Origin of the sequence: Janthinobacterium glycogeni (assembly GCF_051380725.1) — a bacterium.
In the GTDB taxonomy this organism is placed as follows: Bacteria; Pseudomonadota; Gammaproteobacteria; order Burkholderiales; family Burkholderiaceae_D; genus Janthinobacterium.
Window position 1 is genome coordinate 396,257 of sequence record NZ_JBNYXP010000005.1, and the last position, 55,026, is coordinate 451,282.

At 63.6% G+C, this 55,026-nt stretch carries 53 protein-coding genes and 1 other RNA gene (2 of these 54 only partly in view); 32 read left to right on the forward strand and 22 right to left on the reverse strand.

Features of this window, described 5'->3' with window-relative positions:
- The 3 genes from ACQ4W4_RS14760 to ACQ4W4_RS14770 all read left to right on the forward strand — a co-directional run.
- Positions 1-180, forward strand: the 3' portion of a protein-coding gene (locus ACQ4W4_RS14760) for a hypothetical protein (protein ID WP_436542634.1). It extends 237 nt beyond the left edge of the window; the window shows 180 of its 417 coding nt (coding positions 238-417); its start codon lies beyond the left edge, outside the window; the stop codon is at positions 178-180.
- Positions 177-1,622, forward strand: a complete 1,446-nt coding sequence (locus ACQ4W4_RS14765) for an ATPase domain-containing protein (RefSeq protein WP_436542635.1) — start codon at positions 177-179, stop codon at positions 1,620-1,622. The genes ACQ4W4_RS14760 and ACQ4W4_RS14765 overlap by 4 nt, the downstream gene beginning before the upstream one ends.
- 105 nt (positions 1,623-1,727) lie before the next feature.
- The gene (locus ACQ4W4_RS14770) at positions 1,728-1,970 is read left to right on the forward strand and encodes a hypothetical protein (RefSeq protein ID WP_141172071.1); all 243 of its coding nucleotides are present in this window, start codon (positions 1,728-1,730) and stop codon (positions 1,968-1,970) included.
- A gap of 62 nt (positions 1,971-2,032) precedes the next feature.
- Here ACQ4W4_RS14770 and ACQ4W4_RS14775 read toward each other — a convergent pair whose 3' ends face one another.
- On the reverse strand, positions 2,033-3,187 hold the full coding sequence (locus ACQ4W4_RS14775) for an ATP-binding protein (RefSeq protein ID WP_436542636.1): 1,155 nt from the start codon (positions 3,185-3,187) through the stop codon (positions 2,033-2,035).
- A gap of 213 nt (positions 3,188-3,400) precedes the next feature.
- Between ACQ4W4_RS14775 and ACQ4W4_RS14780 the strand changes: the two genes are divergently transcribed.
- Together ACQ4W4_RS14780 and ACQ4W4_RS14785 are read left to right on the forward strand one after the other, a co-directional pair.
- Positions 3,401-3,730, forward strand: a complete 330-nt coding sequence (locus tag ACQ4W4_RS14780) for a type II toxin-antitoxin system PrlF family antitoxin (protein WP_436542637.1) — start codon at positions 3,401-3,403, stop codon at positions 3,728-3,730.
- On the forward strand, positions 3,727-4,233 hold the full coding sequence (locus ACQ4W4_RS14785; RefSeq protein ID WP_436542638.1) for a type II toxin-antitoxin system YhaV family toxin: 507 nt from the start codon (positions 3,727-3,729) through the stop codon (positions 4,231-4,233). The genes ACQ4W4_RS14780 and ACQ4W4_RS14785 overlap by 4 nt, the downstream gene beginning before the upstream one ends.
- Before the next feature lie 153 nt (positions 4,234-4,386).
- On the opposite strand, the gene ACQ4W4_RS14790 is transcribed toward ACQ4W4_RS14785, so the two are convergent.
- Complete coding sequence (locus ACQ4W4_RS14790) at positions 4,387-4,755, reverse strand: hypothetical protein (protein WP_436542639.1); 369 nt, start codon at positions 4,753-4,755, stop codon at positions 4,387-4,389.
- Position 4,756: 1 nt separating this feature from the next.
- Entirely contained in the window at positions 4,757-5,221 is a 465-nt protein-coding gene (locus ACQ4W4_RS14795) for a hypothetical protein (RefSeq protein WP_436542640.1), read from the reverse strand.
- Positions 5,222-5,497: 276 nt separating this feature from the next.
- Between ACQ4W4_RS14795 and ACQ4W4_RS14800 the strand changes: the two genes are divergently transcribed.
- Complete coding sequence (locus ACQ4W4_RS14800; RefSeq protein ID WP_436542641.1) at positions 5,498-5,803, forward strand: hypothetical protein; 306 nt, start codon at positions 5,498-5,500, stop codon at positions 5,801-5,803.
- A gap of 265 nt (positions 5,804-6,068) precedes the next feature.
- Here ACQ4W4_RS14800 and ssrA read toward each other — a convergent pair.
- The 4 genes from ssrA to ompA form a co-directional block, all read right to left on the reverse strand.
- Positions 6,069-6,429: a transfer-messenger RNA gene (gene ssrA / locus ACQ4W4_RS14805) on the reverse strand.
- Positions 6,430-6,723: 294 nt separating this feature from the next.
- The gene (locus tag ACQ4W4_RS14810; protein ID WP_436542642.1) at positions 6,724-7,428 is read right to left on the reverse strand and encodes an HAD family hydrolase; all 705 of its coding nucleotides are present in this window, start codon (positions 7,426-7,428) and stop codon (positions 6,724-6,726) included.
- 68 nt (positions 7,429-7,496) lie between these two features.
- Entirely contained in the window at positions 7,497-8,192 is a 696-nt protein-coding gene (ubiG, locus tag ACQ4W4_RS14815) for a bifunctional 2-polyprenyl-6-hydroxyphenol methylase/3-demethylubiquinol 3-O-methyltransferase UbiG (RefSeq protein WP_436542643.1), read from the reverse strand.
- A 127-nt stretch (positions 8,193-8,319) separates the two neighbouring features.
- On the reverse strand, positions 8,320-9,030 hold the full coding sequence (ompA, locus tag ACQ4W4_RS14820) for an outer membrane protein OmpA (protein ID WP_436542644.1): 711 nt from the start codon (positions 9,028-9,030) through the stop codon (positions 8,320-8,322).
- Positions 9,031-9,686: 656 nt separating this feature from the next.
- On the opposite strand from ompA, the gene gyrA reads away from it, so the two are divergent.
- The 16 genes from gyrA (at position 9,687) to ACQ4W4_RS14900 (ending at position 27,961) form a co-directional block, all read left to right on the forward strand.
- Positions 9,687-12,365 (forward strand): DNA gyrase subunit A, encoded by a 2,679-nt coding sequence (gyrA, locus tag ACQ4W4_RS14825; RefSeq protein WP_436542645.1) that lies wholly within the window; start codon positions 9,687-9,689, stop codon positions 12,363-12,365.
- A gap of 154 nt (positions 12,366-12,519) precedes the next feature.
- A complete protein-coding gene (locus ACQ4W4_RS14830; RefSeq protein ID WP_436542646.1) occupies positions 12,520-13,104 on the forward strand; it encodes a DUF2059 domain-containing protein in 585 nt (194 codons plus the stop codon).
- A gap of 24 nt (positions 13,105-13,128) precedes the next feature.
- Positions 13,129-14,220 carry a 3-phosphoserine/phosphohydroxythreonine transaminase gene (gene serC, locus ACQ4W4_RS14835; RefSeq protein WP_436542647.1) on the forward strand — a complete coding sequence of 364 codons (1,092 nt, stop codon included), beginning with the start codon at positions 13,129-13,131 and terminating at the stop codon, positions 14,218-14,220.
- Between the two features lie 83 nt (positions 14,221-14,303).
- Positions 14,304-15,374, forward strand: coding sequence for a prephenate dehydratase (pheA, locus tag ACQ4W4_RS14840; RefSeq protein WP_436542648.1), 1,071 nt, complete (start codon positions 14,304-14,306; stop codon positions 15,372-15,374).
- Between the two features lie 173 nt (positions 15,375-15,547).
- Positions 15,548-16,654 (forward strand): histidinol-phosphate transaminase, encoded by a 1,107-nt coding sequence (gene hisC, locus ACQ4W4_RS14845; RefSeq protein ID WP_436542649.1) that lies wholly within the window; start codon positions 15,548-15,550, stop codon positions 16,652-16,654.
- Positions 16,655-16,658: 4 nt separating this feature from the next.
- Entirely contained in the window at positions 16,659-17,567 is a 909-nt protein-coding gene (locus ACQ4W4_RS14850; RefSeq protein ID WP_436542650.1) for a prephenate dehydrogenase, read from the forward strand.
- Positions 17,568-17,585: 18 nt separating this feature from the next.
- Positions 17,586-18,941 (forward strand): 3-phosphoshikimate 1-carboxyvinyltransferase, encoded by a 1,356-nt coding sequence (gene aroA, locus ACQ4W4_RS14855; RefSeq protein ID WP_436542651.1) that lies wholly within the window; start codon positions 17,586-17,588, stop codon positions 18,939-18,941.
- A gap of 16 nt (positions 18,942-18,957) precedes the next feature.
- A complete protein-coding gene (gene cmk, locus ACQ4W4_RS14860; protein WP_436542652.1) occupies positions 18,958-19,626 on the forward strand; it encodes a (d)CMP kinase in 669 nt (222 codons plus the stop codon).
- A gap of 141 nt (positions 19,627-19,767) precedes the next feature.
- Complete coding sequence (gene rpsA, locus ACQ4W4_RS14865) at positions 19,768-21,480, forward strand: 30S ribosomal protein S1 (protein WP_071650172.1); 1,713 nt, start codon at positions 19,768-19,770, stop codon at positions 21,478-21,480.
- A gap of 17 nt (positions 21,481-21,497) precedes the next feature.
- Complete coding sequence (locus ACQ4W4_RS14870) at positions 21,498-21,803, forward strand: integration host factor subunit beta (protein ID WP_008446215.1); 306 nt, start codon at positions 21,498-21,500, stop codon at positions 21,801-21,803.
- A 247-nt stretch (positions 21,804-22,050) separates the two neighbouring features.
- Positions 22,051-22,353: a LapA family protein gene (locus ACQ4W4_RS14875; protein WP_029496228.1), complete on the forward strand. Its 303-nt coding sequence runs from the start codon at positions 22,051-22,053 to the stop codon at positions 22,351-22,353.
- 46 nt (positions 22,354-22,399) lie between these two features.
- Positions 22,400-23,575 carry a lipopolysaccharide assembly protein LapB gene (lapB, locus tag ACQ4W4_RS14880; RefSeq protein WP_070219401.1) on the forward strand — a complete coding sequence of 392 codons (1,176 nt, stop codon included), beginning with the start codon at positions 22,400-22,402 and terminating at the stop codon, positions 23,573-23,575.
- Between the two features lie 79 nt (positions 23,576-23,654).
- Positions 23,655-25,022: a UDP-glucose dehydrogenase family protein gene (locus ACQ4W4_RS14885; protein WP_436542653.1), complete on the forward strand. Its 1,368-nt coding sequence runs from the start codon at positions 23,655-23,657 to the stop codon at positions 25,020-25,022.
- Positions 25,019-25,972 carry a D-glycero-beta-D-manno-heptose-7-phosphate kinase gene (gene rfaE1, locus ACQ4W4_RS14890; RefSeq protein WP_436542654.1) on the forward strand — a complete coding sequence of 318 codons (954 nt, stop codon included), beginning with the start codon at positions 25,019-25,021 and terminating at the stop codon, positions 25,970-25,972. The genes ACQ4W4_RS14885 and rfaE1 overlap by 4 nt, the downstream gene beginning before the upstream one ends.
- A gap of 166 nt (positions 25,973-26,138) precedes the next feature.
- A complete protein-coding gene (locus tag ACQ4W4_RS14895) occupies positions 26,139-26,813 on the forward strand; it encodes a ComEA family DNA-binding protein (RefSeq protein ID WP_436542655.1) in 675 nt (224 codons plus the stop codon).
- Positions 26,814-26,992: 179 nt separating this feature from the next.
- Complete coding sequence (locus tag ACQ4W4_RS14900) at positions 26,993-27,961, forward strand: IS1595 family transposase (protein WP_436542656.1); 969 nt, start codon at positions 26,993-26,995, stop codon at positions 27,959-27,961.
- 15 nt (positions 27,962-27,976) lie between these two features.
- Here ACQ4W4_RS14900 and ACQ4W4_RS14905 read toward each other — a convergent pair whose 3' ends face one another.
- Complete coding sequence (locus ACQ4W4_RS14905) at positions 27,977-29,542, reverse strand: phospholipase D family protein (protein ID WP_436542657.1); 1,566 nt, start codon at positions 29,540-29,542, stop codon at positions 27,977-27,979.
- Positions 29,543-29,741: 199 nt separating this feature from the next.
- Here ACQ4W4_RS14905 and ACQ4W4_RS14910 point away from each other — a divergent pair, with 199 nt between their 5' ends.
- Complete coding sequence (locus ACQ4W4_RS14910) at positions 29,742-31,097, forward strand: M20/M25/M40 family metallo-hydrolase (RefSeq protein WP_436542658.1); 1,356 nt, start codon at positions 29,742-29,744, stop codon at positions 31,095-31,097.
- Here the strand turns inward: ACQ4W4_RS14910 and ACQ4W4_RS14915 are convergent.
- Positions 31,094-32,863, reverse strand: a complete 1,770-nt coding sequence (locus ACQ4W4_RS14915; RefSeq protein WP_436542659.1) for an FAD-dependent oxidoreductase — start codon at positions 32,861-32,863, stop codon at positions 31,094-31,096. The two genes, ACQ4W4_RS14910 and ACQ4W4_RS14915, sit on opposite strands and share 4 nt — an antisense overlap.
- Before the next feature lie 252 nt (positions 32,864-33,115).
- On the opposite strand from ACQ4W4_RS14915, the gene cysM reads away from it, so the two are divergent.
- Positions 33,116-34,018, forward strand: coding sequence for a cysteine synthase CysM (gene cysM / locus ACQ4W4_RS14920; protein WP_035825682.1), 903 nt, complete (start codon positions 33,116-33,118; stop codon positions 34,016-34,018).
- A gap of 237 nt (positions 34,019-34,255) precedes the next feature.
- Here cysM and ACQ4W4_RS14925 read toward each other — a convergent pair whose 3' ends face one another.
- The 5 genes from ACQ4W4_RS14925 to ACQ4W4_RS14945 all read right to left on the reverse strand — a co-directional run bounded on the left by ACQ4W4_RS14925 (position 34,256) and on the right by ACQ4W4_RS14945 (position 40,108).
- The gene (locus ACQ4W4_RS14925) at positions 34,256-34,588 is read right to left on the reverse strand and encodes a hypothetical protein (protein WP_034751784.1); all 333 of its coding nucleotides are present in this window, start codon (positions 34,586-34,588) and stop codon (positions 34,256-34,258) included.
- A gap of 438 nt (positions 34,589-35,026) precedes the next feature.
- Entirely contained in the window at positions 35,027-36,190 is a 1,164-nt protein-coding gene (gene mltB / locus ACQ4W4_RS14930) for a lytic murein transglycosylase B (RefSeq protein ID WP_436542660.1), read from the reverse strand.
- Entirely contained in the window at positions 36,181-38,202 is a 2,022-nt protein-coding gene (locus ACQ4W4_RS14935; protein WP_436542661.1) for a transglutaminase TgpA family protein, read from the reverse strand. Before ACQ4W4_RS14935 ends, mltB begins: the two co-directional genes overlap by 10 nt.
- Positions 38,199-39,194 carry a DUF58 domain-containing protein gene (locus ACQ4W4_RS14940; protein ID WP_436542662.1) on the reverse strand — a complete coding sequence of 332 codons (996 nt, stop codon included), beginning with the start codon at positions 39,192-39,194 and terminating at the stop codon, positions 38,199-38,201. The genes ACQ4W4_RS14935 and ACQ4W4_RS14940 overlap by 4 nt, the downstream gene beginning before the upstream one ends.
- Before the next feature lie 5 nt (positions 39,195-39,199).
- A complete protein-coding gene (locus ACQ4W4_RS14945) occupies positions 39,200-40,108 on the reverse strand; it encodes an AAA family ATPase (RefSeq protein ID WP_436542663.1) in 909 nt (302 codons plus the stop codon).
- 217 nt (positions 40,109-40,325) lie between these two features.
- Between ACQ4W4_RS14945 and ACQ4W4_RS14950 the strand changes: the two genes are divergently transcribed.
- Positions 40,326-41,252, forward strand: coding sequence for a histone deacetylase family protein (locus tag ACQ4W4_RS14950; RefSeq protein WP_436542664.1), 927 nt, complete (start codon positions 40,326-40,328; stop codon positions 41,250-41,252).
- A gap of 12 nt (positions 41,253-41,264) precedes the next feature.
- Here the strand turns inward: ACQ4W4_RS14950 and ACQ4W4_RS14955 are convergent, their stop codons facing one another.
- Together ACQ4W4_RS14955 and ACQ4W4_RS14960 are read right to left on the reverse strand one after the other, a co-directional pair.
- Entirely contained in the window at positions 41,265-41,588 is a 324-nt protein-coding gene (locus tag ACQ4W4_RS14955) for a hypothetical protein (RefSeq protein WP_436542665.1), read from the reverse strand.
- Between the two features lie 157 nt (positions 41,589-41,745).
- Positions 41,746-42,543 (reverse strand): hypothetical protein, encoded by a 798-nt coding sequence (locus ACQ4W4_RS14960; RefSeq protein WP_436542666.1) that lies wholly within the window; start codon positions 42,541-42,543, stop codon positions 41,746-41,748.
- 201 nt (positions 42,544-42,744) lie between these two features.
- Here ACQ4W4_RS14960 and ylqF point away from each other — a divergent pair, with 201 nt between their 5' ends.
- Positions 42,745-43,692: a ribosome biogenesis GTPase YlqF gene (ylqF, locus tag ACQ4W4_RS14965; protein ID WP_436542667.1), complete on the forward strand. Its 948-nt coding sequence runs from the start codon at positions 42,745-42,747 to the stop codon at positions 43,690-43,692.
- A 72-nt stretch (positions 43,693-43,764) separates the two neighbouring features.
- On the opposite strand, the gene ACQ4W4_RS14970 is transcribed toward ylqF, so the two are convergent.
- Positions 43,765-44,568: a DODA-type extradiol aromatic ring-opening family dioxygenase gene (locus tag ACQ4W4_RS14970; protein WP_436542668.1), complete on the reverse strand. Its 804-nt coding sequence runs from the start codon at positions 44,566-44,568 to the stop codon at positions 43,765-43,767.
- Positions 44,569-44,682: 114 nt separating this feature from the next.
- Between ACQ4W4_RS14970 and ACQ4W4_RS14975 the strand changes: the two genes are divergently transcribed.
- Positions 44,683-45,573 (forward strand): LysR family transcriptional regulator, encoded by an 891-nt coding sequence (locus ACQ4W4_RS14975; RefSeq protein WP_436542669.1) that lies wholly within the window; start codon positions 44,683-44,685, stop codon positions 45,571-45,573.
- Here the strand turns inward: ACQ4W4_RS14975 and ACQ4W4_RS14980 are convergent, their stop codons facing one another.
- Complete coding sequence (locus ACQ4W4_RS14980) at positions 45,574-46,458, reverse strand: hypothetical protein (RefSeq protein WP_436542670.1); 885 nt, start codon at positions 46,456-46,458, stop codon at positions 45,574-45,576.
- On the reverse strand, positions 46,455-48,707 hold the full coding sequence (locus tag ACQ4W4_RS14985) for a M1 family metallopeptidase (RefSeq protein ID WP_436542671.1): 2,253 nt from the start codon (positions 48,705-48,707) through the stop codon (positions 46,455-46,457). The genes ACQ4W4_RS14980 and ACQ4W4_RS14985 overlap by 4 nt, the downstream gene beginning before the upstream one ends.
- 222 nt (positions 48,708-48,929) lie before the next feature.
- On the opposite strand from ACQ4W4_RS14985, the gene ACQ4W4_RS14990 reads away from it, so the two are divergent.
- The 5 genes from ACQ4W4_RS14990 to ACQ4W4_RS15010 all read left to right on the forward strand — a co-directional run bounded on the left by ACQ4W4_RS14990 (position 48,930) and on the right by ACQ4W4_RS15010 (position 53,005).
- Complete coding sequence (locus ACQ4W4_RS14990; protein WP_436542672.1) at positions 48,930-50,453, forward strand: TonB-dependent receptor domain-containing protein; 1,524 nt, start codon at positions 48,930-48,932, stop codon at positions 50,451-50,453.
- 146 nt (positions 50,454-50,599) lie between these two features.
- On the forward strand, positions 50,600-51,271 hold the full coding sequence (locus ACQ4W4_RS14995) for a thiol:disulfide interchange protein DsbA/DsbL (RefSeq protein ID WP_070219418.1): 672 nt from the start codon (positions 50,600-50,602) through the stop codon (positions 51,269-51,271).
- Between the two features lie 14 nt (positions 51,272-51,285).
- Positions 51,286-51,510 (forward strand): hypothetical protein, encoded by a 225-nt coding sequence (locus ACQ4W4_RS15000; protein ID WP_436542673.1) that lies wholly within the window; start codon positions 51,286-51,288, stop codon positions 51,508-51,510.
- 81 nt (positions 51,511-51,591) lie between these two features.
- Complete coding sequence (locus tag ACQ4W4_RS15005) at positions 51,592-52,338, forward strand: SDR family oxidoreductase (protein ID WP_436542674.1); 747 nt, start codon at positions 51,592-51,594, stop codon at positions 52,336-52,338.
- 121 nt (positions 52,339-52,459) lie between these two features.
- The gene (locus ACQ4W4_RS15010; RefSeq protein WP_436542675.1) at positions 52,460-53,005 is read left to right on the forward strand and encodes an ester cyclase; all 546 of its coding nucleotides are present in this window, start codon (positions 52,460-52,462) and stop codon (positions 53,003-53,005) included.
- A gap of 9 nt (positions 53,006-53,014) precedes the next feature.
- Here ACQ4W4_RS15010 and ACQ4W4_RS15015 read toward each other — a convergent pair whose 3' ends face one another.
- The 3 genes in view from ACQ4W4_RS15015 to ACQ4W4_RS15025 are tightly spaced (at most 50 nt apart) and all read right to left on the reverse strand, a layout consistent with a single transcriptional unit that may run on beyond the window.
- On the reverse strand, positions 53,015-53,926 hold the full coding sequence (locus ACQ4W4_RS15015) for a LysR family transcriptional regulator (protein ID WP_436542676.1): 912 nt from the start codon (positions 53,924-53,926) through the stop codon (positions 53,015-53,017).
- On the reverse strand, positions 53,923-54,831 hold the full coding sequence (locus tag ACQ4W4_RS15020; RefSeq protein ID WP_436542677.1) for an HlyD family secretion protein: 909 nt from the start codon (positions 54,829-54,831) through the stop codon (positions 53,923-53,925). Before ACQ4W4_RS15020 ends, ACQ4W4_RS15015 begins: the two co-directional genes overlap by 4 nt.
- Positions 54,832-54,881: 50 nt before the next feature.
- A protein-coding gene (locus tag ACQ4W4_RS15025) for a DUF1656 domain-containing protein (protein WP_070224633.1) crosses the window boundary here: on the reverse strand, positions 54,882-55,026 show its 3' portion. It continues 56 nt past the right edge of the window; the window shows 145 of its 201 coding nt (coding positions 57-201); its start codon lies beyond the right edge, outside the window; the stop codon is at positions 54,882-54,884.

Here is a 55,026-nt window from a genome sequence, read left to right on the forward strand (position 1 = left end):
TTGCGCGCCAGCTTGCAGGGACAGGCGGACACCGTCGCCTGCGCGGCAAGCACGGCGATGTTGATGCATTTCATCAATACCCTTAATTTACTAATTGGCGAACTCTTAACGAATAGCATCCTCCTCAAAGCCTGGGGTGATGACGTTGTGAATAATGCTGGAACGGAGCCGAACGAATGAACAAAGTCACCATCCACCGCCTGGCCACTGGCGTGCCAGGGCTGGACGAACTGCTGGGCGGCGGAATACCGGAATTTTCCTTCAACCTGGTGGCGGGCACGCCCGGCAGCGGCAAGACGACGCTGGCGCACCAGATCATGTTTTCTCTGGCCACACCGGAGCGCAAGGCGCTGTTTTTCACGGTCCTGGGCGAGCCACCGCTGAAGATGCTGCGCTATCAGCAGCAGTTCCCCTTCTTCGATGTGGAAAAGATCAACCAGTCGATCAAGTTCGTCAATCTGTCGGCTGACTTGCTGGAAGGCGATTTCGACCGCGTGCTGGCACGCATCGCCGAAGAAGTGGCAGCGTTCTCGCCCAGCCTCGTCTTCGTCGACTCCTTCCGCTCCGTGGTGCAGTCGGCCAAGGCCATGGATACGGGTGCCGCCGGCCTGCAGAATTTCGTGCAGCAGCTGGGCGCGCAAATGACCAGCTGGCTGGCGACGACCTTCCTGATCGGCGAATACCTGACGCCCGAGGCCGAATCGAGCGCCGTGTTCACGGTTGCCGACGGCATCCTGTGGCTGTCGCAGCTCGTGCACCGCGACGCCATGGTGCGCAAGATCCAGGTGGTCAAGATGCGCGGCCAGTCGCAAAGCCTGGGCGCGCATACCTTCCGCATCAATGACGATGGCGTGGAAATCTTTTCCCGCGCCGTGCTGAAGGCCAGCGGCATGGGCAAGGTCAGTATTTCCGGTAATGAGCGCCTGTCGCTGGGCGTGCCGGAACTCGACGCCATGATGGGGGGCGGCTTGCCGGCCGGCTATTCGCTGCTGCTGGTGGGGCCGTCCGGTTCCGGCAAGACCGTGCTGGCCACGCAATTTCTCGCCGAAGGCGTGCGCTGCGGCGAGCCCGGCGTGATCGCCGCCTTTGAGAAAAGTCCGAACCAGCTGCTCAGCCATCAGCTGAATGCCCTCGTCAGTTCCGGCCAGATCGGCGTGATCAACACGCGCACGCTCGACCTGTCGCTGGATGAAATCCTGCACGACCTGGTGAGCATGATCACGCGCATGAAGGCCAAGCGCGTGGTGATCGACTCGCTGTCCGGCTTTGAAATGGCGCTGGCCTCCATGTTCCGCGAGGATTTCCGCGAATCGCTGTATCGCCTGGTGGCGGCCTTGACGGACATGGGCGTGTCCGTGCTGATGACGGCCGAGCTGGAAGACCAGTACACGGTGCTGCGCTTCAGTTCGTATGGCAACGCCTTCCTGGCCGACGCCATCGTCATGCAGCGCTACATCGAGCTCGAAGGCCAGTTCAAGCGCGTCATATCGGTGGTGAAGGTGCGCGGTAGCGGCCACAGCAAGGATATCCGCTTCTACGATATCGATGCCGAGGGCTTGAAGATTGGCACCACCCTCAGCCAGTACCAGGGCATCCTGTCAGGCGAGCCTTACCGTGCTTAGGCATTGAGGCGTATGATGGAAGTGCGGCCATGCGGGAGGTGATGGCCGTGCGCACAGGGGGCCGATGCGTCTTCTGTGCTTCCGAGCCGATCAAGAGGAGATATGATGGACAAACCCGAATTCATCCTGGCCGCCAAGGCCATGGAAACCCTTGAGATGTATCAAACGTTTTACGGCCACTCCAGCGAATACCAGGCGCACCAGCAGGAAGTGCTGAAACTGCTGCGCCACAAGGGCGCCTCCCTGCTGGTGTCGGACCATGGCCCGGCGAAGTTCCTGCTGGCCTTTGCCGATGCGCTGGAAGCGGCCAGCTTGCCGGGCGAGTATGTGCCGCTCAGCCGCAGGTAGGGCGGGCCTGTCCCGGCAGGGGCGCCGGCAGAAGACGTCGTCTTCTGCCGGGATACCCGTCCCTAGACGCTGTTTGCACCTTCGTTCAGCGATACCCTGGGCAGGCGCACGGTAAACACCGTGCCGGATTCCAGGCTCGATTCGGCGCCGATGGTGCCGCCGTGCGCGCTGGCGATTTCACGCGCGATAAACAGGCCCAGGCCGATACTGGTGGCATTGGGCGCTTTGTGCTCGTCGGAAATGGCCAGCTGCACCAGCGGGTCGAAAATGCTCTTCAGCGAGGCTTCCGGGATCTGGCGGCCGAAATTCTTCACCTGCACCACGGCCGTATCGGCATCGCCGCGCGCCGTGATGGTCACGGGCTGGTCGTCGGTGCGGTATTGTGCAGCATTGTTGAGCAAATTCGAAAACAGCTGGGCCAGGCGGGCCGCATCGAAGTCGCCGATCATCTCACCCGTGGTACTCAGTTCAAACTTGCATTGCGGGTGAGCGGCCGAGGCATCCTCGACGGCCGTCTTGCAGATTTCCCCCAGGTCGCCCAAGGTAGGCGACATGGGCATGCGCCCCCCCAGTTGCGTCCTGGCGAATTCCAGCAAATCGTTCACCATGGTGGTCATGGCGGCCGCGCTGCGGGCGACCCGTGCACCGATCTGCACCGTGGAAGAAGCGCTCGCGCCCGGACGGCTCAGCAGCGCTCCCGCCATCGTCATCGTGCTTAGCGGACTGCGCAGATCGTGGCTGAGGATGGCGAGAAAGGTATTGCGGGTGCGGTCGCTCTGTTGCGAGTAGCGGATGGCCGATTCCTGCAGCGCCTGGTCTATCGCTTCATTGAAACGCAGGATGTCGTCCGTTGCCGTTTTCGACGCCACTGATACCTGTGCCATCCACAGCCGCAGAACGCTGGCCCGCACCGCGCGAAACTCCGCCGTCAGCTGCGGCAGCGTGAAGCCGATCTGTTGGCGCAGCGAGCCATGCGTGGCGGCCGCCGTTTCCTCGCCTTCTATTTCGGACACGCCCGTGGTCGACTTCTTTTTCCGCTGCGCCGCATTCTCGATGACATCCATGTCGCGCACGATGGTTTGCAGCATCTGCTTCGCATGATCGCGCAATTCCGCTTTCGAGATGGCGGCTCCGGGAATGGGCAGCGACCTGGCGAAAAGTTCCCACTCCTCCAGGATCTGCTCCAGATGGGAGGTAATAAAGCGCGATAGTTTCACGGTGGACCGATGCGTTGATGGAAGAGGAGCCAGTGTACGCCGTTGCGGCGAGGGATGGGGGATTGCGTTCCGGTGCCGAGTGTCATATGCGTATTGCCTTGCATCTTGCGGGGTCGGGCGGAAGATGGACATTCAAGGTCGCGCAACTGCATTGACTTGGTAATGCAATCGCATTACCATGCAAAGATTCCTCTTTTTTGACCGGAGCGCAGCATGTCCGCTAACCACGATATCGAATCCACGCTCACTGATCGTTACCAGACCACGGTGCCGGAAACCGTGCGTCGCGCCTTGCAGTTGGGCAAGCGGGACAAAATTCACTACTCCGTTCGCCCGAATGGCGAAGTGGTCATGACGCGCGCCGACTCCTCCGCAGGTAATGACCCGGTGCTGGGGCAATTCCTGGGTTTCCTGGCACGCGACCTCGCCAGCCATCCGGAGCGTCTTCTGGCCGTGGATGCTGCCCTCGTCCAGCGCCTGAGATCGCTGGTAGGTGATGTCGAAGTGGAGCTCGATGTTGCCTTGCCGGCGGACGATGAATGAGCACCGACAAGACTGCGCCGCTGGTCATTCATGGATGGACAGTCTTTGTCCATCCTCTATTCCTTGCACAGATCGAGGCGCTGGTGCTGCAGGTTGAATCGTTCAAGCAGAAGGATCCGGCCGGCTACGTGAAGAAGAACGCCAGCAAGCGGCTGGCGGCTATCACCAAGTTGGCGTTCGATGTCATTCCACAAGATCCCACACGCCCCGAGTATCGGCAAGGCGGTGCTCTCGGTGACGCTCATAAACACTGGTTCCGAGCCAAGTTCTTCCAGCAATACAGACTGTTTTTCCGCTATCACGCGGCTGCCAAGGTGCTCGTGTTTGCATGGGTTAACGATGACGATAGCAAGCGTGCCTATGAGAGCAGCGATGATGCTTACCGGATGTTCCGCAAGATGTTGGAGGGAGGGCATCCGCCGGATGATTGGGATCTGTTGCTTGCGGAGGCCAGGACTGAGGACGCGCGTCTGCGCAACCTGCTTGCTGGGACTGGTGAATAGGTATCACTGTTGCAGGCCTGGCTGGGCTGAGGTTTCGGCACGAAGGTGCTGATCAGCGTGCCTGAATGGCTTTTTTACCCTCTGCTCACGACCAGTCAAGGATAAGTGGTGTAGCAATGGCTGGCCTGGCCTGGCCAGGTCACCCCAGGCGAACTAGCAAATTGATCCTGCAATGCTTTTGCCGCTGCGCAGGTTAAAGCCGAAGTGGCATACATAGCCGTCGTGATCCAGGGTGCACGAGACGTTCTCCTTGTTGCGCTCTCGATACCCTTTCGCCAGACTGCAGCGCTCTTTCGAATCCGGAGCCATGGAGTCAAACATGTCTTTGGCAACTGCCCCCGTGACCATGAAAGAAATCTTGCGGTCATGTGGTGTAGGGGGCTGTTGCTCGCCTAATTCATTCGAATAGACGAGATAAGAACCCTTGAATGGCCTGTATTCGCCCCAGCCGCTGTTGCCACCGGCATATGCCAGTGAAAACAGGGTGACGGTGCCGAACGCCATGGCGCGCAGTTTTTTCATATCAGGCGCGCAGTTCCAGGTGAAAGTGATGGTCGTGATTTTTGAATGGCGTCACGAATGGAATGCCGGTATCGTTAAACAGCACCCTGCGCACACAGGCATGGGCGCGGAAAAGTGCGATGAGCTTTGCCGTCGCGGCTTGATCGTATTCTTTGTTGTACCAATATACGGGTATAGGCAGGCCATCTTTGCGCAGTGGACGAATGTCCACTTCCAGGCCGGATTTGTGCGTCGAATGTTGCCCATATGCGGTTCCGTTAGCCAGGCTAATGTTGCCGATGCCAAATTTCCGATGATCCGTCGCTTGCCATTCGCGCTCCACATACAGCAGTGCCATCATCATGTTCGGGTGCGCATATTGGCCCGCACCCCTGCCCGGGGTGCCATAGACGTAATATCCGGCATCTTCCGGAGCCTGGGGCAGGATGAAAAACCCGCGCTTATCCCTGGGCTGAACTTCAAGCATGGTCAACTCCGCTATTGGCAACGGTGGGGGAGCTCGCATTGTTTCGCATTCCTTTCCATATGGAATTGCGGTATCGCAAACTATGGCGCGCTGGAGCCAGGCGCGGTGGTACTACGAAGGTGCTGATCGCCGTGCCTGCATGGCGGGTTTGTCCGTTGCTCTCGGTGGCGCGTGCGCCAGTCTGATCTATGTACAATCGGCTACATACGGATCGACGTAGGCGTCGCGCTACTGTGCTTGCTGTTGGCGCATCAGGCCCGGGCCGTATGGGAATTAGTGCAGAAGAATTTCTCAGGCTCGTACGCGATTTATGGCGGTTATCTTGACGAAGCCGTCGCCCCGATTGCGGGCGATACCAAAGTCGCGTTTCGTTTGACGGGAGCCGCTGCTAAGGACATGTTTGAAGCCATCGGGCCGGATATGCGCGATGGCTGCCCCGATCCGCACATACGCATTCGCAATCGTGACATGCTGCTGTGCCGACACCGGCCAAAAGATGGTTACCGCTGTGATTTTGGTTTTGATTTGTCGACAGGGTTGAGTATAGCTGGAGCGGTGGGTGGGGTGGTGTGTGGGGAGTAGCTTGAGGCGGTATCTTTATTTGGCTTGAGCGGCTGATATTGCCGCTAGGAAAAACCGCCTGCGGCGCAAGAGCCAGTCAGAAGAATCGGAGAGGGTTGCGCTTGCAAGCGCAACCCGGTTTTGCGGCGCCGAGCTACGCTCGCCGAAGGCCCCGCAAAACCCCCGCGTCCGTACCGGACGCGGATGCGACGCCCGCGCTCTGCATGCATGGAATAAACAAAAAGGGCCTCCCCGCCAAAACGGGGAAGCCCTTTTATTTATTCAGTGGTGGAGACGGCGGGAATCGAACCCGCGTCCGCAAGCACTCCACAGACAGTTCTACATACTTAGCACTATCATTTAATTTAACTCAGCCAGCACGGATGTGCACGTTATGGGCAAGCGAGTTACCTATTATTTAGTCGGACGCTAAGTAACCCAGCATACGACGAGTCCCTGTAAATGACTCTAGAGCTTTTGACGGCCCACCCCAGGGACGAGGTGTTCTAGAGCTAACAGCGATTAAGCTGCCAGTGCGTACGAGTTATCGTTTGCAGTTAAGTTTTTTCAGGTTGTATTTACGAGGTAGCCCGCCCTCGGTATGCCCTGCGCTGCTTTGCAACCCACGTCGAAACCAGGTCGTCCCCACAGAACCTTCATTGTAGCGCAATCCGCCCACTCTTGCATGATGCATTCGCGGTAAGGAACGAGGCATCCTCGAATCGCTTGAACCGGACGAACCGGAGGGGCTTGCGCTGGCAGGCGCAGGCCGGTTGTGCGGCGTCGGGCCGTACCCGCCGCAGTCCGGCACAACCCCCGCATCCGCAAGCACTCCGCAGACCGTTGTACCACCCCCAAAGCAAGTGCCGGGTCAGAACCCAGGTTGCCGCTGTTAGCCGAAACGGGTGTGTGTGGCATGTTTGAGTTCCCAAAAACATGCCTCAAGCCGCCAGCTGCCGCTCCTGCGCCGCCTTCACCACGCCAGTCACCAGATCGAGCAAGGCCAGCGGCGTGTCGAGCAAATGGTCGGCGTTCCAGTGCTGCGGTTCGACGGGGCCGCAGTAGCCCCAGGCGCAGGCCACCGTGCGCATGCCGGCGGCGCGGCCGGCCTGGATGTCGCGCAGGTCGTCGCCCACGTACCAGCAGTCTTGCGGCGCCAGGTCCAGGCGGCGCGCCGCTTCCAGCAGGGGGGCGGGGTGCGGTTTCGGGTGCGCCATGGTGTCGCCCGAGATCACGCAGCCGGCGGCGCCCAGGCCGATCTGGCCGACCAGCGGGTCGGTGAAGCGGGCGGCCTTGTTGGTGACCACGCCCCAGGCCAGGCCCAGGGCGCTCAAGCCTTCCAGCATGGCGGGGATGCCGTCGAACAGACGGCTTTCCACGGCCAGGGCCGCTTCGTAATTGTTCAGGAAGCCGTCTTTCAAGGCTTCGTAGCCGCTTTCGCCCGGGCCGATGCCGTACGATGCGCCTATCATGCCGCGCGCGCCGGCCGAGGCCGTGGGGCGCAGGATGTCATACGGAGTCGGCGCCAGGCCGGCGCGCGCGCGCAGCAGGTTGATGGCCGCCGCCAGATCGGGCGCGGTGTCGGCCAGGGTGCCGTCGAGGTCGAACAGGATGGCGCGCGGGGCTGGCAGATGGTCTGTGATCATGGCGGGCAAAGTGTGTCAAGTAGGAATGAAAAATGGCGGCCGCAGCCGCCTTGTATTGTGCGTGATGGTTACAGCGGCCGGGTGCAAGCCACCAGGTAATTGACGCTGGTATCGCTATTAAGTGAGTAAATCTTGGTCAGCGGATTGTAGCCCATGCCGCGCATGCTGTGGATGTCCAGGCCGGCGCTGCGCAGGTATTGCGACAGTTCGGCCGGGGTGATGAATTTGTCATAGTCGTGCGTGCCTTTCGGCAGCAGACGCAACAGATATTCGGCACCCAGGATGGCGAACAGATACGCTTTCGGGTTGCGGTTCAGGGTCGACAGGAAGACGTGGCCGCCCGGTTTGACCAGCGCGGCGCAAGCCTTGACGATGGCGGCGGGGTCCGGCACGTGCTCGAGCATTTCCATGCAGGTCACGACGTCGTACTGGCCCGGCTCTTCCGCGGCCATGGCTTCGGCGGCGATCAGCTTGTAGCGTACCTTGGCGCCCGATTCCAGACTGTGCAGGTCGGCCACTTTCAGGGCCTTGTCGGACAGGTCGATGCCCGTCACGTCGGCGCCCTTGCGGGCCATCGATTCGGCCAGGATGCCGCCGCCGCAGCCGATGTCGATCACGCGCTTGCCGGCCAGCGGCACTTTCGCATTGATCCATTCCAGGCGCAGGGGGTTAATTTCGTGCAGGGGACGAAACTCGGAAGTGGGGTCCCACCAGCGGTGGGCCAGCTCACTGAATTTTTGGATTTCGAGAGGGTCGGCGTTCATAGGTCGAATAATAGCGGCAATTTTACAATTGGGCAGCCACGGACGAAAAAAAACCCCGCCGTGGCGGGGTTTTTCATGCTGTTCTTGACTTGCGCGATGACTTGCGGCAAGTCCAGGGGTTCAGCTATTACTTGTTGCGGGTACCAACAACTTCGATTTCCACGCGACGGTTTTTCGCACGGCCTTCGGCAGTTTTGTTATCAGCAACAGGTTGTTTCTCGCCTTTGCCTTCGGTGTACACGCGGTTGCTTTCAACGCCTTTGGTGACCAGGTAGGCTTTGACAGCATCAGCACGACGTACCGACAGTTTTTGGTTGTAAGCATCGGTGCCGACGGAGTCGGTGTGACCCACAGCGATGATGACTTCCAGGTTGATGCCGCCCAGTTGTGCGGTCAGCTCGTCCAGCTTGGCTTTGCCTTCTGGCTTCAGCGTAGCTTTGTCGAAATCGAAGAATGCATCAGCGGCGAAGCTGACTTTTTCCGAGGTAGGAGCAACGACGACTGGCACTGGCACGACTGGTGCTGGTGCTGGTGCAGGTACGACTGGCGCTGGAGGAGCTACGCATTTGCCGTCTTGCAGGGTTTCTGGCTCTACGCACAGTGGCACGTCGCAACCTGGCACTGCGTCAGCAGGTGTCCAGTAGCCGGTGCGCCAGCACAGGCCGAATGGGTCACGCACGATCACGCCGCGGGCATCTTGCACATAAGCGCTTTTTGGGCTTGGTGCTTTGATGTCAGTGGTAACTGGCGCGAATGGTGGGGAGGTTGGGGTTTGGGCCGAAGCCGAGCCAGCAATCACTGCGGATGCAGCGAAAAACAGCGTTACAAATTTATTCATTCTTTTTTCCTTTCGGGGGGTGATATCCGCAGAACAACACTGCGCTACTGGTGCTACGTGCCAAGATTTTATCATGTAGACCATATGCGCTCGTTTCAGATTGCGAAACTAGCAATTAACTTCCCAGTCATTTTGCCACACGCATCAGGGGCACACGACCGTGGTTAAATCAAAGCTTGCCCGATTTTAGACCGTGCGTTGTTTTTGCGCAACGAAAATGCCCGTTTGTAACGCATCTGTAACAATTGATCGCTTTTCTTGCCACTTTTAAGGGCAGGTCTCTTGAACTGACATTGCCATTGTGCATTATCGACAGGACAACATGCACGGCCCCGGTGCAAACGGCCAATGTTGCTGGTATGGCCAATTTGTACAGGTAGCTGGGCGCGCATGCTAAAATCGTGCGCTTGACTGTTAAGAGTGCCGGGCAAATGCCCACGGCGGCACTGCATGGCCGGCACGTACCCTTGCGGTACCCGTACTGGCCTTGCCGCCAGCCCGCCGATTTGTTTTGGCACTCTGCGACATGGAAGCCGGGCCACGCCAGCAGTGCGCGGCGCGGCGTCCACGACGACAGCCACCCAGGATATGCAGTATTGCGTCATACATTGCGTAACAGATAAGTTAACCACAGCCTGAGATCAGTCGAACCGCCAATGGATCAATTCGCAAAAGAAACAATTCCTATTTCCCTCGAAGAAGAGATGCGCAAGAGCTACCTCGATTACGCCATGAGCGTGATCGTCGGTCGCGCCTTGCCCGATGCGCGCGATGGCTTGAAGCCGGTGCATCGCCGCGTCTTGTTCGCGATGCATGAAATGAATAACGTGTGGAACCGCCCTTACGTCAAGTGCGCCCGCGTGGTCGGCGAAACCATGGGTAAATACCATCCCCACGGCGATGCCTCGATCTACGACACCTTGGTGCGCATGGCGCAAGATTTCTCGCTGCGCTACATGCTCGTCGATGGCCAGGGCAACTTCGGTTCCGTCGACGGCGACGGCGCCGCAGCGATGCGTTACACCGAGTGCCGCCTCGACAAGATCGCCGGCGAGCTGCTGGCCGATATCGACAAGGACACCGTCGACTTCCAGCCCAACTACGATGGCAAGGAAAAGGAACCGACGGTCTTGCCGACGCGTATCCCGAACCTGCTGATCAATGGCTCGTCCGGTATCGCCGTCGGCATGGCGACGAACATTCCGCCGCACAACATCACCGAGGTCATCGACGGCGCGCTGCACGTGCTGCGCAACCCCGATTGCACGATCGATGAATTGATCGAGCTGATCCCGGCGCCGGACTTCCCGACGGCCGGCATCATCTACGGCGTATCCGGCGTGCGCGACGGCTACCGCACGGGCCGCGGCCGCGTCGTCATGCGCGCCAAGACCCACTTCGAGGAATACGGCAAGGATGGCGGCCGCATCGCCATCATCGTCGACGAGCTGCCATTCCAGGTCAACAAGAAATCCTTGCTGGAACGCATCGCTGAAAACGTGCGCGACAAGAAGCTCGACGGCATTTCCGACATCCGCGACGAATCCGACAAGTCGGGCATGCGCGTGGTGATCGAGCTGAAACGGGGCGAAGTGCCGGAAGTGGTGCTGAACAACCTGTACAAGCAGACCCAGTTGCAAGACACCTTCGGCATGAACATGGTGGCCCTGGTCGATGGACAGCCGAAGCTGCTGAACCTCAAGCAGATGCTGCAATGCTTCCTGTCGCACCGTCGCGAAGTGGTGACGCGCCGTACCGTGTTCGAACTGCGCAAGGCGCGCGAACGCGGTCACGTGCTCGAAGGCCTGGCTGTCGCGCTGGCCAATATCGATGACTTCATCGCCATCATCAAGGCCGCGCCGACGCCGCCGATCGCCAAGGTCGAGCTGATGGCCAAGGCCTGGGATTCGTCCGTCGTGCGCGAAATGCTGGCCCGTACGGGCGACGGCACGACGCCGGGCGGCATCGATGCCTACCGTCCGGAAAACCTGCCGAAGCACTACGGCATGCAGACGGATGGCTTGTACAAGCTGTCGGACGACCAGGCGCAGGAAATTCTGCAGATGCGCCTGCAGCGCCTGACCGGCCTGGAGCAGGACAAGATCGTCAACGAGTACAAGGACGTGATGGAACATATCGCCGACTTGCTCGACATCCTGGCCAAGCCGGAACGCGTCACCGTCATCATCACCGATGAAATGACGGCGGCGAAGAACGAATACGGCGCCGGCAACAAGGACGTGCGCCGCTCGCAGATCGAGCTGAACGCCACCGACCTGGAAACGGAAGACCTGATCACGCCGCAGGACATGGTCGTGACCCTGTCGCACACCGGTTACATGAAGGCCCAGCCGATCACCGAATACCGCGCGCAGAAGCGCGGCGGCCGCGGCAAGCAGGCGATGGCGACGAAAGAGGAAGACTGGATCGACCAGCTGTTCATCGCCAATACGCACGACTACATCCTGTGCTTCTCGGACCGTGGCCGCATGTACTGGCTGAAGGTGTGGGAAGTGCCGCAAGGTTCGCGCAATTCGCGCGGCAAGCCGATCGTCAATATGTTCCCGCTGCAGGACAACGAAAAGATCACCGTGATCCTGCCGCTGTCGGGCGAGAACCGCACGTTCCCGGAAGACCATTACGTCTTCATGTCGACCAGCCTCGGTACCGTCAAGAAAACGCCGCTGAAGGACTTCAGCAATCCACGCAAGGCCGGCATCATCGCGGTCGACCTGGACGACGGCGACTTCCTGATCGGCGCGGCGCTGACCGACGGCCAGCACGACGTGATGCTGTTCTCCGATTCGGGCAAGGCAGTGCGCTTCGACGAAAACGATGTGCGTCCGATGGGCCGCACGGCGCGCGGCGTGCGCGGCATGAACCTGGAAGAAGGCCAGCACGTGATCGCCCTGCTGGTGGCCGAGAACGAGCAGCAGTCGGTGCTGACGGCCACGGAAAACGGTTACGGCAAGCGTACGCCGATCACCGAGTACACGCGCCATGGCCGTGGCACGAAGGGCATGATCGCCATCCAGACCAGCGAGCGCAACGGTAAAGTGGTTGCCGCGACCCTGGTCGATGCCAGCGATGAAATCATGCTGATCACCACAGGTGGCGTGCTGATTCGCACCCGCGTGTCGGAAATCCGTGAGATGGGCCGCGCGACGCAGGGCGTGACCCTGATCGCCGTGGAAGACGGCACCAAGCTGTCCGGCCTGCAGCGCGTGGTGGAAACGGATATCGACGAAGTCGAGCTGACGACGGAGGCCGATGCCGCGCCTGCGCCGGCAACGGCCGAACCAGCCGATCCTGTCGACCCGGCCCAGCCGGAGTAAGATGATTGGGGCTCTTTCGGGAGCCCCAATTGCTATTGGCGTGCCTTTTCGCGGTGCCGCCAGCAGATTTTCGTAGGTCGGCTTAGCCCGTCGGGCGTAAGCCGACATGCATCCGGCAGTGCCCTTTTACCAGTCATTCAACATCCCGCATGCCATGAGAAAAATCGTTGCCACCTTCTTCGCCGCGTTTTCGCTGGCCTTCCTCGCGAGCCTGCCGGCCCTGGCCCAGAACGCGCAAGCGACACCCGCGCGCCAGGCCGCGCCCAGCCCCGCCATGAAAGTGGCCGTGCGGCGCATGCTCGACGCGATGCAGTTCCCGCAACTGACGCGCAGCATCTTCGACCAGATGCTGCAATCGGTGCCCGCCATGATCCGCCAGTCGGCGCAGCAGCAAATCAACAGCAATCCGAAGCTGGACGAGCAGCGCAAGGCGCGCGCGCTGGCCAGCGCCGAGGAAGAAATCCCGCTGGCCATCGCCACCCTGACGCAGGTACTGGCCGACCCGACCCTGATCGACGAACTGGGCGACGAAATGGTGCCCCTGTATGCGCGTTTTTACACGGTGCCGGAAGTCGAGCAGCTGACGGCCTTCTACAAGACGCCGCTGGGCCGCAAGATGCTGGCCACCATGCCGCAACTGTCGGCCGAATCGATGGCCATCAGCCAGCGCGTGCTGATCCCCCGCGTGAACGCCGTGCTTGATCAGGTCATGCGGGCGGCCACGCAGTCGCCCCAATAATTTCATTTTACTAAGGACCGTATCGTGACCCATATCTACAACTTCTCCGCCGGCCCCGCCGTCCTGCCCAAGGAAGTGCTGGCGCAAGCGGCCGCCGAGATGCAGGACTGGCACGGCAGCGGCATGTCGGTGATGGAAATGAGCCACCGTGGTCCCGAATTCATTTCCATCTACAAGCAGGCCGTGGCCGACCTGCGCGAGCTGCTGGCCGTGCCCGAGAACTATAAAATCCTGTTCCTGCAAGGCGGCGGCCTGGGAGAAAACGCCATCATCCCGATGAACCTGGCGGGCCTGGCGGCGCAGCAGCCGGCCACCGTGGACTTCGTGCACACGGGTTCGTGGTCGGGCAAGTCGATCCAGGAAGCGGCCAAGTATGTCAACGTCAACGTGGCCGCGTCGTCCAAGGCCGCCCGTTTCACGGGCGTGCCGCCCGTCGCCGAATGGCAGCTGACGCCGGGCGCCGCCTACCTGCACATCTGCACCAATGAAACCATCGACGGCGTGGAATTCCAGCAGGCGCCGAACGTGCCGGCAGGGACCACTATCGTGGCCGACATGTCGTCGCACATTTTGTCGCGTGTTATTGATGTATCGCAATATGGCGTCATCTTTGGCGGCGCGCAGAAAAATATCGGCCCGGCCGGCCTGACCCTGGTCATCGTGCGCGAAGACTTGCTGGGCAAGGCGCTGCCGATCTGCCCGTCGGCCTTCGACTGGAGCATCGTGGCCGAACATGAGTCGATGTACAACACGCCGCCTACCTACGGCATCTATATCGCCGGCCTGGTTTTCCAGTGGCTCAAACGCCAGGGTGGCGTTGCAGCCATGGAACAGCGTAATATTGAGAAAGCGGCGCTGCTGTACGCGGCGCTCGACGTGGACGACTTCTACCAGAACCGGGTCGATCCCGCATACCGCTCGCGCATGACCATCCCGTTCTATCTGTGCGATGAAAGTCTGAACGACGCATTCCTGGCCGGCGCCAAGCAGCGCGGCCTGCTGCAACTGAAGGGCCACAAGTCCGTCGGCGGCATGCGTGCATCGATCTATAACGCGATGTCGATCGAGGGCGTGCAAGCCTTAGTGAACTATCTGAACGAGTTTGCCGGACGCTGAGTCGCCTAGACGACCGCGCCGGCCCGCCGCCGGCGCAGGCCGCGCGGCCATGATTGAAGTACAGCTGACGAAACAAACCAACCATGACCGATAAATTGAAACCGCTGCGCGAACAGATCGATGCGATCGACGCGCAAATCCTCGAACTGCTGAACCGCCGCGCGCAAATCGCCCAGCAAGTGGGCCACGTGAAGGCCGAAACGCAGGCGCCCGTGTTCCGCCCCGAGCGCGAGGCGCAGGTGCTGCGCGGCGTGGCCGAACGCAATCCCGGCCCCATGGGTGACCGCGAAGTGCAGACCATCTTCCGCGAAATCATGTCGTCCTGCCGCTCGCTGGAAAAGCGGGTCACCGTGGCGTACCTTGGTCCGGCCGGCACTTTCAGCGAACAGGCCGTGTACCAGCAGTTCGGCAGCGCCGTGGAAGGCTTGCCATGCGCGTCCATCGACGAAGTATTCCGTTCCGCCGAGGCGGGAACGGCGGATTTCGGCGTGGTGCCGATCGAAAATTCCTCGGAAGGCGCCGTCAACCGCACCCTGGACATGATGCTGCAGACGAGCCTCATCATCAGCGGCGAGGTGGCGATCGCCGTGCACCACAGCCTGATGACGAAGAGCGGCAACATGGATGGCGTCACCGCCATCTGCGCCCATTCGCAGGCGCTGGCGCAGTGCCAGGTCTGGCTGAACCAGAATTACCCGCACATCGCGCGCCACGCCGTGGCCTCGAACGCCGAGGCGGCCCGCATGGCCGGCGAAGACGGCACGGTGGCGGCGATTGCCAGCGAACTGGCGGGCGCGCAGTACAAGCTGGGCGTGGTCAAGGGCCATATCCAGGACGATCCGCACAACCGCACGCGCTTTGCCGTCGTGGGCACCCTGCAGACGGCGCCGTCGGGCAAGGACCAGACGTCGCTGGTGCTGGCCGTGCCGAACAAGGCGGGCGCCGTGTACCAGCTGCTGGCGCCCCTGGCCAGGCACGGCGTGTCGATGACGCGCTTCGAGTCGCGCCCGGCGCGCATGGGCAGCTGGGAGTATTATTTCTATGTCGATGTGGAGGGCCACGTGCACGACGCGGCCGTCGCCCAGGCGCTGGCCGAGCTGCAGAGCAATGCGGCGTTTTTCAAGGTGCTGGGGTCGTATCCGGTCAGTCTGTGACTTCGTTGACTGGTGTCGGATTACGCTGCGCTAATCCGACCTACGGTAAGCTGTAGGTTGGGTTAGCGCAGCGTAACCCAACAAACAACCACGGTAAGCCGTAGCTTGGGTTAGCGCAGCGTAACCCAGCAACAGCCACCAGCCTAATCATTCACCAACTTTTAAAGAACACCATGTCTAAAAATATCGGTCCAGAATACGTCCGCGCCATCGCCCCTTACCAGAGCGGCAAACCGATCGCGGAAGTCGCGCGCGAATTCGGCCTCGACGAGGCAGCCATCGTCAAGCTGGCGTCGAATGAAAACCCGTACGGCATGCCGGAATCGGCCAAGCAGGCGATGATCGCCGCCATCGATGACCTGGGCCGCTACCCGGACGCCAACGGCTTTGACTTGAAAGCCGTGCTGTCGAAGCGCTATGACGTGCCGGCCGACTGGATCACCCTGGGCAATGGCAGCAACGACATCCTGGAAATCGCCGCGCACGCCTTCGTGCAGCATGGCGAATCCGTCGTGTACTCGCAGTATTCGTTCGCCGTGTACGCGCTGGCCACGCAAGGCATGGGCGCGCGCCACATCGTCGTCCCGGCGCAAGCCTATGGCCATGACCTGGACGCCATGGCGGCGGCGATTGCCGACGACACGCGTCTGGTTTTCATCGCCAACCCGAACAACCCGACCGGCACCTTCCTGTCGGCCGCGCAGCTCGAAGCCTTCCTGCAAAAAGTGCCGGCGCATGTCGTCGTCGTGCTCGACGAAGCCTACAACGAATTCCTGTCGGCCGACGACCAGTACGAGTCGACGGCCTGGGTGCGCCAGTATCCGAACCTGGTGGTGTCGCGCACGCTGTCGAAGGCTTACGGCCTGGCCGGCTTGCGCATCGGCTTTGCCATCGCCCAGCCGGTGCTGACGGACCTGATGAACCGCATCCGTCAGCCGTTCAACGTCAACTCGCTGGCGCAGGCCGCCGCGATTGCCGCCCTGAACGACAAGGCCTTCCTCGAGCAAAGCGCGCGCAACAACGCGGCCGGCTACCAGCAATTCACGCAAGCGTTTGATGCCCTGGGCCTGGAATACGTGCCGTCGCACGGCAATTTCGTGCTGGTGAAGGTGGGCGACGATGATGACGCGGGTGCGCGCGTGAACCTGGCGCTGCTCAAGCAGGGCGTGATCGTTCGTCCGGTCGGCAGCTATGGCTTGCCGCAATGGCTGCGCATTTCCATCGGCCTGCCGCAGGAAAACGCCATCCTCATCGCCGCACTGACGAAAGCGCTGGCCTGACGATATGACGACGCCTGCATTGAACAAGGTAGTGATCTTTGGCGTGGGCCTGATTGGCGGTTCGTTCGCGCGCGCCTTGAAACATGCGGGCGCGGTCGGCGCGGTGGTCGGCATGGGCCGCTCGCCGGCCTCGATGGCGCGTGCTTTGGAGCTGGGCATCATCGACGCGATCGGCGGCGACATGGCTGCTGCCTTGCTTGGCGCCGACCTGGTGCTGCTGGCCGCGCCAGTGGCGCAGACGGGCGCCATCCTGGCGTCCATCGCGCCGCACCTGCAGCCCGGCACCATCGTCACCGATGCGGGCAGCACGAAGAGCGACGTGGTGGCGGCCGCGCGCGCGGCGCTCGGCGGAAAAGTCGGGCAATTCGTGCCCGGCCACCCGATCGCGGGACGCGAGACGAACGGCCCCGACGCGGCCATCATCGATCTGTATCAAGGCAAGAAAGTGGTGCTCACGCCGCTGGCGGAAAACGCCGCGGCCGATGTGGAGCGCGTGGCGGCCGCGTGGCGCGCCTGCGGCGCCATCCTGCATACCTTGAGCCCCGAAGAACATGACAAGGTGTTTGCCGCCGTCAGCCATCTGCCGCATCTGCTGGCTTTTGCGCTGGTCGACGACATCGCCAACAAACCGCACGCGGGCCTGCTGTTCCAATACGCGGCCAGCGGCTTTCGCGACTTTACGCGCATTGCCGGCTCATCGCCGGAAATGTGGCGCGACATCAGCCTGGCCAACCAGCCGGCGCTGCTGCATGAACTGGACGCCTACCTGGCGCAGTTGACGACCTTGCGCGCCCACCTGGCCGCGCACGACGGCGCCGCCATCGAGGGCGTGTACGCGAACGCCCAGCACGCGCGCCAGCAATGGATCGAGGCGATCGAAACGGCGGAAATACCGGCCGCGCCCACACGATAAATACTCAAGGATTCCAGCATGACCCAGACCAAGCACTACCCCCACCATATCGATCTGAAGCCGGTGATGCACGCCGAAGGCACGGTGCGTTTGCCCGGTTCGAAAAGCATTTCCAACCGCGTGCTGCTGCTGGCCGCGCTGGCCAAGGGCACAACGAAGATCATCGACCTGCTCGCCTCCGACGACACCTTTGTCATGCTGACTGCCCTGACGTCGCTGGGCGTCAAATGGACGCAGGATGAACTGACGGGCGACCCGGCCACGGTGCACCAGGTGCACCACGTGGAAGGCTGCGGCGGCGTGTTCCCGCACCATGAGGCGGACCTGTTCATGGGCAATGCCGGCACGGCCATCCGCCCGCTGACGGCGGCGCTGGCCGTGATCGGCGGCGACTACACCCTGCATGGCGTGTCGCGCATGCACGAGCGCCCCATCGGCGACCTGGTCGACGCGCTGAACGCCGTCGGCACGCAGATCGAATACACGGGCGAGCAGGGCTTCCCGCCGCTGCGCATCCGCCGCGGCCACATCCACGCGCAACGCATCGCCGTGCGCGGCAACGTGTCGAGCCAGTTCCTGACGGCCCTCCTGATGGTGGCGCCGCTGATGGCGCGCGACCATGCTGTCACCATTGATGTCACGGGCGAGCTGATCTCGAAGCCGTACATCGAAATCACCCTGAACCTGATGCGCCGCTTCGGCGTGACCGTCGAGCATGACGGCTGGCAGTCGTTCACCGTGCAGCCGGGCCAGCAGTATCAAAGCCCGGGCACGATCCACGTCGAAGGCGATGCCTCGTCGGCGTCGTATTTCCTTGCGGCCGGCGCCATCGGCGGCGGTCCCGTGCGCGTGGAAGGCGTGGGGCGCGACAGCATCCAGGGCGACGTGCGCTTCGTCGAAGCCTTGCAGCAGATGGGCGCGACCATCACCATGGGCGAGAACTGGATCGAGGCGCGCTCGAACGGCGTCTTGACGGCCGTCGACATGGATTTCAACCATATTCCCGACGCGGCCATGACGATCGCCGTGGCGGCCCTGTACGCGGACGGCACCTCGACCTTGCGCAATATCGCCAGCTGGCGGGTCAAGGAAACGGACCGCCTGACCGCCATGGCGACGGAATTGCGCAAGCTGGGCGCGGAAGTGGAAGAGGGCGCCGATTACCTGCGCGTGACGCCGCCGGCCGAAATCCAGGCAGCGACCATCGACACCTATGACGACCACCGCATGGCCATGTGCTTCTCGCTGGCCTCGCTGGACGGCGCCGCGCGTCGCGGCAACGAGATGCGCATCAACGACCCGAAATGCGTGGCCAAGACCTTCCCCGAGTACTTCGCCGCGTTCGCGGGGATAGCCAAAGATACCTTGATTTAATTGATTGTTTAATACTATGCCGACCTCCAACATCCCAGTCATCGCCATCGACGGCCCCACCGCTTCCGGCAAGGGCACGGTGGCGCACCGCGTGGCCGACAAGCTGGGCTTTCATTACCTGGACTCGGGCGCGCTGTACCGCCTGACGGCCTTGAGCGCGCTGCGCCGCGGCACGGACTTGCGCGACGAGCACGCGCTGGCCAAGCTGGCCGAGCACTTGCCTTGCCACTTCGCCAATGGCGAAATCCTGCTGGCGCAGGAAAACGTCACCGAGCAGATCCGTGCCGAAGAGGTGGGCAATACGGCGTCGAAAATTGCCGTGTTGCCAACAGTGCGCCATGCCCTGGTCAGCTTGCAGCTGGGCTTTCGCAAGACGCCGGGCCTCGTGGCCGACGGGCGCGACATGGGCACGGTGATCTTCCCGCACGCCCAATTGAAGGTGTTCCTCACGGCCAGCGTCGAGGCGCGCGCGCAACGGCGCTACAAGCAATTGATAGACAAGGGTTTTTCTGCTAATATGGAAGACCTTCTGATGGATTTGCAGGCGCGGGACGAACGTGATACTCACCGTGCGATTGCGCCGCTGGTCCCCGCGGAAGGGGCGCATGTCCTCGATACGTCGGAAATGACGGCTGATGAAGCCGTTGAAACTGTGTTGAAATGGTATGCCGAAGTTGCAAAATAAGCAGCAAAATGGCGTGTGTTGATGTGTAGTGCGCGCTATGTGGTGCCCGTTGACGGCTCCTGGCCTGTCCGGGTGTGTCAAAAACCTAACCCAGTTTAAGTCGCATCGTGCGATCTCTGCTGGATAACCTGTGTGAACCCTATGTCTACTGTTACAACTAACGAATCTACCGGTATGGAAAGTTTTGCTGCGCTCTTCGAGGAATCGTTGTCGCGTCAAGATATGCGCTCCGGCGAAGTTATTTCCGCTGAAGTCGTGCGCCTCGACCACAATTTCGTGATCGTGAACGCTGGCCTCAAATCCGAAGCATTCATCCCTGTCGAAGAATTCAAGAACGACCACGGCGAACTGGAAGTCAAAGTTGGTGACTTCGTTTCCGTGGCGATCGAATCGCTGGAAAACGGTTTCGGCGATACCATCCTGTCGCGCGATAAAGCCAAGCGTCTGGCTTCGTGGCTGGCTCTGGAAAAAGCGATGGAATCGGGCGAAATCGTCGTCGGTACCGTCAATGGCAAAGTCAAAGGCGGTCTGACCGTGTTGACCAACGGCATCCGCGCATTCCTGCCGGGCTCGCTGGTTGATACCCGTCCTGTCAAAGACACCACCCCATTCGAAGGCAAGACCCTCGAATTCAAGGTCATCAAACTGGACCGCAAGCGTAACAACGTGGTTCTGTCCCGCCGCGCCGTCATCGAAGCTTCGATGGGCGAAGAGCGTCAGAAACTGATGGAAACGCTGAAAGAAGGCACGGTCGTGACCGGCGTCGTCAAAAATATCACCGACTACGGCGCGTTCGTGGATCTGGGCGGTATCGATGGCCTGCTGCACATCACCGACCTGGCATGGCGCCGTGTACGTCACCCGTCGGAAGTACTGACGGTTGGCCAGGAAATCACCGCCAAAGTCCTGAAATACGATCAAGAGAAAAACCGTGTTTCGCTGGGCGTGAAACAACTGGGCGACGATCCTTGGACCGGTCTGTCCCGTCGTTACCCACAAAGCACCCGTCTGTTCGGTAAAGTAACGAACCTGACCGACTACGGCGCGTTCGTGGAAGTGGAACAGGGTATCGAAGGTCTGGTACACGTTTCCGAAATGGACTGGACGAACAAAAACGTTGCTCCTAACAAAGTTGTCCAACTGGGCGACGAAGTAGAAGTGATGGTTCTGGAAATCGACGAAGAGCGTCGTCGTATTTCGCTGGGCATGAAACAGTGCAAAGCCAACCCATGGGACGACTTCGGTGTTACCCATAAGAAAGGTGACAAAGTCCGCGGCGCGATCAAATCGATCACCGACTTCGGCGTGTTCATCGGCCTGGCCGGCAACATCGACGGTCTGGTGCACCTGTCCGACCTGTCCTGGACCGAAACCGGCGAAGAAGCCGTGCGTCGCTTCAAGAAAGGTGACGAACTGGAAGCCATCGTTCTGGCCATCGACGTTGAGCGCGAGCGCGTTTCCCTGGGCGTCAAGCAACTGGAAGGTGACCCATTCAACAACTTCGCAGCCATGAACGACAAAGGCTCGCTGGTAACCGGTACCGTTAAATCGGTTGAGCCTAAAGGCGCCGTGATCCAACTGTCCGAAGAAGTTGAAGGCTACCTGCGCGCTTCCGAAATCTCGCGCGACCGCGTTGAAGATGCTGGTACGCACCTGAAAGTCGGCGATACCGTCGAAGCCATGGTGTTGAACATCGACCGCAAAGCCCGTGGTATCCAACTGTCGATCAAAGCGAAAGACAACGTTGAAACCCAGGAAGCCATGCAGAAGATGGCAGCGACCGACAACAACGCAGCTTCGGGCACCACCAGCCTGGGCGCCTTGTTGAAAGCTAAGTTCGATAACAAGAACTAAGACTGCGGATACGGCAGATGACAAAGTCCGAGCTGATCAACCGCCTCGCTGAGCGTTATTCTCAGCTGGTGGCGAAGGATGCGGAGTATGCCGTCAAGACCATTCTCGATGCGATGACCAACGCCCTGGCGACCGGTCAACGTATCGAGATCCGCGGTTTTGGCAGTTTTGCCCTGAACAGCAGGCCTCCGCGCATCGGCCGCAACCCGAAGTCCGGCGACAAGGTGATGGTTCCTGAAAAACGGGTACCCCACTTCAAACCGGGCAAACAGTTGCGCGAGCGGGTGGACGCGATGGTCGGGCAACCGATTATCGAGGATTAATCGTCTGCTGGAAGGCGACATAAAGAGCGGCGTCCTTGGATGCCGCTTTTTTTTGTTAATATGCTGAGAATACCTGACATAAGCTACTGCGCGTCGCGCTTTGCGGCCTGCGATGCTCACCGTACTTCAGTACGGTTGCGCTTCTCGGACCAAAGGGGGCGCCGAGCCTCACTGACGCTCGCTACGCTTCTGCCAGGCATTCCAAGGTTGTGCCATACGGCATTTTTTGTACTTTCTGGGCGTATCGATGAAAATCATCTCCACCATCGTTGGCTGTGTTCTCTTCGTCCTGTTCTTCAGTTTTGCGCTGAAGAATGCGCAGGTTGTCGACCTGCATGTTTTCCTCAATTATGAAATTCGCGGCCCCCTGGTCCTGATGCTGCTGGGCTTTTTTGTCGCTGGCGCCAGCCTGGGCGTATTGGCGCTGACACCGACCGTGTTCCGTCACCGCCGCGAAGCGAACAAGCAAAAAACCACCATTGCCGCGCTGCAGACCGTTGGCGTGGCCAGCAATGTCCAGCCGCAACCGGACAGCGTGAGCGCGCAGTAAGCGGCGCCGTCGCTCCTATCTCTCTTACTCGAATAAAAACAATCGCATGGATTTTGAACTCTGGTGGCTCTTGGGTATCCCGATGTTTTTCGCGCTGGGCTGGATCGCCGCGCGCGTGGACATTCATCAACTGGTGTCCGAATCGCGCAGCCTGCCGCGCAATTACTTCAAGGGCTTGAATTTCCTGCTCAATGAACAGCATGACAAGGCCATCGACGCCTTCATCGAAGTCGTCAAGCTGGACCCGGAATCGGCCGATATGCACTTTGCGCTGGGCAACCTGTTCCGCCGCCGCGGCGAAACGGAGCGCGCCATCCGCGTGCACCAGAACCTGCTGGCGCGCCCGGACCTGCCGCTGGAACAGCAGGGCCACGCCGCCTACGAACTGGGCATGGATTACCTGAAAGCAGGTCTGCTGGACCGCGCCGAAGAAACCTTCAACAGCCTGGTCGACACGCAATATGCGGCCCAGGCGCGCCGCGCGCTGCTGGAAATCTACCAGCGCGAAAAGGAATGGCCACGCGCCATCGAAGCGGCCGTGGGCTTGCAGGAGTCGGGCGCCGGCGCGCGCCAGAAGGAAATCGCCCAGTTCTATTGCGAGCTGGCGCATGACGCGCTCGTGCACATGAAGCCGGACGACGCCATGCCGCTGCTGGAAAAAGCCTTGCAGACGGACCGCAAGAGCGTGCGCGCCACCATCCTGACGGGCGACGTGCTGCTGGCGCGCGGCGACGTGGAAGGCGCGCTGACCACCTGGCGCCGCGTGGAACAGCAAAGCGTGCCGCACGTGGCCCTGGTCGCGCAGCGCCTGATGGATGGCTACACCAAGCTGGGCCGTGCACAGGAAGGCGTCAACCTGCTTCGGTCCTACCTGGAAGAGGCGTCGTCGATCGACCTGATCGAAGTCGTCTTCAAGGCCGTTATCGAGCTCGACGGCGTGGAAGCGGCGAAGCAGCTGGTCAGCGCCGAGCTGCGCCGCACGCCGACCCTGCTGGGCCTCGACAAACTGCTGGAGGCGCGCATGATGGATGCGCCGGCCGCCATCTGGTCCGAGCTGTCGATGGTGAAAAACCTCGTGCACGGCTATACGCAGAAGCTGGCCCGCTACCAGTGCAGCCACTGCGGCTTCAAGGCTCGCCAGTTCTACTGGCACTGCCCTGGCTGCAACAAGTGGGAAACCTATCCACCGCGGCGCACCGAAGAACTCAATGTAATGAACTGATTCGTACACGTCACCTTGCCCTGAGCAATGTGGCGTGTACTTCTATGTAAGACCTGCTTTTTATCCATACGGTACAACCATGAAAATCACCATTATCGGCACGGGCTATGTAGGCCTCGTGACCGGCGCCTGCCTGGCGGAGCTGGGCAACGACGTCTTTTGCCTCGACCTGGACGCACGGAAGGTAGACTTGCTCAACAGCGGCGGCATCCCCATCCATGAACCGGGCCTGGAAGAAGTCGTGGCGCGCAACCGCGCCGCCGGACGCATGACCTTTTCCACCGATGTCGAGGCCGCCGTTGCGCACGGCGCGATGCAATTCATCGCCGTCGGCACGCCGCCCGATGAAGACGGCTCGGCCGACCTGCAATACGTGCTGGCCGCCGCGCGCGGCATCGGCAAGTACATGACGGACTTCAAGGTCATCGTCGACAAGTCGACCGTGCCCGTCGGCACGGCTGAAAAAGTGCGCGCCGCCATCCAGGGCGAACTGGACGCGCGCGGCGTGGCCGCCACGTTCTCGGTGGCGTCGAATCCGGAATTCCTCAAGGAAGGCGCGGCCGTCGAAGACTTCATGCGCCCCGATCGCATCGTCATCGGCGTCGACGCCACGCCGGACGGCGAGCGCGCGCGCGAATTGCTGAAAAGCCTGTACGCGCCGTTCAACCGCAACCATGAACGCACCTACTGGATGGACGTGCGCTCGGCCGAATTCACGAAATATGCGGCCAACGCCATGCTGGCCACGCGCATTTCGTTCATGAATGAACTGGCGAACCTGGCCGACAAGGTGGGCGTCGATATCGAAGCCGTGCGCCACGGCATCGGTTCCGACCCGCGCATCGGCCACAGCTTCCTGTATGCGGGCTGCGGCTATGGCGGTTCCTGCTTCCCGAAAGACGTGCAGGCGCTCGAGCGCACGGCGCGCGGCCACGGCCAGGAATTGCTGATCCTGCGCGCTGTCGAAGCCGTCAACGATCAGCAGAAGCAGGTGCTGGGACGCAAAGTGGTCACTCGCTTCGGCGAGGATCTGACGGGCCGGCATTTCGCCGTGTGGGGCCTGGCCTTCAAGCCGAACACGGACGACATGCGCGAAGCGTCGGCCCGCGTGCTGCTGGCCGACTTGCTGGGACGCGGCGCCACGGTGGCCGTGTACGACCCCGTCGCCATGGCCGAGGCGCGCCGCGTGCTGCAACTGGACTTGACGCCGGAGCAATTGGCCAGAGTGCGCTTTGCCGACAGCCCGAAGGATGCGCTGCAGGACGCCGATGCGCTGGTCATCGTGACCGAGTGGAAAGCCTTCCGCAGCCCCGACTTCGAGCAGGTCAAGGCGCGCCTGAAGCAGGCCGTGATCTTTGACGGGCGCAACCTGTTCGAGCCGGCCGTCATGGCCGAGAACGGCATTGAATACCACGGGATCGGTCGCTCGATCCTGACGCGCGCATGAGCGCCCAGGAGGTAGTCGCCTTGACGGCGCCGGCCGCGCTGGCCCAGGTACGCCTGCTGGTGGTGGGCGATGTGATGCTGGACCGCTACTGGTTCGGCGACGTCAGCCGTATTTCGCCGGAAGCGCCCGTGCCCATCGTGCGCATCGAGAAGCGCGAAGAGCGCCTGGGCGGCGCGGCCAACGTGGCGCGCAACGCGGCCGCGCTGGGAGCGAAGACGAGCTTGCTGGGCGTGGTCGGCGACGACGAGGCCGGCAGCCAGATCGAGCGCCTGCTCGAAGGCGGCGGCATCCACAGCTATCTGCAGCGCGATGCGGCCATTTCCACCATCATCAAGCTGCGCGTGATCGGCCGCCAGCAGCAGATGCTGCGCATCGACTTCGAGGATGCGCCCAGCGATACGGTGCTGCGCGACAAGCTGGCGCAGTTTAATGCCCTCTTGCCGCACTATGATGTGGTGATTTTGTCGGACTACGCCAAGGGCAGCCTGGTGAACGTGGCCGAGATGATCAAGGCGGCCCGGGCGGCTGGCAAGATCGTCATGGTCGACCCGAAAGGCGACGATTTCAGCCGCTATACGGGAGCGTCAGTGCTCACTCCGAACAAGTCGGAACTGCGCCGCGTGATCGGCAACTGGAGCACGGAAGAGCAACTCACGGAACGTGCGCAGCAGATGCGCGCGCAGCTGGGCCTGGACGCCTTGCTGCTGACCCGTTCCGAAGAAGGCATGAGCTTGTACACGGCCGACGAGGTGCTGCACATGCCCACCGATGCGCGCGAAGTGTTCGACGTCTCGGGCGCCGGCGACACGGTGATCGCCACCATGGCGGCGATGCTGGGCGCCGGCATGGGTCTGGGCGACGCCGTGCGCACGGCCAACCGGGCCGGCGGCATCGTCGTCGGCAAGCTGGGCACGGCCACCGTCACCCGCGACGAGCTGTTCCCCCAGTAACCATGCTGTACCACCTGCGCCGGAGCGTTTGATCTGGCGCAGGTCTTCCCATCCTTCCGCTGTCCCGTCTTGTCAACCGTATCACGCCACAGCCGTTAAAGCCGTTAAGGCGCTGCTCTTCCCTTGCGTTCGAGTCATCTTGAAACCACACCACGGAGAGATACCCATGTTCAAAAAAATACTGCTGGCCATCGCCACCTTGATCGCGACGATGGGCTTTGCCTTTGCCCAGGTCGATGTCAACAAGGCGGACCAGGCGGCACTCGACAGCGTCAAGGGCATCGGTCCCGTCACGTCGAAAGCCATCATCGATGAGCGTGCCAAGGGCGGCGCCTTCAAGGATTGGGCCGATTTCGAAAGCCGCGTGAAGGGCATCGGTCCGAAAAGTTCCGTGAAGTTGTCGGAAGCGGGCTTGCAAGTGAATGGCCAGGCCAAGTCCGGCGCGCCGGCGGCGCCCGCTCCGGCGGCGAAAGCTGCCCCGGCAAAAAAGGAGGCTGTTGTGAAGGAAGTTGCAGCGAAAGAAGCCGCACCGAAGCCAGCTGCTGCGACCGACACCGCTGCGGCGCCAGCCAAGACAGCCGCTGAAACGAAGAAAGAAGCTGCTGCCGCGAAGAAAGAAGCCAAGGCTGCCGCTGCCGCCGCGAAAAAAGAAGCCGCCGCCGCCAAGGCTGCCGCGCCTGCCGCCGCTGCCGATGGCGCCGCACCAGTGAAGAGCGCTGCGGAAGCGAAGAAGGAAGCTGCCGCCGCCAAGAAAGAAGCGAAGGCTGCGGCCGCTGCCGCGAAGAAAGAAGCGAAGCTGGCTGCCGCCGATGCGAAGAAGGCGGAAGCCGAGAAAAAGTAAGCGTGTTGCTGTAAGGCGTGTTGCGTGGTGGTGCCGCGCAGCACGAGAAGAAAACCCCGCGTGGTACCGGCCGCGCGGGGTTTTTTTTAGGCTCTGTCATCGGCAAGTAGGGGACATACCGGAATCTTCCGTTGGCTGTGCTGTCTGACTCTGCATATTCACCATACAGGGAGCAGATCATGCAGCCAGCCGAATGGATCCGTTTTATCGCGCAGTTTGCGCAGTTGAACCGGCGCCAGCGGCAGGCAGGCATGGCCCTGCTGCGTGGCAACACACCACACGACGCGACCGTCGCGTTGCTGGAGGGCGTGGCGCAGCCGCGCCTGGCCTGTCCCGCCTGCCGTTCGGCTCACCTGCATCGGCATGGCCATGCGCACGGCTTGCAGCGCTACCGCTGTGTGCCTTGCGGGCGCACCTTCAATGCCTTGACGGGGACGCCGCTGGCTCGCCTGCGCCATAAATCGTTGTGGCTCGACTACGCCGATTGCTTGCTTGCATCGGATTCCGTGCGCAAGGCGGCGCTACAACTGGGCGTGCACCGCAACACCACGTTTCGCTGGCGCCACCGGTTTTTATCGTTGGCAAAAACGGACCGGCCGCATGGCCTGCATGGCATCGCCGAGGCCGACGAGCTATATGTGCTGGAATCGGAAAAGGGCTCCAGGCAGATGACGCGTCCGGCCCGCCGCCGTGGCGGCCGTGCGCAACGGCGCGGCATATCCAACGAGCAAGTCTGCATCCTGGTGGCGCGCGACCGCACGGGCCAGACCCTCGATTTCGTCACGGGCAAAGGGCAACTGACGAAGGCGCAATTGCACCGCTGCTTGTTGCCTGTCGTCGATAAGGATATTCTGCTGGTCACGGATGGCCATGCGGCCTACCGGGCGTTTGCGCGGGAAGCGGGCCTCAGTCATCAGGCCGTCAACTTGCGCGCCGGCATCCGCGTGCAGGGCGCCGCGCACGTGCAGAACGTCAATGCGTATCACAGCCGCCTGCGCGAATGGTTAAGGCCGTTTCACGGCGTGGCGACACGCTACCTGCCCAATTACCTGGGCTGGCGCTGGATACTCGACGCCAGGCGCATCCGCTCACCAGAAACGTTATTGAAAGCAACGCTGGGCGCATTCCCACATCTGACGGTGACATAGCCTTTTTTTATGCACCTACAGCTGCGACTCGATCGGCAGCCAGCGCATCACGGACACCAGCAGGCGGCGCCAGAAGCCTGACTCCGGATCGTGCGTCCACACCTTGGCGGGCTGCTCGGTGGCGTCGGACCAGCGCAGGGCGCCGTTGTCGAGGAACAGTCGATAGCTGGTGTCGCTCGCTGTCGAATGCAGGAACAGCGCGCGCATGTCCGCCGCCAGGGCGGCATCGTCGAACAGCACGCCCATTTCCGTATTCAGCTGGGCCGAGCGGGGATCGAGGTTGAAGGAGCCGACGAAGCCGCGCTGGCCGTCGACCACTACGGCCTTGGTATGCAGGCTGGCGCGGCTCGAGCCCATCAGGCTGATGCGCTTGCGGTGCTGGGTTTTCAATTCAAACAGATCGACACCGCCGCCCAGCAGCGCTTCGCGGTAGCGCGCATAGCCCGCATGCACGAGGGCCACGTCGGTCGCGGCCAGCGAGTTGGTCAGCACTTGCACCTTGACGCCGGCGGCGACCTTGTCGCCCAGAGTCTGCGTCAGCTCTGTGCCGGGCACGAAGTAGGGCGAGGTCAGCAGCGCCTCCTCGCGCGCGTCCGTCAGCAGCGGCAGCAAGCTGTGCATGAGCCAGTGCTCGCTGCGCTGCAAACCGGCCACGGGCGCGGCTTTTTCCGGCGGGTCCGACAGCACCTGCACCTGGCTACTCCAGTGCAGGCGCAGCCGGCCATCAAGGTGGGCTTGCAGCTGGCCCGCATCGGTGAGCTGCCGCAGGTAGGGCGAAGCGCCCACTTCGCCCGTGAGCGCATCGAGGCGCGCACGCACCGCCTGTAATGCCGGCGCGCCTGCGTCCTTGCCTGCGTGCAAGGCGCCGATGGGGAGGACGGCGCGGCTGTTCCAGAAGCGGTCGAAGATGTCGCTCGTCTGCCGCACGGCGGGCCCCACCAGCAGCAAGTCGGCATCCTGGAAATTGACTTGCTCGGCGGCATCGAAGTATTCATCGCCGATATTGCGCCCGCCGACCAGGGCGACCCTGCCGTCGACGATCCAGGCCTTGTTGTGCATGCGCCGGTTCAGGCTGACGGCGCGCAAGGCCATTTCCACGGCGCGCATCCAGATGCCGTCGCGGTTGCGGCCCGGATTGAAGATGCGCACGTCGATCAGCGGGTGGCTGTCGAGCGCGAGGATGGCGGCGTCCTGGCCGCGCGCGTTGATATCGTCGAGCAATACGCGCACGCGCACGCCGCGGTCGGCCGCGCGCAGCAGTTCGCGCACCAGCAGCCTTCCCGTGACGTCGTTATGCCAGATGTAGTATTGCAGGTCGAGGCTGCGGCCCGCTTCGCGCGCGCTCAGGGCGCGCAGGGCGAACGCTTCCAGGTTGTCGTCGATCAGGGCCGTGCCGCTCTGGCCCGGGCGTTGCGCCAGCTGCGGCGCCAGCACGCGGTCGAGCAGGGTGGCCTCCGTCGCCACGGGCAAGGCCGTTCCCGGCGCGCCCAGCGCGCGTTCGGCGAAGCGCCCGTAGCTGTACAGGGCAGCGATGCTGAGCACGGCAAACAAGATGGCCAGCAGCAGCAATTTGACGAGCATGCGGCGCACCGTCAGCGGACCGCGCGCATGTTGCGGCGTGCGGGATGGAGGGCGGTCTGGCGCATGCGTGCCTTTCGTGAACGGGGGAGTGGCCGATTGTAGCAGTTTCTACAATGCACGATTTTCGACCTGGAACATCCTTGCCTGCCGTCAAAAATGCGAGAATGACCAGCTCAATCAATCATCGGGAGACGACGGCATGGTAGGGATTGTGACGGTAATGACGGCAGCCATGCTGTCGGCGAGTGTGGCGGCGGCGCCGGGCGCCGACCCGGCGCAGCAGCAGATCGAGCGCGTCGTGGCGCAGATATCGCCGCAGCGCATCGAGGCGCATGTGCGCAAGCTGGTCAGTTTCCAGACGCGCCATACGATGTCCGAGACCGTGTCCGACACGCGCGGTATCGGCGCGGCCCGGCGCTGGATCAAGGCCGAGCTGGAGCACTGCGGCGCGCAGGCGGGCGGGCGGCTGCAGGTGGCGTTCGACAGCCACGTGGCGCCCGTGTCGAAACGCGTTGCGCGGCCGACGGACATCGTCAACGTGGTGGCGACCCTGCCGGGCAGCCAGCCGCAGTCGGCCGGGCGCATCTATGTCGTCAGCGGCCACTATGACTCGCGCGCCACCGACGTGATGGATGCGCAGGGCGACGCGCCGGGCGCCAACGATGATGCCTCGGGCACGGCGGCCGTGATCGAAATGGCCTGCGTAATGGCGCGCCACCAGTTCGACGCCACGCTCGTCTTCATGGCCGTGGCGGCCGAGGAACAGGGTTTGTTGGGTTCCGCTCATTGGGCGCAGCAGGCGAAGTTGAACAAACTCAACATCGCCGGCATGCTCAATAACGACATCATCGGCAGTTCGCGCGCCGACGATGGCACGGTCGACGGCGGCCAGGTGCGTTTGTTTGCCGAGGGTATCCCGGCCGTGAAGGAGATGAGCGACGGCGTGCGGGCCCTGGTGGCGACGGGCGGCGAAAACGATTCCATTTCGCGCCAGCTGGCGCGCCATGTGAAACAGGTGGGCGAGCGCTATGTGCCCGGTTTCAAGGTCAACGTCATCCAGCGCGCCGACCGCTACCTGCGCGGCGGCGACCATATGCCCTTCCTCGCGCAAGGCTACGCGGCGCTGCGCTTCACGGAGCCGCACGAGGATTTTGCCCATCAACACCAGGATGTGCGCGTGGAAAACGGCGTGCAGTACGGCGACTTGCCGCAATTCGTCGATTATGACTACGTGGCGAAAGTGGCGAGGGTGAATGCGGCGGCGCTCGCCTCGCTGGCCCTGGCGCCGGCCGCGCCCTTTGGCGTGCAGGTGCGCACGGCCCAGCTGGAAAACGCCACTACCCTCGTATGGCAGCCGAATACGGAACCGGACCTGGCCGGCTACCGCATCGTCTGGCGCGCCACGACGGCCGACCAGTGGCAGGGCGCGCAGGATGTGGGCAAGGTCACTGAGGCCAGGGTCAAGCTGTCGAAAGACAACTATTTCTTTGGCGTCCAGGCCATCGACAAAGATGGCAACGTCAGCGTGGCAACTTACCCCATGCCCCTGCGTTAGGCGCTGTTGACAGGCAGGCGGGCCAGAAAACCGTGGATCTGGGAAACGACGGCCGCGCCTTCGCCGACGGCGGCGGCCACGCGCTTGGTCGAGCCTGCCCGCACGTCGCCGATGGCGAACACGCCCGGCACGCTCGTTTCCAGCGCGGCCCGCTCGGGCAGGTTAGGCGGCGGATAGGGGAGATGCGCCGTGTGGCCGTGGGCGCGGCATTCGGCGCGCGTGACGTCGAAGCCCGTGCGGATGAAACCCTGTTCATCGACGGCCACGGCGCAGTCGTGCAGCCAGTCCGTGTTCGGATCGGCGCCCACAAACAGGAACACGCGGCGCACGGCGCAATCGGCTTCCTCCCCCGTGCGGTTGTTGCGCCAGCGCACCTCCGTCAAGCCATCGTCATCGCCTTCGAGGGCGATGATTTCCGTGTGCGTGTGCAAGGTGATGTTGGGCGTGGCGGCGATCCGTTCGATCAGGTAGCTCGACATGCTGGCCGCCAGGCCCTCGCCGCGGATCACCATGTGGACCTTGGCGGCGTGGCCGGAGAGAAACACGGCCGCCTGGCCGGCCGAATTGCCGCCGCCGACCAGGATGATCTCTTCCTGCCGGCACAGCTTGGCTTCGATGGGCGAGGCCCAGTAATACACGCCCCGCCCCTCATACGTTTTCAGGTTGGCCAGCGAGGGGCGGCGGTAGCGCGCGCCGCACGACAGCACCACCGTGCGGGCGCGCACCTGCGTGCCGTCGCACAGCTTGACGCGCAGCGGCCAGGTGTCGCACAGCAAGTTGGCGGCGCTGGCCGGGGTGGCGATCTCGACGCCGAACTTTTGCGCCTGCACGTAGGCGCGTCCCGCCAGGGCGCGGCCGGAAATGCCGGTAGGAAAACCCAGGTAATTTTCGATGCGCGCGCTGGCGCCCGCCTGGCCGCCATAGGCGCGCTGCTCGAGCGCCAGCACCGATAAACCCTCGGAGGCCGCATACACGGCCGTGGCCAGGCCGGCGGGACCGGCGCCCACCACCAGCACGTCGAAGAGTTTGTCGCCGGACAAATCGGGCAGCATGCCCAGGCAGCGTCCCAGTTCCGCATTGCCGGGATTTTTCATGATCTTGCCGTCTGGACAGACCACCAGCGGCCAATCCTGCGGCGCGGGCTGGTAGCGCCCGGCCAGCGCGGCGGCGGCCGCATCGGTGGCCGGGTCGAGCGCCGTGTGCGGATGGCCATTGCTCGATAAAAAGCTTTGCAGGTGGAACAGATTGCCATTGCCGCGCGGCCCCACCAGCACGGGGCCGCCCGAATTCGATTCGATCAGCGCCACGCGGCGCAGGATCAGGGCGCGCACGATGCGTTCGCCCATTTCCGCTTCCGCCACGATCAGCGCGCGCAAGGACTCCGAACTGATGTCGAGCAATTCCACCTCGCCTACGGCGCTGCCGTTGACGAGGGTGGGGCGGCCGGACAATTGCGCCACTTCGGCAATGAAGTGGCCGACGCCCACTTCGCGCAGCACGGACGCCTGCCCCAGCACTTCGTGGCGCGTGATGCTGACGCGCCCGGACAGTATCACCAGCATGCCGAAGCTGCTGCTGCCCGCCTGGAACAGCGTCTCGCCATCGGCAAAGCGCCGCCGCGTGCCGTAGCGCTGCAAGCGTTGCAGTTCGAGCGCATTGAAAACGGGCGAGATCTGGTGGCTGCGGCCCTGCAAGTCGAGCGTGGCGAACTGGACGGGATCGTCCTGCGTCGTTTCGGGAATGAATTCGGGTGTGCTGCTGGCCATGGCGGGTCCGTTCGGAGGCTGAATAAGCAAATAACAAAAATAACTAACAGTGACGAGTCTAGCGCATGCGGCGCGCGCCTGCCGCAATACCCTTTGCGCACGCCCGGAAATGGCGGGGCGGCAGGCGCCATGCGGCGTGTCGCGGCGCTGCCGCACGCGCACGCGGGTCCGGAAGCGGCCGCCGATGAGCGATACGCCGTCCAGCATCTCATATTAGAATGGGTCCTTGTTGAATCTACTCACACAGACACGATGGCTTACAAGACACTTGAAGATACGATAGGCAATACCCCGCTGGTGCAGCTGACGCGCTTGCCGGGTGCCGATGCGCTTGCGCGCAACAACGTCATCCTGGGCAAGCTGGAAGGCAATAACCCGGCCGGCTCCGTGAAGGACCGCGCGGCCATGTCCATGCTCAAGCGCGCTGAAGAGCGCGGCGTCATCAAGCCGGGCGATACCCTGATCGAGGCGACCAGCGGCAATACGGGCATCGCGCTGGCCATGGCCGCCGCCTTGCGCGGCTACAAGATGCTGCTCTTGATGCCGGATAACCTCAGTGTCGAGCGCCGCCAGAGCATGGCCGCCTACGGCGCCGACATTTTATTGACGCCGAAGACGGGCGGCATGGAGTATGCGCGCGATCTGGCCGAGCAGATGCAGAAGGATGGACGCGGCGTCATCCTCGACCAGTTCGCCAACGAAGACAATTCGCGCGCCCACTATGAAAGCACGGGGCCGGAAATCTGGCGCGATACCAATGGCCAGGTCACGCATTTCGTCAGCGCCATGGGCACGACGGGCACCATCATGGGCGTGTCGCGCTATTTGAAGGAGCAAAATCCCGCCATCCAGATCATCGGCGCCCAGCCCGAGGAAGGCTCGCAGATTCCCGGCATCCGCAAATGGCCGGAAGCGTATTTGCCGAAAATCTACGACAAGAGCCGCGTCGACCAGGTGGAATACGTGAGCCAGGGCGTGGCCGAGCGCATGGCGCGCAGCCTGGCGGCGGAAGAGGGCTTGTTTTGCGGCATCTCGGCGGCCGGTGCGTGCGAAATCGCGCTGCGCATCTCGCAAACGGTGGAAAACGCGACCATCGTGTTCGTCGTCTGCGACCGTGGCGACCGCTACCTGTCTACCGGTGTCTTTCCTGCTTGATAGAGGACGCCCAAGCAAACCTCGCGCGGCGTGCTTTGCGGCCTGCGATGTTCACCGTGCTCTAGCACGGTTGCGCTTCTTAGCCACAAATCACTGCCGCTCGCTACGGTTTTGTCGGGCGTCGATACAGCTTGGGGAATCATGTAAAACGGGAAATATATCGGCCAGAACGGCCTGAGAACTGCTGGAAATACCCCCTCCCCATGGCGGGGAGGGAAAACCTGCGAACTGGCAGGATCAGCCTTGTGGCGTTTCGCCTTCTTTTGGCTTGAATTGCTTGTCGCTGATGCGGAATTTGTTACGACGGTCACCCATCAGGTAACGCAGGTCGCGGATGCTCAGGTCGCTGACTTCGTGCATGCGGATCAGCAGCGATGCGCCGACCGGCAGGCGGTGGTGGCGAATTTTACTGATGACCGGCGGCGCCACTTCCAGCGCGCGGGACAAGGCTGCGTCGTTTTTCAGGCGCAGGTTTTCGATCAGGGTATCGAGCAGTCTGTTTGGGTTGTACTGAAGCAGATCGTCGGAGTCCGAATCGCTGTTCATATCAATGCCGACTTGGTTTGTCATGATGTTATTGTTCCTTCTGTAGTTGCACTGCAAAGTAAAAAACACTCGGAGCTCGCTCTTGCTGCGTTCATGTTCATTCTTTACTAAAAGGAACGAATTCACACACGGTACGATCCGGGATACAGTTTTTCATGATATATACACAATTGTACAACAGGATTCAATTTCAGGCGGGAAAGCCCGCTAATCTTGCTTTGTACAGAACCGGTGTTGTCTAGCTGCAACACCTATTTATTCTTTATTATGCTCTATGATAGAGCAAAAATTGTACTTTGACAAAAGTTAAGTATAAAACCACTACTGCATCCCGTGCCGCACAAAGGCTGGCGAGCGAGGCTGGCACATGTTATCGGCCCCACCATAGACCTGTTTGCCGGTCGCTTCAACATCGCTTACGCTTTCTTACAAGTAATATTATAACTTTACACTGACTTTCGGTTAGCGTGCGCGCACTTGACTGATGGCCTTGCCCAGGTCAATCACTGACATGGCATAAAAATAACTTCTGTTGTACTGAGTTATAGCAAAGAAGTTATTGGTTGCCAAGTGATACTCAGTTGCTTCTGAACCATTTTGTAAATCGATCAAGCCAAACAACATGTTCTGGGGCGTGGACGGGGCGGCGCTCACGCCGGCTTCCTGCAGTTCCCCCAGCCGGTATTTGGCTTGCAGGCCCTGGCCGATGTACTTTTCCCACGAGCGGCTGGCCGACACGGTGACGGGATACGTGCTGGTGGCCGGGTCGTCGCGCCGCCAGCCATGTTCGACGAGGAAATGCGCGACGCTGCCGATGGCGTCGGCCGTGGAATTGCGCAGGTCGATATGGCCATCGCCATCGAAGTCCACCGCATATTTCATGATGCTGCTGGGCATGAATTGCGGCAAGCCAATGGCGCCCGCATACGAGCCGAGCAGGGTCAAGGGATCGATGCCATCCTTGCGCGCGTACAGCAGCGCGTTTTCCAGTTCTCCCTTGAAAAATTCCATGCGCGCGGCGCGGGTCGGGCTTTCCGGATACGAAAACGCCAGGGTCGTCAGCGCGTCGAGCACGCGGAAACGGCCGGTGTTGCGTCCGTACACGGTTTCCACGCCGATGATGCCGACGATGATCTCGGCCGGCACGCCATACTCGCGCTCGGCGCGCGCCAGCGCTTCCGCATTCTCTTCCCAGAATTTCACGCCCGCATTGATGCGCACCGGCTCGATGAAGCGGGCGCTGTACGCCTGCCAGTTCTTCGGCTTGCCGGGCGGCGCCGGCTTCATCAGCTGCACGGTCGACTCGACATAGCGCACCTTGCCGATCAGGGTATCGAGCTCGACGCGGTCAAAGCCATGCTTGGCGGACATGTCGTCGAGGAAGGCGCGGACTTCCTTCCAGTTGGCATAGTCGACAAACTCGCCTTCGAAGTCGAATTTTGCCGGTGCTTTTTTGGCTGCCGCCTTGGCGGGCGGGGCCTTGGCCGCGCGCATGGCGCGGGCGCGGTCGGCAGCGGAAATATGGCTGTTTTCGCCAGCGTGCGCGGTCGCCAGGCACAGTGGAAGGGAGAGGAGCAGGGACAGGGCGGAGTTTTTGATCGGTAACAAGGAGCGTCTCATCGGCATTGGGTTAACAGGCGGCGCAAGCTGCGCCGCGCGCGGAGTTGTTCGTCTGGGGTGGCATTACCATACTTCATCGCGGCATAGATTGCCAGAAACTGTGCGATGGCGGCGTGCGCCTCTTGTGTGGCCTTGCCTGCGGCCAACCGTGCAGCATAACCGTGCGGACCTTCATGCGGCGCACGGCTGTAGCCGCGTCGCGCCTGCTGGCGGCAAAACTGTGCGTACAGGGCGTCGAGCGGATCGCCCTGCCGCGCCTGCCGCCACCAGACCAGTCCACCGGCCACGGCGGACAGCACGGCCAGCACGGCGCAAGCGAATGCCAGCTTCTTCGCTGGCAAGTTTTTCAAGTGATCGAGTATGGCGCGCCGGCGTTGCGGCGTGGTGTCGAGTACCCAGCTGCTCCAGGCATGCTCGGCCTGTTGCCATTGCTGGCGCCACGCGGCAAGGGCCCCTTGCGCGCCGCCGTCGAGGCCGGCCAGGGTCCGCCACGCCGACAGCGGCGACGGGGGCGGCGGCAGGGCGGCATCGAGGTTGCGCTGCGTGCGCAGGGGGGCGACGGCGCCGGTGGGATCGATGCGCACCCAGCCCCGGCCGGCCAGCCACACTTCGCTCCAGGCATGGGCATCGGACTGGCGCACGCTCACACTGTTGTCGGTGCCGTTGCGCAAGCCGCCCTGGTAACCGGTGACGACGCGCGCGGGGATGCCCATGGCGCGCATCAGTACGACAAAGCTGCCCGCGTAATGTTCGCAAAAACCCGCCTGCGTACTAAACAGGAAGTCGTCGACGCCATGCTTGCCCAGCAGCGGCGGCTGCAGGGTGTAGCGGAAGGGCGCGCGGCGGAAGTGTTCGAGCACGGCGGCGACGGCGTCGGCGGGCGCCAGCGCCTGCGCACCATGGCCGCGCAGGGCGCGGGCCCAGGCCACGCTGCGCGGGTTGCTGCCAGCGGGCAAGGCCAGCCATGGCTGTTGCTGCGTGGCCGGCAAGCCGGCCTGCAGCCGGTAGCGGGCCTGGGAACTGGCGCGGTAACGCACGGTCGAAGTAATGGGCTGTATGGTCAGCACTTCCAGCGCGGACGAGACGACGTAGGGATTGCCGGGCAAGCGTTCGATGCTGCGCGGCACGTCAAGCGCGAAGATGCGCCGCTGGCCGCTCGCCTGCAAGGTCACTTCATATTGGCTGGGCTGGCCTTCCAGCGCGATGTCGATGCGGCTGTCGCTGGCTGGCGCGCGGCCCTTCGCGCCCCTGCGCGTCCAGGTGGCGCCGTCGAAGTCGCCTAGCACCACGCCGCGCCAATACAGCTGGTCTTGCGGCGGGATCGGTGTGCTGAAACGGGCCGTAAAGACAGGGGCGCTTGACAGGGCCAGCGAGGCGATGGCGCCCGGCTGCATGCTGTCGGACAAGCCCGTGCGCGCCTGGGCGTCTTCTGGCCCAGCGCCCCACAGGGGGCCGTCGACGCGCGGCACGGCAAGAAACATCACGGCCGACAGGGGGACGGCCAGTGCCAGCATGCGTCCCAGCAAATTTAACCGTTGCGCCAGGCGGGGCTGTACGGCGCCGTATTGGGCCGACAGCAGGGCGGCCAGCAGGACGATGACGGTGGCCAGCATCCAGGCAGCGCTGAGGATGCCTTGCGTATGGAAAAAGTTCGCCAGCAGAAGGAAAAAACTGAGGAAGACGAAGACGAAGATGTCGCGCCGGCCATGCATTTCCAGCGATTTCAAGGCCAGCAGCAGGGCTAGCATGGCCACGCCGGGATCGCGTCCCAGCACGGTGCCATAGCTGGCGTAGACGCCGGCGATGCCGAACAGGGCCAGCGGCGCAAGCAGGGTGAGCTGCGGCTGGCGCCTGCCCCGCACGGTAATGACGGCGCGCCACAGCAGGAGCGCGGCAGCGGCGGCCGACAGCCATAGGGGCAGGTGCAGCACGTGCGGCGCCAGCACCATGGCGGCGGCCAGCAACAGCAGCACGATGTCGGCCTTGTCGCGTGGCAAGTTACTGAGCCAGCGCCTCATGGGGCCGCCTGGCTGGCAGATAAATCATGCAGGGCCAGCGCGCGCAGGCAGGCGTCGCGGTGGCTGGCGCCCAAGGCCGGCGCCACGGTCAGCGCGCCCAGGCGCAAGCCATATGGCAGGCCCGTGCGTTCGGCTTGCAGCACCCAGGCGGCCAGGCGCGACAGGCGCGCTTCCGGCGCCAGCGCGTGCAGGGCGGCGTGCTCCAACACGATGCTGCCATGGGCTGCGCCTGCGGGAGCGTCGGCGGCAGGCTGGAATTGCTTGCTGAATACATGCTCGCCGTCATGGCGGGCGATCTGGCGCCAGGCCAGGCGCCGCAAAGGGTCGCCTGGCCGGTAGGCGCGCACGCCCGCCAGTTCCAGGGCGCCATCGGACGAGTCTGGCGAGCCTGGCTGCCGTGTTTGCTGTGCCTGCCTTGCCGTGCCGGCAGGCAAGGGCAGCGGCGGCGCGCCCTGTTCTGGCTGCGGATATACGAGCACGCGCGCATCGGGCTGCCAGTGGCACCATGCAACAAACAGGCCCAGCGGGAAACTGCCGGACAGGCGCACGGAGGGCGCATCGAGCCAGCCGCGTTGCCGCGCCGTTACGACGATGCCGACGGCTGTTTCCCCGTGGGCGGCGATGTCTGCCAGGCTGGGCGCTGCCGCCACACCGCTGAGGGCGAGATGGATCGCATGGCGCGGGCGCGCGCTGCGGTTGATCAGGCGCAAGGTGAACAAGGCGTGGCTGCCCGCGAACACGGGGCTGCCCGGCGTGGCGGCCAGCGCCAGGCCCGCCAGGTTGCGGCTGGCAAACAGCATGTCGGCGATGGCGCAGGCGGCGGCGAAATACGTGAGCGCATAACCGAGGCCCAGACGGTAATTGACGGCGGCGATCCACAGCGCCAGCAGCAGCGCGGCAAACGCCAGGCCCGCGCGCGAAGGGCGGATGTGCACGCGCTGCGCGCCCAGCCAGGGACGCGCCGGCAGCCAAGAGATATTGCGCCAGCGCATGCCGCTCAGACGGGAATGCTCAAGAGCATGTGCTGCAGCAGCGCGCGGCTATCCAGCGACCCTTGCGCCGCATGCAGGCGGTGGGCGCAGACGGGCAATAGCACGGCTTGCACGTCGTCGGGCGTGACGTGGTCGCGTCCGGCCAGGGCGGCCCAGGCGCGCGCCGCCTGCAGCAGGGCCAGCGCGGCGCGCGGACTCAGGCCATCGGCAAACACGCCCGGCGCGCGCGTGGCATGCACGAGGGCCAGCACGTAGTCGACGACGGCAACCGAGGCGTGGATGGCGCGCAGGCCCGCTTGCGCTTGCAGCAATTCTTCCGCGTTCATGACGGCCGGCAATGTCTGCAGCATGGCGCGGCGGTCGGCGCCCAGCAGCAGCGCCCGTTCGGCGGCCGCATCGGGGTAGCCCAGGGTGACGCACATGAGAAAACGGTCGAGCTGCGATTCGGGCAGAGGGAAGGTGCCCAGCTGGTGCGCGCAGTTCTGCGTGGCGATGACGAAAAACGGCTGCGGCAGCGCATGCGTAACGCCATCGAGCGTCACTTGCCGTTCCTCCATCGCTTCGAGCAAGCCCGATTGCGTCTTCGGCGTGGCGCGGTTGATCTCGTCGGCCAGCAGCACTTGCGTGAACAGGGGACCGGGATGAAAGAGGAAGCTGCCGCTGCCCCGGTCATACACGCTCATGCCGGCCACGTCGGCGGGCAGCAGGTCGCTGGTGAATTGCTGGCGCTTCCATTGCAGGCCCAGCGAGATGGCCAGCGCGTGCGCCAGGGTTGTCTTGCCCACGCCGGGCACGTCTTCGATCAGCAGGTGGCCGCCGGCCAGCACGCAGGCGAGGGCCTGGCGGATCTGCAAGTGTTTGCCGACGAGAACTTCGCCGATCTGCTGTGCGGCCTGGTGTATTTTCGAAAACATGCTATTTCTATCACAGTAAGTCGGATTATTTAATTTACAATCGCTTTGGCCAGGTCAAGTCGTGCCGCCCGCCCGTTGCGCGCACGTGGTAGATTAGAGAGGCAGCGACGGCGGCACAGACCAGCCAGTGATTTTATGCGAGAACGCGCAGGGCGAACAGCAATGCCATGCAGTGTTCCCGGAGAATGGACAGAGACAGAGGTAACCAGTACAGCGCATGAGCACAGCCATTTATACCCATCCCGATTGCCAGCGTCATGAAATGGGCGACTGGCACCCTGAATCGCCGGCCCGCTTGCAGGCCATCAACGATCAATTGATCCTCGCGCATATCAGCGACCTGGTCGAGCACCGCGACGGCGTGCGCGCGCAATTGTCCGATATCGAGCGCAACCACAGTGCCACGGCCATCGGCCTGGTGCGCGACAATGTGCCGCGGGAGGGCGACTACTATCCGCTCGACGGCGACACCCTGCTCAATGCGCACAGCTATGAGGCGGCGCTGGCTGCGGCCGGCTCGGCCGTGGCAGCCACGGACGCCGTCATCGATGGCGAGATCAGCAACGCCTTCTGCGCGATCCGCCCGCCCGGCCACCATGCGCGGCCCAGCGAACCGATGGGTTTCTGCCTGTTCAATAATGTCGCCATCGCCGCCAAGCATGCGCTCGACGTGCGTGGCCTCGAGCGCGTTGCCATCGTCGACTTCGACGTGCACCATGGCAATGGCACGGCCGAGTCAGTGGCGCACGACCCGCGCATCCTGATGGTGAGTTTTTTCCAGCACCCGTTCTATCCGTACAGCGATGTGGAGTCCTACACCGACACGCGCGTCAACGTGCCCGTGCCAGCCCGCTCGAAGGGCGACGCCGTGCGCCAGCTGGTGCTCGACCACTGGCTGCCGGCGCTGCACCGGCAGCAGCCGCAGATGATTTTCATTTCCGCCGGTTTCGACGCCCACCGCGAAGACGACGTGGGCGGCATGGGTCTGGTGGAGGCCGACTACACGTGGATGACGCAGCAGATGATGGCCGTGGCCCATCAATATGGCAAGGGCCGCATCGTCAGCTGTCTCGAAGGGGGCTACAACCTGTCATCGCTGGGCCGCAGCGTGGCGGCGCACGTGAAGGCGCTGGCGGAACTGTAACGGCGCAGCGAACTACAGCAAGGTGGGACGGCTGCTGGAATGCGTATGGCGGTGGGTCTGATAGTCGAGCGCGTCGCCGGCCATGAAGCGGCGCCAGGCTTGCGTGTAGACGAGCGATGATTTATCCGCATCGAAGCTGTCGAGCTGCAACATGTCGCGGTGGTGCTTGATTTCATTGACCAGTTGGTCATACAGCATTTGCAAGCCATAACTGTCGGCGCTCTGGCGTTTCAACCGCTCTTCGAGCTGCGCCACTTGCCCCTGCAGCTGCCGGCATTCCTTCTTCCAGTCATTGCGCGGCACGCGCTTGGGCGCCTTGTCAGTGTGTTCCATCATCATATCGCACTATCCCCATCGCATATCTTCCTGGCGGGAGCCAGCCCGGAAATCATTGCTTTTCATTTAAGAGGCGATATTAGAGCACACTTTTTATTGCTCCGAACAAATAAAAGAATCCTTGTAGAAATATTTTACCTGGCGTCCACGGTGTATCTCACTGGCGCAGCGCCGCCTTCATGGGCGTTGCGGGTGCGGCTTGCGCCATGTTGCCGTCATCGGCATACGTGAGGGTCAGCAGGGTATTGTCGTCCCAGGTCGCGTCATGCAGCGGCGGCACGTAGCGCTGGCGGTCTTCCGTGATACGGATGTCCAGCGTGCGCTCGCCCGAGCGCGCCTGCACGGCAAGCAGCTTGCGGAAGACGGGAAACGGCACGTGGATCAGCGACGAGTGGCACGGCCCGCCGGCCAGACGGAACAGGTTGCGCCGTACAAACGACAGGTCATCCTGCTCGACGGCCCAGCGGATTTCGCATTCCAGGCGCAAGTCGCCCAGGCGGCGCACGTTCGCGGGCAGGCCCGGCGTATGGATGTCGGCGCGCCAGCGTACGGTGTCGCGCTTCTTGTTGCTGACCAGGTCGGCATTCGCATCGTAGGCGGTCTTGTCGCGCGTCAAGGTGAAACCGCCGTCCGCCGCCAGCGGCACGGGAATCGACAGGTTGTCGGCCGACAGGTGCAGGGTCACGCCTTCGAGCCTGGCCTTCGGCGTGGCGGGGATCAGCATGAAGCGCAGCGGCGCGCCAGGCGCCAGACGCTGGTGGTCGGCATACGCATCGAGTCCCTTGAGCATGGTGCGGTAGGGGCGCAGGTCGGGATCGCGGGTGGCTTGCACGTCGACAATCTGCTGCATTTCCTGGTTCGCTGCGTCGCCTGGCGCCGCCGGCTGTTCCTGGGCCATGGCGGGCAGCAGGCAGGCGTAAAGGGGGGCGAGGAGAAAAAAACGGGGAAGATACATGGAATGCGTGCCAGGTTGAACTTGCAATGGGGAAACCGGCCAGGCTGGACGGACTGCGGATCTTATCATTCGTGTAACTGCCAAATTATCACCAATTGTCTCGTTCGCGTCGCACGGCTGGCGCCGGCGGCGGAAAATGGGACGTCGCGGCGGCAACCACGTAAAATAGCGGATTGACCGAACGATTTTGAAAGCAAGAGCATGGCGATACAATGGTACCCAGGACACATGAACGCGGCCCGCAAGAAAGCGGCCGAAACCATGGAAAACACCGATCTGGTGATTGAAGTGGTGGACGCGCGCCTGCCGGCAGCCAGCTGCAATCCCATGGTGGACGAGCTGCGCCTGTTCCGCCAGCGCCCTTGCCTGAAAATCCTCAACAAGACCGACCTGGCCGATCCGGCCGCCACGGCCGCCTGGGTTGCGTATTTCAATGCCCAGGAAGGCGTGACCGCGTATGCGATGACGACCAAGAAGCCGGGCGACGTGGCGCGCATCCCGGAACTGGCGAAATCGCTGGCGCCGCACCGCGGCGTGCCGACGAAGCCGCTGCGCATCATGATCATGGGCATTCCCAACGTGGGCAAGTCGACCCTGATGAACGCGCTGCTGAAAAAGCGCGTGGCGAAAGTGGGCGACGAGCCGGCCGTCACCAAAATGCAGCAAAAGCTGTACCTGGACAAGAACACGATTCTGGTCGACACGCCCGGCATGCTGTGGCCGAAGATCGCCATCCCCAGCGACGGCCTGATGCTGGCGGCCAGCCACGCCATCGGCTCGAATGCGCTGATCGAAGAGGAAGTGGCCGTGTTCCTGGCCGAGGAGTTGCTCAAGCGCTATCCGGACTTGCTGGCGGCCCGCTACGGCACCAAGATCGGCGAAGTCGACGCCATCGGCGTGGTCGAGGGCATCGCCGCCAAGCGCGGCTTCCGCATCAAGGGCGGCGACTACGATTTCGAGAAAGCGTCGCACACCCTGCTGCTCGACTACCGCAGCGGCATCCTGGGACGCATCTCGCTGGAAACGCCGGACACGCGCGCGGCCCTGATGGCCCAGCACGCGGCCGAGATGGCGGAAAAAGCGGCCAAGGCGGCGGAGATCGCGGCCGAAAAGGCGAAGAATGCGGCGCGCGGCAAGCGCGGCACCTGATTCAAGTTATACCCTCCATGTAAAAAGCGCCGCGACATCACTGTCGCGGCGCTTTTTTTCTGCGCCGGCGGGTTATCCGAACCTGAAACTGGTCACCGCCAGCGCCCCAAAGAAATCCTCCTCGTGATACACGACCTGCGCCGCTTCCTGCTCCGCCGCGCCCAGCGCCACCATCAGCGGCAGCAGATGGTCTTCCTGCGGATGGGCCTGGCGCGCGCCCGGCGCCCGGTCCCAGGCCAGCAACTGCTCCAGCCTTTGTGCGGGCGGCAGGGCCATGGCCTGGCGCAGCCACGTGTCGAACTGGTGCGAGGCGACGGCGCCCGCCTGGCCGAACTGGCGCAGGTTGTGATAACTGAGGCCGCTGCCCAGTATCAGCACGCCCTGGCGGCGCAGGCCGGCCAGCGCGCGGCCCACCTCGACGTGCGTGAGCGGGTCGTAGCCGTGTTTCAGCGACAGCTGCACCAGCGGCATGTCCGCCTGCGGGTAGATGGGGAACAGGGCGCTGAAGGTGCCGTGGTCGAAACCCCGTTCGTGGTCCAGGCGCGCCGGATGGCCGGCAGCGTCGAGCAACTGCTTTACCTGCGCCGCCAGTTCCGGCGCGCCCGGTGCCGGGTACTGGATCTGATACGTGTGCGGCGGAAAGCCCGAATAATCGTAGATCATGCCCGGCCGGGGACTGGCCGAGACGAGGAATTGCGGCCCTTCCCAGTGCGCCGTGACGACCAGCACGGCTTTCGGCCGCGCGCCGATCTGGCGCGGAATATCCTGCAACGATGCTTCGAGCACGTCGTAGCGGCCGCCGAACTGATCTTTCATGAACGGCCACGGGCCGCCGCCGTGCGACAGGAAATAGGTGGGGAAGGTGTGCTCTTGCATGGCGGCTCCTGGTGGGAATGGCTGATGATGGAATGATGATAGTCATGCGCGGTCAGTTGATCAAGATCGCCATTATTGATATATCATTTCCATTTTGTTGATGATCGGATGGGTATGGATACCTTGCGCAGCATGCGCGTGTTTCGCGCCGTAGTGGAGCTGGACAGTTTTGTGCGGGCCAGCGAGCGCCTCGATCTGTCGCCGGCCATGGTCAGCAAGCACGTGATGCACCTGGAGCGCCACCTGGGCGCGCGCTTGCTGAACCGCAGCAGCCGCCACCTGAGCCTGACGGAAATCGGCAAGGTGTATTTCGAACAGTGCCGCGACATGCTCGACAATCTCGACGAGGTGGAGGCGACCGTGGGCCGCACGACGGTGGTGCCGCGCGGCATGCTGCGCCTGAGCGCCCCTGTCTGGTTCGCCAACGCCATCTTTACGCGCACCCTGGTGGCTTACCGCGAGCGCTTCCCGGAAGTCACGTTCGACATCGATTTGAGCGGGAGAGTGGTCAATCTGGTGGAAGAGGGTTTCGACCTGGCCCTGCGCGTGAGCCAGGCCCCATCGCCGGCCCTGATCGCGCGGCCCATCGGCAGCATCGAATTCCACCTGGTGGCGTCGCCCGCCTACCTGGCGCGCGCGGGCCGGCCGCAGCTGCCGCAGGATCTGGCGCAGCACGCCATGATCAGCTATTCCTTGCTGGCGAACGGCAATGAGCTGGCATTCGACGGGCCGCAGGGGAGCGAGACGGTGAAGTTCTCGCCCGTCTTGCAATGCAATAATGAAAGCCTGCTGCACGCGGCCGCGCTCGACGGCATGGGCATCGCGCTGCTGCCGTCGTGGCAGACGGATGCGGACCTGGCGGCGGGGCGGCTGGTGCGACTCTTCGATGGCTACCAGCTGGCGGGCGGCAAGGTGTACGCCGTCTACACGAGCCGCCGCTACCTGTCCTCGAAGGTGCGCACCTTCATCGACTTCCTGGCCGATGAAGGGCGCCTGGGGGCTTGATTAGCCGACAGAGCGCTTCACGTCGATCAGCGCGAACAGGCGCGCGCTGCGCATCCACGCCAGCGCCAGCGCCGCCAGCTGCGTCGCCAGCAAGCCGGCCGCGATGGCCAGAGGACCGGGGCCGGCCAGGTTCAGCCGGGCCACGCCTAGCAGCGCATACAGCGCCAGTCCCAGCACAGTGATGACGAGGTAGATGGCCAGGCAGGCCAGCGGACGCCGGCGCAGCATGCCGAGACCCCGCCACCAGGCCTTGACGGCCGAGGTGCGGCGCCGGTCGACGGCCAGGGCCGCGCGGCCCGCGTCAAGCGTGGCGCAGGCCAGCAGGAACAGCAAACCCGTCAACAGCAAGGCCAGGTGGCGGGCCAGGTCGGCATCGGCTTCCAGGATGGCCTTTGCCGCGTGCTTGTCGGCCAGTTTCAGCGCGCCGGCGCCGATCGCCAGCGCCACCCCCAGCGGCACGATGCTCCACAGCAGCATGCGCAGCATGCGGCCGTATTCGCTGAAGGCGCCCGTCAGCAGGGGACCGAAGCCGGGTGGCGCAGGCGCGCGCGCGGCCGTCACCACCAGGCCGCTCAGCAGCGGCGACAGCAGCAGGGTCAGGACGATGGCGGCGATGGCGGCCTGGCTGACGGCGGCCCCGTTGCGGCTGGCATTGGCGGCCAGATCGGCCACCGTCATCAGGTCGAGCCGCTGCGCCAGCGCCGCCCCATGCACGGCTTGATCGAGGCTGGCGCTCAAGGTGCGCCAGACGGGAATGACGGCAACGAGGGTCGGGATCAGCAGCAAGCCGGCCCACAGCAGCAGCAAGCGCCATTGCAGGGCGGCGCGGCTGGCGCGCATGGTCAGGGGCAGGCCGCTGGCCCGTGTGGCGGAAGTGGCGCTCATACGATGGCGATCAGGGAAAGGAGGTATTGGAAAGCGGCGGCGATATCGAGGCTCCAGCGCCGCGCGGCGGACGTGTCGGCCTTCAGGGTGCGGCTGTCATCGAGCTTGTTGACGTCGAGGTAGTGCACGCGGTCGGGGTCCAGTTCGGCCGAGACGGCCTTCACGGGCTTGCTCCAGGTGTAGCGCTGCCATAGCTCCCCGTTGTCCCACACCACGCGTTCGGAGCTGCCGTCGGCGAACTTCACCAGCAGCACCTGCGGCACGGGCGCGCCGCGGCGGCGCAGCACCACGCTGGTCAGATAGGGATACGGTCCCGTGCCGGGCTTGGCGTCCGGGTGCGCCTTGTCCCACGCCTCGCGCACCTTGTCCTCTTCTTTTTCCAGCGCCTCGGGCGTATGTTCCACGCGCTTGCCGTTCACCAGCGCCAGGCCGGCCAGCGGCGTCTGCTCTTCGCTGGCGAAGCTGCCGATGCGGTCGTCGATATTCGCGCTGGCATGGACTTGCTGCGCGAAGACCTGTTCCACGATGCGCCGCTGGCCCGTCGCTTCGGCCAGCGCTTCGCGCAGGTCGGCCACGCTGGGGTGGCGGAATTTCCACTGTTCGTAATAGGCCTTGAAGCCCCGTTCCATGGCCTCGCTGCCGATGCGCGCTTCCAGGTCGCGCAGGGTGGTGGCCGTGCGGCTGTAGACGGGCCCCACGCCCTGCAGGCGGTTCCACGCATTCTGGCCCAGCGGGTCGGCCGCATCCTGGCGCGGCGCGGCCATGCGCTCGAACTCGAAGACCTTGAAGGCCGGAGCGAAGCCCAGGCGCTTGAGCCAGGGCGCGGTGGCGTGGATGCCCTGGCCGCGCGCGCGCAGCATGCGCTGGTCCCAGTACTCGTTCAAGCCTTCGTCGAGGATCGGTTCCTCGAATTCGTTCGAGGCCAGGATGCCGTAGAAATAGCCATGGCCGAATTCATGGATGGTGACGAAATCGAGGCCGAATTCGGCGATGGTCTTCGGCTGCAGGCTGGCGTAGCTCGAGGCCGTGATGAAGGTCGGATATTCCATGCCGCCCGCTTCGGCCGCATTGAACGGCGGGATCACCACCGTCAGCGTCTTGTACGGATACGGACCCAGGGTGCGCGAGAAATACGTGAGCGCATCCTTGGCCGCCTGCAGCGCCGGCGCCGCGTTCGACGCATACTCGGGCGGGTACAGCACCTTGATGGACACGGGTGGGCTGCCAGGGCCGCTCCAGCTGCCCGTCAATGGCAGTGCGCTGCGCTTGTCGGCCGTCCAGGCAAAATCGTGCACGTCGCCCTGCACGTAGTGATGCGTGAGCATGCCGTTCTTTTCCTGCGGCGCGCCCTGCAATTCACCGGTGGCGCCCACCGTGTACTCCCTGGGCACGGTCAGCTTCACGTCGTAACGGCCGAAGTCGGCGTAGAACTCCGAATGGAGGTGGAATTCATGCGCGTTCCAGCGCGGCGCGGTGGCGCCCCGTTCGCCGGGCAATTCCAGCACGGCGATCTTGGGGAACCACTGGCCCACCAGGTGGAAGCTGCCGAAATAGCCGGTGCGCGCGATGACGCGCGGCAGCTGGTCGAAGAAGCGGATGTCGAGCGTCGTCTCGGCGCCCGGCGCGACGGCCTGCGGCAGGTCGACGCGCACGACGGTGCGGTCGGTGGCGGGGCCGTTGTCGGGCTGGACGAAATGCCAGGGTGCCTTGGTGCCGTTCTGCGTCATGCTGCGCAGTTCGATGTAGCCCCACTCGCCGTCGCGCGTGCCGACGCCCGAGCGGAAGCCCGTATCGAGCTTGCGCTTCTCGGTGAAGAAGGTCGAATGTTCGCCTTCGAACGCGTTCAGGTACAGGTGCAGGTACACGCTGCTGACGGCTTGCGCGCTGCGGTTGCGCCAGCGCAGTTTCTGCTGGCCGGTAATCGTGTGCTTGACCGGATCGAGCGTCGCTTCGATCTGATAGTCGACTACGCGGTCCGACAGGGTCGCTTGCGCGTCCGTGCGCGCGCCGCCCCAGGCGTTGCCGGCGCTGGGCGTGGCCACGGCGGCGGCATGTGGCGAAGCGAGGGCGATGCCGTCGGCGGACGGCGCCAGCGGCACGGCCGCGCTGGCCGGCTTGCCCAGTTCCGGCTGGGCGAACAAGTCGGCCTGCAGGGCCAGGCCGGCCAGCAGCAGGACGGCGATGGCAAGGGCTTTGAACTTGCCCGCGAGGGGGATCATGCGGCGGCGCGGCGTGTTACGACTTTCCATGCGTGACTCCCACAGAGGCTTGTTGATTTTCAAATGCAGTCGGCTGCGCCCAGGATCGCCGGGCGTTCGTTAATATACCTGTAAAAATTACAAATAAGTAATGGATTGTCATGGCAACCCAGCTCGCTGTTGCGGCGCCGCGCGCCGTGCGTATAATGATTCGCTTTTGCCATCCTCCTGCTGCCGTGCGTTCGCGCCCCGGTAGCGCCCCAGCTTTCCGCCATGATGCCTGCCCCTTCCGCCCTGACCATCGCCGCGCGCATCTTGCTGTTGTGCGCCCTGGCCATGCCTGCGTGCGCACAGGACGGCGCGGCCGGCGTCACGCATGGCGACTTGTCCGCCGAACTGGCGCAGGGCGGCCAGCACAGCATGCGCGGCGCCCTGTCGCGCGACCAGGGCGGCATGTCGCTCGACGTGGCCATCGACGGCCTGCGCAATGGCAATTACCGCGATGGCAGCGTGTTTCACCAGCGCGGCTTCAACGGCGGCGCGGAATGGAAGCTGCGCCAGGGCCGCTTCGGCTTCAGCGCCGACCAGTTGAACCAGGACACCCGCTATCCCGCGCCCGAGGCGCCGTTCCTGGCGTTGCTGGCGGCCCGCCCGGAAGACCTGTACCGCTATGAGGTGCGGCGCGCCAGCGCCTTCGTGCAGCGCTATGTCGGCAGTTTCGAGCTGGGCGTGGAACTGTCGCAGCGGGAAAAGCGCGCCACGGCCCGCTATGCGGGCGAGGACGGCAGCATCGAATCGACGTACAGCAGCCGCCGCCGCCAGCTGGCACCGCGCCTGCGCCATTACGGCAAGGTGGCTGGCGTGGGCACGGACACGGAAGTGGGCCTGGACCTGATGCAGTGGCAGCGGCGTTCGGGCCGCGCGGGCGATGCGCAGCGCCGCCAGTACTCGCGCGCGCTGTTGCTGCGCGAAGAGCTGGCCTTCGGCGGCCTGTATGCGCCGCGCCTGCTGCTGGGGCTGCGGCATGAACAGTTCCAGCTCGACCCGGCCGACATGCCCGCCGGCGGCAGCGACTGGGAAAACCAGAATGCGTGGGACTTGCAGGGCAGCCTGCAGCTGCGCCCGCAGCTGAGCGTGTACGCCAGGGCAGCGCGCAGCTACCGCATCGATGACGATGGCTATACCCGCGCCGGCTACCGTCCCCTGGCGGGACAGCTGCGGCGCGACATGGAAGTGGGCGCCACCTTCGGCGACGCGGCGCGCAGCGCTTCCGTGCGCGTGTTCAGCGAGCGCCTGAGCAACCAGATCGTCTTCGACCAGAACCTGGGCCAGCTGGGCTTTGCGGGCAATCTCGATCCCTCGCGCCGCGCAGGCATCGCCATCGAGGCCGGCATGGCGCTGGCGCGCGACTGGCGCCTCGACGCTCAGCTGCGGCAAGTGCATGCGCGCTATGACGATTACGCCTACGACGGCCCGGACATCGCGCTCGTGCCCAAGACCCTGGCCAGCCTGCGCCTCTCTTGGACGGGGCAGGGCGGCGCCAGCGCCGACGTCGGCGTGCAATGGCAGCGCGCCCTGCGTTACGGCCCCGATTTCGCCGGCAGCTGCCTGGCGCAAGTGCCTGCGTTTGCCACCGTGGACGGACGTTACGTGCGCAAGCTGGGCGCCTGGGAGCTGGAGCTGGCCGGCAGCAACCTGGCCAACCGCCGCCATTACGGCGATGCGCCGGGCTGCCGCTCCAGCATTTACCTCAACGACGCGCGCCAGCTGCGCGTGTCGGCGCGCTACCATTTCTGAGGCAGACGCGTGGCGGGGCTTAAATGCGGCTTAAGCGGGCGCAAACGGAGCGGATAAAAGCGCCTTTTTTCCACCCGGGCTTCATCGCCCGGCGCAAAAAGTGGTAATCTCGCCCCGTTCACGACCACTTATGATGAAGGATTATTATGCGTTTTCTGCGTTTCTTGCGTCCCCTGCTTGCCGCCGTCACCCTGGTGGCCGCCACCGGCGGCGCCATGGCGGCCGATACCGGCTTTACCACGCTCCCGACGCCAGTGCGCACGGACACGGGCAAGAAGGTGGAAGTGGTGGAATACTTCATGTATTCGTGCCCGCATTGCTACGCGCTCGATCCGCTGATGCACGACTGGGTCAAGAAGCAGGGCGACAAGATCGCCTTCCGCCGCATCCATCTGGCCTTCTCGGGGCCGAAAGATCCGCAGGCGCACGCCTACGCCACCCTGGAAGCGATGGGCCAGCTGGACCAGTTCCACGACAAGATCTTCCGCGCCATCCACGTCGAGCGCAACCGCCTGAACCGCGATGACGCCATCCTCGACCTGCTGGTCAAGAACGGCATCGACAAGGCGAAATACCTGGACATGTTCAATTCGTTCGGCGTGCAGACCAAGCTGAAACGCAATGAACAGCTGATCGCGGCCAGCAAGATCGACAGCGCGCCGACCATCGTCATCGACGGCCGCTTCGTGACGTCGCCGGCGCAGCTGTCGCGCCCTGGCCAGTCCGAGCCGCAAACCCAGGCGGCGACCCTGCGCGTGATGGATGAACTGGTGGCGCGCGTTCTGAAAGAGCGCGCTCCCGCGCCAGCGAAGAAGTAATACCGGAGATCGTCATGAAACAGCTGCCCTGGACCCTGTGCGTGTTGGCCGTCGCCCTCGTGGCGTGGCTGGCGATTGCCATCGTCAACGTGGAAAACCAGCGCAATGCGCTGGCCAGCAAGGCTTGCGTGGACCCCGCGTTCAAGAACGAGGTCGATGCGAAATGCATGGCGTCCGTGCAGACGCGCGAACACTGGTGGCAGCATCTGACGTACGCCATGACGCATTTCAGGAACTGAATGCGCTTGCACCAAGAACCCGCCGCGCGCGGGTTTTTTTTCGTCCGCGTATGATGAAGCCACAACCATTCAGGAGGGACGATGAAGGAAGTGATCTTGATTACCGGCAGCAGCCGCGGCATCGGCGCGGCGACGGCGTTGCTGGCGGCGCGCCAGGGCTATGCCGTGTGCGTCAACTATGTGCGCGATGCGCAGGCGGCAGCGGAACTGTGCGCGCGCATCGCGGCCGAAGGCGGCGAGGCCATCGCCGTGCAGGCCGACGTCAGCGATGAAGCGGACGTGGCGCGCCTGTTTGCGGAAGTCGATGCGCGCCTGGGCACCTTGACGGCGCTGGTCAACAACGTGGGCGTGCTGGAGCAGAAATGCCGGCTTGTCGACATGTCTGTGCAGCGCCTCGAGCGCGTGCTGCGCACCAACGTGATCAGTTATTTCCTGTGCTGCCAGCAGGCCGTGCGGCGCATGTCGACGGCGAGCGGCGGGGAGGGCGGACGCATCGTGAATGTCTCGTCGGCGGCCGCGCGCCTCGGCTCGCCGGACGAATACATCGATTACGCGGCCTCGAAAGGCGCCGTCGATACCCTGACCCTGGGCCTGGCGAAGGAAGTGGCGGCCGACGGCATCCGCGTCAACGGCGTGCGGCCCGGCATCATCTACACGGACATCCACGCCTCGGGCGGCGAACCGGGACGGGTGGCGCGTCTGGCATCGGGCGTGCCCATGCAGCGCGGCGGCCAGCCGGAAGAAATCGCCGACGCCATCCTGTACCTGCTGGGACCGGGCGCGACGTATGTGACGGGCAGCATCCTCGACGTGGCGGGCGGGCGCTGATTTTCAACTGCTACAAGCAATTGCTTCAAGCGCGGGGCCAATTATCAAGCAGGGCAAGCGAGTCCAGAATGGCGGGGTGCCATATGCAGCAGGCACGCCGATCAACCCACCTGGATTCATTATGCCCGCTCCCGTTCTTGCCCCCGCCATCCTGGCCCTGTCGTTGCTTGGCGCCAGCCTTGTCCATGCCGCCGACGTGGCGCCTTCCCTGCCCATGCCTGCGAAGATTTCCGGCGCCGCCGCCACCGGCAAGGTGGCGCTGGCCGCGCGCCGCTATGCCGCGTTCTGGCAAAGCGGCGATCCGGTCCTGGCGCGCCTGGCGCTGGCCGACGATTTCACCGATCGCACCTTGCCCGCCGGCCGTCCGCAGGGATTGGCCGGCCCGCTGCAGGCGTCGCAGGTCTTTCACGCGGCCGTGCCGGATTTGCAGGTGGCCATCGAGGAGATGCTGGTGGCGGGCGACCGGGTGACCTTGCGCCTGCATTTCACGGGCCGCTTCACGGGCGTCTTCCCCACGCCGCAGGGCGAGGTGCGCGGCAAGGGACAAGCCATCGACTTTTACGCGTTTGATCTGTACCAGGTCGATGCGCAGGGGCGCATCAGCGATAACTGGCACCTGGAAGACAACCTGACCCTGCTGCGCCAGCTGGGCGTGCTGCCGCAGTAAGGGCGGCCGTCAGGCTGGCACTGCGGAGAACTGCCGCACGAGGAAGTCGGCCAGCAGGGCGACGCGCGGCGGCTGGAAGCGGCTGCGCCGGTACAGCAGGTTCAGGGGGACGCTGTCGGCAAAGTAATCGTCGAGCACCGTCTGCAAGCGTCCCGCGCGCAGGTCGTCGCCGATGTCGAGCAGCGATTTGTAGGCGTAGCCATGGCCGGCCACGGCCCAGCGGCGGATGATTTCACCGTCGTTGCTGTGCCAGTCCCCGTGCAGGCGCAGGCTGTGGCGCTTGCCGTTTTCGCGGTAGCGCCATTCCTGCGGCGCGCCGTCGCCGGCCATCAGCACGAGGGTCGGCAGCTGTGCCAGGTCGCGCGGCGTGGCCGGCACGCCCACTTTGGCGGCCAGTGCGGGCGCCACGCACACGACGCGCCGGCCCCGGTGCAGCAGGCGCGCCACCATGTCGCTGTCGGGCAGCTCGCCGTAGCGGATGGCCAGGTCGACGTCGTCCTGCACCAGGTTGGCCGTGGCGTCCGTCAGAGTCAGCGCATGGCGCAGCTGCGGGTGCAGCGCGGCAAAGCGGTCGAGCATGGGCAGCAGCAGCTGGCGGCCGATGTCCGACGGCGCCGAGATGCGCACCACGCCGCGCACGGCGCCATCGCCCCCGTGCAAGCCGTCTTCGGCCTGCGCCAGCAAGTCCAGCGCCTGTTCGCTGTAGCGGCGGTAGTGCAGCCCCTCGTCCGTCAGGCGCAGCTGGCGCGTGGTGCGTTCGAACAGGGTGGCGCCCAGCGCCGTTTCCAGGCGCGCGATGGCGGCGCTGGCGGCGGCCGGCGACAGGCCGTGCTTGCGGCCGGCGGCGGAAAAGCTGCCCAGCGTTGCCGCGTCGAGGAACAGGGCGATTTCCGCCAGGCGTCCGGCGCCGCCGCGCATCATGCCGGGTGCGCGGCCGCTGGTTTCGGCGCCGGCGCCGCATGAGGCGCTGAGTGGGGCGTGATCACCACGGTGCAGGTGGTGCCGGCCACCAGGACCTGATTCTTGTCCTGCTCATCGATGTGGATGCGCACGGGTACGCGCTGCGCCAGGCGCACCCAGTTGAAGGTGGGATTGACGTCGGCCAGCAGTTCGCGGCCCGTGGCGGCGTCGCGGTCGGTGATGCCGCGCGCGATGCTCTCGATGTGGCCATGCAGCGTGCCGCCGCTCATCAGATTCATTTCCGCCTTGTCGTCCTGCGCCAGCATCCCCAGCTTGGTCTCTTCGAAGTAGCCGACGACGTAGTACGAGGCGCTGTCGATGACGGCCAGCTTGGCCGCGCCGACGGCGGCGAAATCGCCCTTGTGCACGTTCAGGTTGGTCACGTAGCCGCTGACGGGGGCGCGCACGGTGGTGCGTTCCAGGTTCAGTTGCGCCAGCGCGCGGGCGGCCACGGCGGCCTGCACCTGGGAGGTGGCCGAGGTGGCGGCAAACGCCGCGCTTTCGCGGCTTTCCGTCGAGATGATGCTGGCGTCGAGGCCTGCGCGGCGCTGCGCTTCCTTGCCGCGGCGGCCCTGCTCCGTCCTCTGCGTGGCCAGCACGGCGTCGGCCTGGGCCAGCGCGCTCGCATAGCGTTCCTTGTCGACGACGAACAGCACGTCGCCTTTTTGCACCACCTGGTTGTCGCGCACCAGCACGTCCGTGACGGTGCCGGCCACGTCGGCGCTGATGTTGACGATGTCGGCCTTGATGCGGCCGTCGCGCGTCCACGGCGACTCCATGTAGCGGTCCCAGACGGTCTTGCCTATCCACAGGGCTGCTGCCAATAGCAGCAGGGTGATTGCATAGCGTGTCAGTTTGCTTACCATGTCGGCAGCCTTTCCTTGATGGGGTTGAACAGTTTTTTTTATTTGCAGAGCTATTTGTACAGCGATAAAGCCAGCGCGCCGAAGATGGCGATGAAGATGCACAGCCGCGCCAGCGACGGGTGCCACACCATGCGGTACACGCCCAGCCAGCCCAGCACGCGGTCGAGCAGGGTTTGCAGACCGATGCTGAGGATG

What these genes read in the sequence shown, in the direction of transcription:
- ACQ4W4_RS14765 (WP_436542635.1), top strand. Translation starts at nt 177, where the DNA reads ATGAACAAAGTCACCATCCACCGCCTGGCCACTGGCGTGCCAGGGCTG.
- ACQ4W4_RS14770 (WP_141172071.1), top strand. Translation starts at nt 1,728, where the DNA reads ATGGACAAACCCGAATTCATCCTGGCCGCCAAGGCCATGGAAACCCTT.
- ACQ4W4_RS14780 (WP_436542637.1), top strand. Translation starts at nt 3,401, where the DNA reads ATGTCCGCTAACCACGATATCGAATCCACGCTCACTGATCGTTACCAG.
- ACQ4W4_RS14785 (WP_436542638.1), top strand. Translation starts at nt 3,727, where the DNA reads ATGAGCACCGACAAGACTGCGCCGCTGGTCATTCATGGATGGACAGTC.
- ACQ4W4_RS14790 (WP_436542639.1), bottom strand. Translation starts at nt 4,755, where the DNA reads ATGAAAAAACTGCGCGCCATGGCGTTCGGCACCGTCACCCTGTTTTCA.
- ACQ4W4_RS14795 (WP_436542640.1), bottom strand. Translation starts at nt 5,221, where the DNA reads ATGCTTGAAGTTCAGCCCAGGGATAAGCGCGGGTTTTTCATCCTGCCC.
- ACQ4W4_RS14810 (WP_436542642.1), bottom strand. Translation starts at nt 7,428, where the DNA reads ATGATCACAGACCATCTGCCAGCCCCGCGCGCCATCCTGTTCGACCTC.
- ubiG (WP_436542643.1), bottom strand. Translation starts at nt 8,192, where the DNA reads ATGAACGCCGACCCTCTCGAAATCCAAAAATTCAGTGAGCTGGCCCAC.
- ompA (WP_436542644.1), bottom strand. Translation starts at nt 9,030, where the DNA reads ATGAATAAATTTGTAACGCTGTTTTTCGCTGCATCCGCAGTGATTGCT.
- gyrA (WP_436542645.1), top strand. Translation starts at nt 9,687, where the DNA reads ATGGATCAATTCGCAAAAGAAACAATTCCTATTTCCCTCGAAGAAGAG.
- ACQ4W4_RS14830 (WP_436542646.1), top strand. Translation starts at nt 12,520, where the DNA reads ATGAGAAAAATCGTTGCCACCTTCTTCGCCGCGTTTTCGCTGGCCTTC.
- pheA (WP_436542648.1), top strand. Translation starts at nt 14,304, where the DNA reads ATGACCGATAAATTGAAACCGCTGCGCGAACAGATCGATGCGATCGAC.
- hisC (WP_436542649.1), top strand. Translation starts at nt 15,548, where the DNA reads ATGTCTAAAAATATCGGTCCAGAATACGTCCGCGCCATCGCCCCTTAC.
- ACQ4W4_RS14850 (WP_436542650.1), top strand. Translation starts at nt 16,659, where the DNA reads ATGACGACGCCTGCATTGAACAAGGTAGTGATCTTTGGCGTGGGCCTG.
- aroA (WP_436542651.1), top strand. Translation starts at nt 17,586, where the DNA reads ATGACCCAGACCAAGCACTACCCCCACCATATCGATCTGAAGCCGGTG.
- cmk (WP_436542652.1), top strand. Translation starts at nt 18,958, where the DNA reads ATGCCGACCTCCAACATCCCAGTCATCGCCATCGACGGCCCCACCGCT.
- rpsA (WP_071650172.1), top strand. Translation starts at nt 19,768, where the DNA reads ATGTCTACTGTTACAACTAACGAATCTACCGGTATGGAAAGTTTTGCT.
- ACQ4W4_RS14870 (WP_008446215.1), top strand. Translation starts at nt 21,498, where the DNA reads ATGACAAAGTCCGAGCTGATCAACCGCCTCGCTGAGCGTTATTCTCAG.
- ACQ4W4_RS14875 (WP_029496228.1), top strand. Translation starts at nt 22,051, where the DNA reads ATGAAAATCATCTCCACCATCGTTGGCTGTGTTCTCTTCGTCCTGTTC.
- lapB (WP_070219401.1), top strand. Translation starts at nt 22,400, where the DNA reads ATGGATTTTGAACTCTGGTGGCTCTTGGGTATCCCGATGTTTTTCGCG.
- ACQ4W4_RS14885 (WP_436542653.1), top strand. Translation starts at nt 23,655, where the DNA reads ATGAAAATCACCATTATCGGCACGGGCTATGTAGGCCTCGTGACCGGC.
- rfaE1 (WP_436542654.1), top strand. Translation starts at nt 25,019, where the DNA reads ATGAGCGCCCAGGAGGTAGTCGCCTTGACGGCGCCGGCCGCGCTGGCC.
- ACQ4W4_RS14895 (WP_436542655.1), top strand. Translation starts at nt 26,139, where the DNA reads ATGTTCAAAAAAATACTGCTGGCCATCGCCACCTTGATCGCGACGATG.
- ACQ4W4_RS14900 (WP_436542656.1), top strand. Translation starts at nt 26,993, where the DNA reads ATGCAGCCAGCCGAATGGATCCGTTTTATCGCGCAGTTTGCGCAGTTG.
- ACQ4W4_RS14905 (WP_436542657.1), bottom strand. Translation starts at nt 29,542, where the DNA reads ATGCTCGTCAAATTGCTGCTGCTGGCCATCTTGTTTGCCGTGCTCAGC.
- ACQ4W4_RS14910 (WP_436542658.1), top strand. Translation starts at nt 29,742, where the DNA reads ATGGTAGGGATTGTGACGGTAATGACGGCAGCCATGCTGTCGGCGAGT.
- ACQ4W4_RS14915 (WP_436542659.1), bottom strand. Translation starts at nt 32,863, where the DNA reads ATGGCCAGCAGCACACCCGAATTCATTCCCGAAACGACGCAGGACGAT.
- cysM (WP_035825682.1), top strand. Translation starts at nt 33,116, where the DNA reads ATGGCTTACAAGACACTTGAAGATACGATAGGCAATACCCCGCTGGTG.
- ACQ4W4_RS14925 (WP_034751784.1), bottom strand. Translation starts at nt 34,588, where the DNA reads ATGACAAACCAAGTCGGCATTGATATGAACAGCGATTCGGACTCCGAC.
- mltB (WP_436542660.1), bottom strand. Translation starts at nt 36,190, where the DNA reads ATGCCGATGAGACGCTCCTTGTTACCGATCAAAAACTCCGCCCTGTCC.
- ACQ4W4_RS14935 (WP_436542661.1), bottom strand. Translation starts at nt 38,202, where the DNA reads ATGAGGCGCTGGCTCAGTAACTTGCCACGCGACAAGGCCGACATCGTG.
- ACQ4W4_RS14940 (WP_436542662.1), bottom strand. Translation starts at nt 39,194, where the DNA reads ATGCGCTGGCGCAATATCTCTTGGCTGCCGGCGCGTCCCTGGCTGGGC.
- ACQ4W4_RS14945 (WP_436542663.1), bottom strand. Translation starts at nt 40,108, where the DNA reads ATGTTTTCGAAAATACACCAGGCCGCACAGCAGATCGGCGAAGTTCTC.
- ACQ4W4_RS14950 (WP_436542664.1), top strand. Translation starts at nt 40,326, where the DNA reads ATGAGCACAGCCATTTATACCCATCCCGATTGCCAGCGTCATGAAATG.
- ACQ4W4_RS14955 (WP_436542665.1), bottom strand. Translation starts at nt 41,588, where the DNA reads ATGATGGAACACACTGACAAGGCGCCCAAGCGCGTGCCGCGCAATGAC.
- ACQ4W4_RS14960 (WP_436542666.1), bottom strand. Translation starts at nt 42,543, where the DNA reads ATGTATCTTCCCCGTTTTTTTCTCCTCGCCCCCCTTTACGCCTGCCTG.
- ylqF (WP_436542667.1), top strand. Translation starts at nt 42,745, where the DNA reads ATGGCGATACAATGGTACCCAGGACACATGAACGCGGCCCGCAAGAAA.
- ACQ4W4_RS14970 (WP_436542668.1), bottom strand. Translation starts at nt 44,568, where the DNA reads ATGCAAGAGCACACCTTCCCCACCTATTTCCTGTCGCACGGCGGCGGC.
- ACQ4W4_RS14975 (WP_436542669.1), top strand. Translation starts at nt 44,683, where the DNA reads ATGGATACCTTGCGCAGCATGCGCGTGTTTCGCGCCGTAGTGGAGCTG.
- ACQ4W4_RS14980 (WP_436542670.1), bottom strand. Translation starts at nt 46,458, where the DNA reads ATGAGCGCCACTTCCGCCACACGGGCCAGCGGCCTGCCCCTGACCATG.
- ACQ4W4_RS14985 (WP_436542671.1), bottom strand. Translation starts at nt 48,707, where the DNA reads ATGGAAAGTCGTAACACGCCGCGCCGCCGCATGATCCCCCTCGCGGGC.
- ACQ4W4_RS14990 (WP_436542672.1), top strand. Translation starts at nt 48,930, where the DNA reads ATGATGCCTGCCCCTTCCGCCCTGACCATCGCCGCGCGCATCTTGCTG.
- ACQ4W4_RS14995 (WP_070219418.1), top strand. Translation starts at nt 50,600, where the DNA reads ATGCGTTTTCTGCGTTTCTTGCGTCCCCTGCTTGCCGCCGTCACCCTG.
- ACQ4W4_RS15000 (WP_436542673.1), top strand. Translation starts at nt 51,286, where the DNA reads ATGAAACAGCTGCCCTGGACCCTGTGCGTGTTGGCCGTCGCCCTCGTG.
- ACQ4W4_RS15005 (WP_436542674.1), top strand. Translation starts at nt 51,592, where the DNA reads ATGAAGGAAGTGATCTTGATTACCGGCAGCAGCCGCGGCATCGGCGCG.
- ACQ4W4_RS15010 (WP_436542675.1), top strand. Translation starts at nt 52,460, where the DNA reads ATGCCCGCTCCCGTTCTTGCCCCCGCCATCCTGGCCCTGTCGTTGCTT.
- ACQ4W4_RS15015 (WP_436542676.1), bottom strand. Translation starts at nt 53,926, where the DNA reads ATGATGCGCGGCGGCGCCGGACGCCTGGCGGAAATCGCCCTGTTCCTC.
- ACQ4W4_RS15020 (WP_436542677.1), bottom strand. Translation starts at nt 54,831, where the DNA reads ATGGTAAGCAAACTGACACGCTATGCAATCACCCTGCTGCTATTGGCA.